This is a genomic window from Rhizobium sp. P43 (assembly GCF_056730705.1).
Window position 1 is genome coordinate 3296502 of sequence record NZ_CM161539.1, and the last position, 54863, is coordinate 3351364.

General features: G+C 62.0%; 55 protein-coding genes, 1 tRNA gene and 3 pseudogenes (2 of these 59 cut by a window edge). 30 read left to right on the top strand and 29 right to left on the bottom strand.

Annotation, left to right across the window (positions count from 1 at the left end):
* The 4 genes and pseudogenes from AC1PUL_RS16485 to AC1PUL_RS16500 form a co-directional block, all read right to left on the bottom strand.
* Window positions 1–138, bottom strand: the 5' portion of a protein-coding gene (locus AC1PUL_RS16485; protein ID WP_006725042.1) for a cold-shock protein. Its footprint begins 72 nt before the window's first position; the window shows 138 of its 210 coding nt (coding positions 1–138); the start codon lies at window positions 136–138; the stop codon falls past the left edge of the window.
* Between the two features lie 245 nt (window positions 139–383).
* Window positions 384–983 (bottom strand): NAD(P)H-dependent oxidoreductase, encoded by a 600-nt coding sequence (locus tag AC1PUL_RS16490; protein WP_480465192.1) that lies wholly within the window; start codon window positions 981–983, stop codon window positions 384–386.
* Entirely contained in the window at window positions 983–2593 is a 1611-nt protein-coding gene (xseA, locus tag AC1PUL_RS16495) for an exodeoxyribonuclease VII large subunit (RefSeq protein WP_480465193.1), read from the bottom strand. The genes AC1PUL_RS16490 and xseA overlap by 1 nt, the downstream gene beginning before the upstream one ends.
* 64 nt (window positions 2594–2657) lie before the next feature.
* A pseudogene (locus AC1PUL_RS16500) lies at window positions 2658–4491 on the bottom strand (hypothetical protein).
* Window positions 4492–4662: 171 nt separating this feature from the next.
* Between AC1PUL_RS16500 and AC1PUL_RS16505 the strand changes: the two are divergent.
* Both AC1PUL_RS16505 and AC1PUL_RS16510 read left to right on the top strand, forming a co-directional pair.
* Window positions 4663–5700, top strand: coding sequence for a glycosyltransferase (locus tag AC1PUL_RS16505; RefSeq protein WP_480465194.1), 1038 nt, complete (start codon window positions 4663–4665; stop codon window positions 5698–5700).
* Window positions 5697–6071 (top strand): GtrA family protein, encoded by a 375-nt coding sequence (locus AC1PUL_RS16510; RefSeq protein WP_298460380.1) that lies wholly within the window; start codon window positions 5697–5699, stop codon window positions 6069–6071. Before AC1PUL_RS16505 ends, AC1PUL_RS16510 begins: the two co-directional genes overlap by 4 nt.
* A gap of 15 nt (window positions 6072–6086) precedes the next feature.
* Here AC1PUL_RS16510 and AC1PUL_RS16515 read toward each other — a convergent pair whose 3' ends face one another.
* A complete protein-coding gene (locus AC1PUL_RS16515) occupies window positions 6087–7073 on the bottom strand; it encodes a Gfo/Idh/MocA family protein (RefSeq protein ID WP_480465195.1) in 987 nt (328 codons plus the stop codon).
* A 269-nt stretch (window positions 7074–7342) separates the two neighbouring features.
* Here AC1PUL_RS16515 and AC1PUL_RS16520 point away from each other — a divergent pair, with 269 nt between their 5' ends.
* Both AC1PUL_RS16520 and AC1PUL_RS16525 read left to right on the top strand, forming a co-directional pair.
* Window positions 7343–8293 carry an aldo/keto reductase gene (locus AC1PUL_RS16520; RefSeq protein WP_480465196.1) on the top strand — a complete coding sequence of 317 codons (951 nt, stop codon included), beginning with the start codon at window positions 7343–7345 and terminating at the stop codon, window positions 8291–8293.
* 2 nt (window positions 8294–8295) lie between these two features.
* Entirely contained in the window at window positions 8296–9291 is a 996-nt protein-coding gene (locus AC1PUL_RS16525) for an aldo/keto reductase (RefSeq protein ID WP_480465197.1), read from the top strand.
* Between the two features lie 7 nt (window positions 9292–9298).
* Here AC1PUL_RS16525 and AC1PUL_RS16530 read toward each other — a convergent pair whose 3' ends face one another.
* Window positions 9299–10159 (bottom strand): DMT family transporter, encoded by an 861-nt coding sequence (locus AC1PUL_RS16530; protein ID WP_480465198.1) that lies wholly within the window; start codon window positions 10157–10159, stop codon window positions 9299–9301.
* Between the two features lie 161 nt (window positions 10160–10320).
* On the opposite strand from AC1PUL_RS16530, the gene AC1PUL_RS16535 reads away from it, so the two are divergent.
* A complete protein-coding gene (locus tag AC1PUL_RS16535; protein WP_480465199.1) occupies window positions 10321–11682 on the top strand; it encodes an aminotransferase-like domain-containing protein in 1362 nt (453 codons plus the stop codon).
* Here the strand turns inward: AC1PUL_RS16535 and AC1PUL_RS16540 are convergent, their stop codons facing one another.
* Window positions 11683–12546 carry a helix-turn-helix domain-containing protein gene (locus AC1PUL_RS16540; protein ID WP_480465200.1) on the bottom strand — a complete coding sequence of 288 codons (864 nt, stop codon included), beginning with the start codon at window positions 12544–12546 and terminating at the stop codon, window positions 11683–11685.
* Between the two features lie 161 nt (window positions 12547–12707).
* On the opposite strand from AC1PUL_RS16540, the gene AC1PUL_RS16545 reads away from it, so the two are divergent.
* From AC1PUL_RS16545 to AC1PUL_RS16555, 3 genes are all read left to right on the top strand, one after another.
* Complete coding sequence (locus AC1PUL_RS16545) at window positions 12708–13622, top strand: DMT family transporter (RefSeq protein WP_480465201.1); 915 nt, start codon at window positions 12708–12710, stop codon at window positions 13620–13622.
* Window positions 13623–13761: 139 nt separating this feature from the next.
* Window positions 13762–14784 (top strand): ribosome small subunit-dependent GTPase A, encoded by a 1023-nt coding sequence (gene rsgA, locus AC1PUL_RS16550; RefSeq protein ID WP_480465202.1) that lies wholly within the window; start codon window positions 13762–13764, stop codon window positions 14782–14784.
* 152 nt (window positions 14785–14936) lie between these two features.
* Complete coding sequence (locus AC1PUL_RS16555; protein WP_166600004.1) at window positions 14937–15083, top strand: hypothetical protein; 147 nt, start codon at window positions 14937–14939, stop codon at window positions 15081–15083.
* 137 nt (window positions 15084–15220) lie between these two features.
* On the opposite strand, the pseudogene pheT reads toward AC1PUL_RS16555, so the two are convergent.
* The 6 genes and pseudogenes from pheT to infC all read right to left on the bottom strand — a co-directional run bounded on the left by pheT (window position 15221) and on the right by infC (window position 20647).
* A pseudogene (gene pheT / locus AC1PUL_RS16560) lies at window positions 15221–17645 on the bottom strand (phenylalanine--tRNA ligase subunit beta).
* Window positions 17642–17932 carry a DUF2442 domain-containing protein gene (locus AC1PUL_RS16565; protein WP_480465203.1) on the bottom strand — a complete coding sequence of 97 codons (291 nt, stop codon included), beginning with the start codon at window positions 17930–17932 and terminating at the stop codon, window positions 17642–17644. The pseudogene pheT and the gene AC1PUL_RS16565 overlap by 4 nt, the downstream one beginning before the upstream one ends.
* An 88-nt stretch (window positions 17933–18020) precedes the next feature.
* Window positions 18021–19106 carry a phenylalanine--tRNA ligase subunit alpha gene (gene pheS / locus AC1PUL_RS16570; protein ID WP_480465204.1) on the bottom strand — a complete coding sequence of 362 codons (1086 nt, stop codon included), beginning with the start codon at window positions 19104–19106 and terminating at the stop codon, window positions 18021–18023.
* Window positions 19107–19231: 125 nt separating this feature from the next.
* Window positions 19232–19636 carry a 50S ribosomal protein L20 gene (gene rplT / locus AC1PUL_RS16575; protein WP_480465205.1) on the bottom strand — a complete coding sequence of 135 codons (405 nt, stop codon included), beginning with the start codon at window positions 19634–19636 and terminating at the stop codon, window positions 19232–19234.
* Between the two features lie 37 nt (window positions 19637–19673).
* Window positions 19674–19877, bottom strand: coding sequence for a 50S ribosomal protein L35 (rpmI, locus tag AC1PUL_RS16580; protein WP_054151415.1), 204 nt, complete (start codon window positions 19875–19877; stop codon window positions 19674–19676).
* A gap of 233 nt (window positions 19878–20110) precedes the next feature.
* Complete coding sequence (infC, locus tag AC1PUL_RS16585; RefSeq protein ID WP_480468609.1) at window positions 20111–20647, bottom strand: translation initiation factor IF-3; 537 nt, start codon at window positions 20645–20647, stop codon at window positions 20111–20113.
* Window positions 20648–20825: 178 nt separating this feature from the next.
* On the opposite strand from infC, the gene AC1PUL_RS16590 reads away from it, so the two are divergent.
* Complete coding sequence (locus AC1PUL_RS16590; RefSeq protein WP_480465206.1) at window positions 20826–21620, top strand: alpha/beta hydrolase; 795 nt, start codon at window positions 20826–20828, stop codon at window positions 21618–21620.
* 174 nt (window positions 21621–21794) lie between these two features.
* Window positions 21795–22412 carry a transglutaminase-like cysteine peptidase gene (locus AC1PUL_RS16595; RefSeq protein WP_480465207.1) on the top strand — a complete coding sequence of 206 codons (618 nt, stop codon included), beginning with the start codon at window positions 21795–21797 and terminating at the stop codon, window positions 22410–22412.
* A gap of 10 nt (window positions 22413–22422) precedes the next feature.
* Here the strand turns inward: AC1PUL_RS16595 and AC1PUL_RS16600 are convergent, their stop codons facing one another.
* Complete coding sequence (locus AC1PUL_RS16600; RefSeq protein ID WP_480465208.1) at window positions 22423–23595, bottom strand: MFS transporter; 1173 nt, start codon at window positions 23593–23595, stop codon at window positions 22423–22425.
* A gap of 141 nt (window positions 23596–23736) precedes the next feature.
* Between AC1PUL_RS16600 and AC1PUL_RS16605 the strand changes: the two genes are divergently transcribed.
* Both AC1PUL_RS16605 and AC1PUL_RS16610 read left to right on the top strand, forming a co-directional pair.
* Window positions 23737–24354 (top strand): RNA polymerase sigma factor, encoded by a 618-nt coding sequence (locus tag AC1PUL_RS16605; protein WP_480465209.1) that lies wholly within the window; start codon window positions 23737–23739, stop codon window positions 24352–24354.
* Between the two features lie 22 nt (window positions 24355–24376).
* The gene (locus AC1PUL_RS16610) at window positions 24377–24775 is read left to right on the top strand and encodes a VOC family protein (protein WP_480465210.1); all 399 of its coding nucleotides are present in this window, start codon (window positions 24377–24379) and stop codon (window positions 24773–24775) included.
* 25 nt (window positions 24776–24800) lie between these two features.
* Here AC1PUL_RS16610 and mbfA read toward each other — a convergent pair whose 3' ends face one another.
* Entirely contained in the window at window positions 24801–25784 is a 984-nt protein-coding gene (gene mbfA, locus AC1PUL_RS16615; RefSeq protein ID WP_480465211.1) for an iron exporter MbfA, read from the bottom strand.
* A gap of 129 nt (window positions 25785–25913) precedes the next feature.
* Between mbfA and AC1PUL_RS16620 the strand changes: the two genes are divergently transcribed.
* Entirely contained in the window at window positions 25914–26384 is a 471-nt protein-coding gene (locus AC1PUL_RS16620; RefSeq protein WP_480465212.1) for a group III truncated hemoglobin, read from the top strand.
* A gap of 156 nt (window positions 26385–26540) precedes the next feature.
* A complete protein-coding gene (locus AC1PUL_RS16625; RefSeq protein WP_480465213.1) occupies window positions 26541–27638 on the top strand; it encodes a TRAP transporter substrate-binding protein in 1098 nt (365 codons plus the stop codon).
* Window positions 27639–27713: 75 nt separating this feature from the next.
* On the opposite strand, the gene AC1PUL_RS16630 is transcribed toward AC1PUL_RS16625, so the two are convergent.
* From AC1PUL_RS16630 to AC1PUL_RS16645, 4 genes are all read right to left on the bottom strand, one after another.
* Complete coding sequence (locus tag AC1PUL_RS16630) at window positions 27714–28742, bottom strand: histone deacetylase family protein (protein WP_480465214.1); 1029 nt, start codon at window positions 28740–28742, stop codon at window positions 27714–27716.
* Window positions 28743–28877: 135 nt separating this feature from the next.
* A complete protein-coding gene (locus AC1PUL_RS16635) occupies window positions 28878–29246 on the bottom strand; it encodes a hypothetical protein (protein WP_480465215.1) in 369 nt (122 codons plus the stop codon).
* A 118-nt stretch (window positions 29247–29364) separates the two neighbouring features.
* On the bottom strand, window positions 29365–29895 hold the full coding sequence (locus AC1PUL_RS16640; RefSeq protein ID WP_480465216.1) for an N-acetyltransferase family protein: 531 nt from the start codon (window positions 29893–29895) through the stop codon (window positions 29365–29367).
* 28 nt (window positions 29896–29923) lie between these two features.
* Window positions 29924–30499: a helix-turn-helix domain-containing protein gene (locus tag AC1PUL_RS16645; protein ID WP_480468610.1), complete on the bottom strand. Its 576-nt coding sequence runs from the start codon at window positions 30497–30499 to the stop codon at window positions 29924–29926.
* 122 nt (window positions 30500–30621) lie between these two features.
* Between AC1PUL_RS16645 and AC1PUL_RS16650 the strand changes: the two genes are divergently transcribed.
* The 3 genes from AC1PUL_RS16650 (at window position 30622) to tdh (ending at window position 33498) form a co-directional block, all read left to right on the top strand.
* Window positions 30622–31185: a helix-turn-helix domain-containing protein gene (locus AC1PUL_RS16650; protein ID WP_480465217.1), complete on the top strand. Its 564-nt coding sequence runs from the start codon at window positions 30622–30624 to the stop codon at window positions 31183–31185.
* An 82-nt stretch (window positions 31186–31267) separates the two neighbouring features.
* Window positions 31268–32470 (top strand): glycine C-acetyltransferase, encoded by a 1203-nt coding sequence (locus AC1PUL_RS16655; RefSeq protein WP_480465218.1) that lies wholly within the window; start codon window positions 31268–31270, stop codon window positions 32468–32470.
* A 2-nt stretch (window positions 32471–32472) separates the two neighbouring features.
* Entirely contained in the window at window positions 32473–33498 is a 1026-nt protein-coding gene (gene tdh / locus AC1PUL_RS16660; RefSeq protein WP_480465219.1) for an L-threonine 3-dehydrogenase, read from the top strand.
* A 33-nt stretch (window positions 33499–33531) separates the two neighbouring features.
* Here the strand turns inward: tdh and AC1PUL_RS16665 are convergent, their stop codons facing one another.
* On the bottom strand, window positions 33532–35178 hold the full coding sequence (locus AC1PUL_RS16665; protein WP_480468611.1) for a methyl-accepting chemotaxis protein: 1647 nt from the start codon (window positions 35176–35178) through the stop codon (window positions 33532–33534).
* Window positions 35179–35508: 330 nt separating this feature from the next.
* Window positions 35509–35910: a ketosteroid isomerase-related protein gene (locus AC1PUL_RS16670; RefSeq protein ID WP_480465220.1), complete on the bottom strand. Its 402-nt coding sequence runs from the start codon at window positions 35908–35910 to the stop codon at window positions 35509–35511.
* Between the two features lie 81 nt (window positions 35911–35991).
* Between AC1PUL_RS16670 and AC1PUL_RS16675 the strand changes: the two genes are divergently transcribed.
* Together AC1PUL_RS16675 and AC1PUL_RS16680 are read left to right on the top strand one after the other, a co-directional pair.
* Window positions 35992–36585 (top strand): GNAT family N-acetyltransferase, encoded by a 594-nt coding sequence (locus tag AC1PUL_RS16675; RefSeq protein ID WP_480465221.1) that lies wholly within the window; start codon window positions 35992–35994, stop codon window positions 36583–36585.
* Entirely contained in the window at window positions 36582–37457 is an 876-nt protein-coding gene (locus tag AC1PUL_RS16680; RefSeq protein WP_480465222.1) for a carbon-nitrogen hydrolase family protein, read from the top strand. The genes AC1PUL_RS16675 and AC1PUL_RS16680 overlap by 4 nt, the downstream gene beginning before the upstream one ends.
* A gap of 5 nt (window positions 37458–37462) precedes the next feature.
* Here AC1PUL_RS16680 and AC1PUL_RS16685 read toward each other — a convergent pair whose 3' ends face one another.
* Both AC1PUL_RS16685 and AC1PUL_RS16690 read right to left on the bottom strand, forming a co-directional pair.
* A complete protein-coding gene (locus AC1PUL_RS16685; RefSeq protein ID WP_480465223.1) occupies window positions 37463–38701 on the bottom strand; it encodes an RNA polymerase sigma factor in 1239 nt (412 codons plus the stop codon).
* Between the two features lie 4 nt (window positions 38702–38705).
* Complete coding sequence (locus AC1PUL_RS16690) at window positions 38706–39077, bottom strand: YciI family protein (protein ID WP_298460459.1); 372 nt, start codon at window positions 39075–39077, stop codon at window positions 38706–38708.
* Between the two features lie 259 nt (window positions 39078–39336).
* Here AC1PUL_RS16690 and lepA point away from each other — a divergent pair, with 259 nt between their 5' ends.
* The 4 genes from lepA to AC1PUL_RS16710 all read left to right on the top strand — a co-directional run bounded on the left by lepA (window position 39337) and on the right by AC1PUL_RS16710 (window position 42208).
* Window positions 39337–41160: a translation elongation factor 4 gene (lepA, locus tag AC1PUL_RS16695; RefSeq protein WP_480465224.1), complete on the top strand. Its 1824-nt coding sequence runs from the start codon at window positions 39337–39339 to the stop codon at window positions 41158–41160.
* A gap of 66 nt (window positions 41161–41226) precedes the next feature.
* Window positions 41227–41457, top strand: coding sequence for a type II toxin-antitoxin system CcdA family antitoxin (locus AC1PUL_RS16700; RefSeq protein ID WP_480465225.1), 231 nt, complete (start codon window positions 41227–41229; stop codon window positions 41455–41457).
* A 2-nt stretch (window positions 41458–41459) separates the two neighbouring features.
* On the top strand, window positions 41460–41759 hold the full coding sequence (locus AC1PUL_RS16705; protein WP_480465226.1) for a CcdB family protein: 300 nt from the start codon (window positions 41460–41462) through the stop codon (window positions 41757–41759).
* 83 nt (window positions 41760–41842) lie between these two features.
* Window positions 41843–42208 carry a YegP family protein gene (locus AC1PUL_RS16710; RefSeq protein ID WP_480465227.1) on the top strand — a complete coding sequence of 122 codons (366 nt, stop codon included), beginning with the start codon at window positions 41843–41845 and terminating at the stop codon, window positions 42206–42208.
* 1540 nt (window positions 42209–43748) lie between these two features.
* On the opposite strand, the gene AC1PUL_RS16715 is transcribed toward AC1PUL_RS16710, so the two are convergent.
* The 3 genes from AC1PUL_RS16715 to AC1PUL_RS16725 all read right to left on the bottom strand — a co-directional run bounded on the left by AC1PUL_RS16715 (window position 43749) and on the right by AC1PUL_RS16725 (window position 47394).
* Window positions 43749–45383 carry a CRTAC1 family protein gene (locus AC1PUL_RS16715; RefSeq protein ID WP_480465228.1) on the bottom strand — a complete coding sequence of 545 codons (1635 nt, stop codon included), beginning with the start codon at window positions 45381–45383 and terminating at the stop codon, window positions 43749–43751.
* Window positions 45380–46693: a vanadium-dependent haloperoxidase gene (locus tag AC1PUL_RS16720; RefSeq protein ID WP_480465229.1), complete on the bottom strand. Its 1314-nt coding sequence runs from the start codon at window positions 46691–46693 to the stop codon at window positions 45380–45382. Before AC1PUL_RS16720 ends, AC1PUL_RS16715 begins: the two co-directional genes overlap by 4 nt.
* 98 nt (window positions 46694–46791) lie before the next feature.
* A complete protein-coding gene (locus tag AC1PUL_RS16725) occupies window positions 46792–47394 on the bottom strand; it encodes a LysE family translocator (protein ID WP_480465230.1) in 603 nt (200 codons plus the stop codon).
* Window positions 47395–47638: 244 nt separating this feature from the next.
* On the opposite strand from AC1PUL_RS16725, the gene AC1PUL_RS16730 reads away from it, so the two are divergent.
* Complete coding sequence (locus AC1PUL_RS16730; protein WP_480465231.1) at window positions 47639–47806, top strand: hypothetical protein; 168 nt, start codon at window positions 47639–47641, stop codon at window positions 47804–47806.
* On the opposite strand, the pseudogene AC1PUL_RS16735 reads toward AC1PUL_RS16730, so the two are convergent.
* Window positions 47729–48205, bottom strand: a pseudogene (locus AC1PUL_RS16735) (type 1 glutamine amidotransferase); the annotation flags it as partial. The gene AC1PUL_RS16730 and the pseudogene AC1PUL_RS16735 sit on opposite strands and share 78 nt — an antisense overlap.
* Before the next feature lie 97 nt (window positions 48206–48302).
* A complete protein-coding gene (locus AC1PUL_RS16740; RefSeq protein WP_480465232.1) occupies window positions 48303–48743 on the bottom strand; it encodes a DoxX family protein in 441 nt (146 codons plus the stop codon).
* Window positions 48744–48855: 112 nt separating this feature from the next.
* Here AC1PUL_RS16740 and AC1PUL_RS16745 point away from each other — a divergent pair, with 112 nt between their 5' ends.
* Window positions 48856–49167, top strand: coding sequence for an Rdx family protein (locus AC1PUL_RS16745; RefSeq protein WP_480465233.1), 312 nt, complete (start codon window positions 48856–48858; stop codon window positions 49165–49167).
* A 45-nt stretch (window positions 49168–49212) separates the two neighbouring features.
* On the opposite strand, the gene AC1PUL_RS16750 is transcribed toward AC1PUL_RS16745, so the two are convergent.
* The gene (locus AC1PUL_RS16750) at window positions 49213–49674 is read right to left on the bottom strand and encodes a BA14K family protein (RefSeq protein ID WP_480465234.1); all 462 of its coding nucleotides are present in this window, start codon (window positions 49672–49674) and stop codon (window positions 49213–49215) included.
* A 238-nt stretch (window positions 49675–49912) separates the two neighbouring features.
* On the opposite strand from AC1PUL_RS16750, the gene AC1PUL_RS16755 reads away from it, so the two are divergent.
* The 5 genes from AC1PUL_RS16755 to AC1PUL_RS16775 form a co-directional block, all read left to right on the top strand.
* Window positions 49913–49999 (top strand) — tRNA-Leu (locus tag AC1PUL_RS16755).
* A 101-nt stretch (window positions 50000–50100) separates the two neighbouring features.
* Complete coding sequence (locus tag AC1PUL_RS16760; protein ID WP_480465235.1) at window positions 50101–51534, top strand: tyrosine-type recombinase/integrase; 1434 nt, start codon at window positions 50101–50103, stop codon at window positions 51532–51534.
* A 514-nt stretch (window positions 51535–52048) separates the two neighbouring features.
* A complete protein-coding gene (locus tag AC1PUL_RS16765; protein WP_480465236.1) occupies window positions 52049–52684 on the top strand; it encodes a BRO-N domain-containing protein in 636 nt (211 codons plus the stop codon).
* 588 nt (window positions 52685–53272) lie between these two features.
* Window positions 53273–53848: a phage antirepressor N-terminal domain-containing protein gene (locus AC1PUL_RS16770; RefSeq protein WP_480465237.1), complete on the top strand. Its 576-nt coding sequence runs from the start codon at window positions 53273–53275 to the stop codon at window positions 53846–53848.
* A gap of 571 nt (window positions 53849–54419) precedes the next feature.
* Window positions 54420–54863: the 5' portion of a hypothetical protein gene (locus tag AC1PUL_RS16775; protein ID WP_480465238.1), read on the top strand. The gene runs 207 nt beyond the window's last position; the window shows 444 of its 651 coding nt (coding positions 1–444); its start codon is at window positions 54420–54422; its stop codon lies beyond the right edge, outside the window.

Below are 54863 nucleotides of genomic sequence, written 5' to 3' on the forward strand. Positions count from 1 at the left end.
CTGGCCTTCAACGATTTCGCGCATGCCCGACCGTTCGACGGCGGAGATGTGCACGAAGGCGTCCGGGCCGCCGTTGTCAGGCTGAATGAAGCCGAAGCCCTTGGTGGAATTGAACCATTTTACTGTGCCAGTGGTCATGTTGAACCCTTTCATAGCGCATAGAGTGCCGCAGCGCGGATGCGCTGTGGAGAGAACGATTTTTGAAAGGAAGGTTCGACAGGGCGCGGGCTGTTCCGCGCGATAACCAAAGCTTAGCAAGCAAACATCGATGACCCCTAGATAGAGGTCTTCCTAATGAAAGTCAACCATCGGTTTTCAATCCGACGGATTCCTCAATCAAAAGTGCAATTTCCGTCGATGCAACCGCAGCGTCGGCGCCTGTATCAGACGGCACTTATCGCCGCCCTGACCCTGGCCAGGAAGCGCTTGCGCTTGTCCTCCGTCGCACGGTCCATGTCGTGCAGCGAAAGCATGCGGAAATCGACGGACTTGGCGCAGAAGGCCGCCACGCCGCGCTTCAGGATGCGCTTGACCGGATTGCCCATGTAGAAATGCACCACCCACCAGGGCGAGCCGGTCGAGGTCACAACCCAGAAGCTGCGGATATGGGTCATCAGCGGCACGATGCGTCCGCCGGCCTTGTCATGTTCGAAGGCCACGCCGGGCACGAAGATGCGATCAATGAAGCCCTTCATGATCGCCGGCAGGTTGAACCACCATTGCGGAAAGACGAGCACGAGGCCATCGGCCGCCTTCAGCCGGGCCACGATGCCCGCGACGTCGTCGGCCGCCCGATAGCCCGGCTCCATGTAGGCGGCGCGCTCGGCGGCGGAAAGCCGGGGATCGAAATCCTCGGCATAGAGGTCGAGCATATCCACCGTATGGCCTTGTCCTTCCAGCGCCTCGACCACTGTTCTCGCAGCGGAAGCGGCAAAACTCTCCGGCAAGGGATGGGCGAGAACGACGAGGAAGTGCTGGGCCATCAGAACAGACTTCCCTGACCGGCCGGCGGTTCGCTCTTGCGCTGGGGCTTGGAGATGCTCGCGGCGCGCGCCGGCTGCGGCATCGATGGTTCCGGCGGCGAGACACCCTCGCCGGCCACAGCAGCCACGCGGCCATCGGCAAATTCGATCGCGATCGCTTGGCCGTGGGCCAGTCCATCGGCGCGCGAAACCGGGCGATCATGCTCGTCGCGGATCACGGCATAACCGCGGGCAAGCACGTTCTTGTAGGACAGAGACTGCAGCACACGGTCCTGCGAAACCAGCGACTGACGGGCGCGGCGGAGGTCGTTGACAACGGCGCTGTCGGCACGGCGACCAAGGCTTTCCAGCCTGTCCTTCGAGCGCTCGGTCATCGCCTTCAGCCGCGCCGGGACTGCCGTCAGCGTCGCATCGAAACGCCCGAGCCGCGCCTTGTTGCGCTCGATCAGCCGCTCGATAACGCGCTCGGCCCGCACCGCATTTTCCGTGAGTTTCTGCTTACGTTCCACCAGCCGGCGCGCCAGCATGTCGGGCGAAAGTTTCGCCGCCGCGCGCTCGAAGCTGCGGCGCTTGTTCATGGTGTTGAGTTCGAGGCTGCGTCCGAGACCCGCAGCTGCCTCGTCGAAGCGACGTCGCGGCAGGGCCAGCAGCTGGTCAAGCGAGGGCAGGGCCCGCACCAGACTGCGCAGGTTCTGGCGACGATTGTCCATCTGGCGGTTCATCGCGCCGGACAGGCGGGCACCAAGGGTTGCCACCTGAGCCTCCAGATCCGCCTTTACGGGCACGGCCATTTCGGCAGCCCCGGTCGGCGTCGGCGCACGCACATCGGCGGCGTAGTCGATCAACGTCCAGTCGGTCTCGTGACCAACGGCCGAGATCAGCGGAATGGTGCTGGCTGCGGCCGCGCGCACCACCGCCTCGTCATTGAAGCTCCAGAGATCCTCGAGGCTACCGCCCCCGCGGGCGACGATCAGCACGTCCGGCCGCGGAATCGCTCCGCCATGCTGCAGCGCGTTGAAGCCCTGAATCGCATTGGCAACCTCGTCGCCGGAGCCTTCACCCTGAACCTTGACGGGCCAGACCAGCACATGCACCGGAAAACGGTCAGAGATGCGGTGCAGGATATCGCGGATGACAGCACCGGTCGGCGAGGTCACAACGCCGATCACCTTGGGCAGGAAGGGCAGGAGCTGCTTGCGGGCGGGGTCGAACAGGCCTTCGGCGGTAAAGCGGCGCTTACGCTCCTCGATCAGCGCCATCAGCGCGCCGGCACCCGCAGGCTCCATCTGCTCGATGACGATCTGGTATTTCGACGAACCGGGGAAGGTCGTGACCTTGCCGGTGGCGATCACCTCCATGCCCTCTTCCGGGCGATATTTCAGCTTGGAAAAGGAGCCCTTCCAGATCACTGCATCGATACGCGCCTTGTCGTCCTTCAGGCTGAAATAGGCATGTCCGGAGGAATGCGGCCCGCGATAGCCGGAAATTTCGCCGCGCACCCGCACGTGATCGAAGGAGGTCTCGATGGTGCGCTTGATCGAGCCCGAGAGTTCCGAAACGGAAAACTCGGTGAGGTTCGTCGGCGAATCGGTGTCGAAGAAATTGCTCATGCCCTTCCCTAGCGGAAAACGGCGGCAAGTTCAGCCCGAGGAGTGGGTCATCAGCCGCTTTCCCTCAGGGCAGTTCGACACGGTAGATCTGCATCCCGGAGGGGCCTTCCACGGGCACGGGCCGGAGATAGGAGGGAATTTCACCCTTCAGCATGCCGGCATAGAGGCCATCGGCCTTGGTCGTGGCAATATTCTTGGTCTGGAACAGCTCGGGGCAGAACACCAGAATGGTCGCGCCCGATCCGCGCAGGAAGGCGGCTGCCTCGTCCGGCTTGGCAAGCCCGACATGCAGTTCCGTCAACATGCCGCCCTCGTTGCGGTGGTAGGGTCCTGCGAGCGCCCGGTGACGGGTGAAACGTAGGATTTCCGGACCGAGATCGGCGGCGGCCACGACGACGCCGTCCGGCAGACGATTCAGGGCGGCGAAGCCGGCGGGTGCATCGCAGGCAGGCCTGCTCTCTGCCTGTCCGCCTGACGTTTCGGAAAGCCCCTTCATTCGGTTCATCACGCCGGCCGTGCCCTCGACGAACAGCACACCGAAGAGGGACCAGGCGCTGGGCACCGACAGAAAGGCCGCGAGTGCAAACAGCAGGCCCGCGCCAAGCTGCGGCGGCTCTTCGCGCGCCTTGAGACGGAGTTCGCCGATCAGCAGTGCCAGCGGCGCAATGGTCAGGAGATTGGCGAAGATTGCGCCGCGCACCTGGATCAGGGCGATCAGGAAGGAGACGGTAATGAGGCCGAGCATGATGGCATGGGCGCGGACACGATCGCCGTTGACGATGCGGAAGATACAGACGCCAATGGCAAAAAAAGCGACCGCATAGAAGCCACCAAAGGCCGCAGGTTCCCTGCCCAGCTGATCGAGGAAGGACTGTGCTTCGATGACGCCGGAAAGCCAGAGCGTGTGCAGCAGCGGATCGAGCTCGATTCAGCGGATTTTGCAGGCATTGCGGAGCAATGATGACTGTACCCAGCGTCACCAGCATGCCGGTGACACCGATTGCGGCGATGCGATGGCGGCGGTCCTGCATGCCCGGCAGCTGCGTGGCGATGAAGAGTGAGGCCGCGCCGATACCGACCACGGCGTAGAAACCGACCGAAAGGCTGTCGCAGGTGACCATCGCATAGTGAACCGGCGGGACCGTCGCGAAGAACATGGCCGACAGGCTGACGACAAGCGTCAGAGAGAAGGCGCGGGCCGCCCTTGCATAGGCCACACCCTCGATGGCCCAGAGAATGCCGACCGTCGCACAGACGGTTGCGACGAGCGGCGTGGTTTCCGCGCCGATCGCAATCGCAAGCGCTGCGGCGAAGCCGGCCAGAGCATGGCTGCCCGTCCCGCGCGCGGGATCGAGCAGACCGGCGGCGATGGTGCCGACCAGCACGAGCTGGACGTTATGGTGATCGATCGACCCGGGCAGAAAGCGATTGCTGGTGATGACGAAGACAGAGGTCAGCAGCAATGCGACATGCAGGGTCACCTCGTCGCCGATGCGGCGGGCGGCGACGGCAATTGCCCCCATCAGAGGCAGAATGAGGAACAAGGGCCAGACGAGCAGCGCCAGCGCCTCGGCCTGCTCCATCGGCACGATCTGCGAGAAAAGCAGGATGAGCGATGCAATCGGCAGGTCGATCAGGCGCGACCAGTGCATCAGCGTGCCGCCGTCCAGACCCAGACGGTACTGCGTCATGTCGAACCAGGACTGGCCGGCAAGGAGATCACGCACCTGAACCAGGCGCATCACGTCGTCATTGTCCGCGCCGACATAATCGGTCATCGCCGGCAGATTGAGCAGCGCAATCACGACCATCGTGGCAAGGCCGTAGACCAGCGTCCAGACGAGGAGCGGGCGCGCGGCAGACGATCGCGATGCGTCCGGCAGGGTGATCTCGGCCATGCTTCGTCAAACCTCCCTATCCGCGAGGATCTCTCCCGTCTGCGGGTGGATCGACGGATCATATTTCAAAGACTGATCTTGCCCGAAACCTAGCCTTAACCTTCTCAAGAAATAGTAAAACGGAAGGCAGCCCGCAGGCTGCGCGAACCCCAGCGCTTAGAGCAGGTTACCATGAGCCGTTCGGCCACCCCCTCCCTCGACATCGCCGTCCTCCTGCCGTGCTACAACGAGGCAGCCACAATCGGCGAGGTCGTCCGCGATTTCCGCGCGGCGCTGCCCGAGGCAAAAATCTATGTCTATGACAACAACTCGACCGACAGCACGGCGCTGAAGGCCATGCTGGCAGGCGCCACCGTCGTGCGCGAACGCCGCCAGGGCAAGGGCCATGTCGTGCGCCGCATGTTCTGCGACATCGATGCCGATATCTACATCATGGCCGACGGCGACGGGACCTATGGTCCCGCAGACGCCGAGGAGCTGATCCGCACGCTGATCACCGAACGCGCCGACATGGTTGTCGGCACGCGCCGCGGGGTCCACGACGATGCCGGTCGCCAGGGCCATGCCTTCGGCAACCGCCTGTTCAACCAGCTTTACCGCGTGCTGTTCGGCAATGATTTCACCGATATCCTCTCCGGCTACCGCGCCTTTTCGCGCCGTTATGTAAAGAGCTTCCCGGCCGTTTCCGCCGGCTTCGAGATCGAGACGGAAATGTCGGTGCATGCGTCACGACTGAAACTGCCGGTCTGCGAAATCGAGCTGGACTACGGCCGCCGTCCGGAAGGTTCGCATTCAAAACTTTCGACCTTCAAGGATGGCTTCAAGATCCTCTGGATGTTCGCCATGCTGATGAAGGAAACGCGTCCCTTCGCCTTTTTCGGACTGATCGCGGCCGGCCTGATGGGCGTCAGCCTCGCTGCGATGGCACCCGTTCTCTACGAATTCTTCACGACCGGCCTCGTCTCGCGCATGCCGACCTGGATTGGCGCAATGGCGCTGATGATGATGTCATTCCTGTCGTTCACAGCCGCGCTCATCCTGGATTCGGTCGCGCGATCTCGGGCAGAGCAGCTGCGTATCCATTACCTGACCCTGCCCGCTCTCAACACCTCGAAGACGGTCGGCGAACCGCTGGCAGAGCGTGAGACTGCGCGCCGCGAACGTTCGCCGAAGACGACGGAAAAGGGCCGGTCGTCCCGCGCGGCATGAAGAAGTTCCTGCGCTTCGTGCTTGTCGGCGGGACCGGCTTCGTCGTCGACGCCGCCGTGCTCTGGCTCTTCCTGAGCTTCACGCCGATCGGGCCGCTTCCCGCCCGCATCGTTGCGATCGCGGTTGCGATGGCCACGACCTGGCTGCTCAACCGGACCTTCACCTTCGGTGCGTCGAAGCGCACGCTGGTGGCCGAGGGCTTCCGTTACGGCTTCATCGGCGTGGTGACGTCGCTGATAAATTACGGGGTCTATGCCCTGCTTCTCATCGGCGCGCCGCTGCTGAGCCCTTACGCCGCGCTGGTCTTTGCTTCCATCGCGGCGATGCTGTTCAGCTTCTTCGGGTACTCCCGCTACGTCTTTCGCCGTTAAAGCGAAAGCCGCCGCTTACACCGTTTCCCAGCCGTCCTTTTCCGCGGCGCGGTAAATCGCGTCGATCAGCTTCTGGTTTGCCTTCGAGCTTTCCAGCGTAACGACCTCACCCGTCGTTCCGGCAACAGCGCGGGCAAAGGCTTCCGCCTCCAGCTTGTATTGGCGGCTGTCGGGGAAGCGGAAGATCTGCGAGACATTATGGCTGCGGTTGGTGAGTTCCACCTCTTCCGCACCCCAGCGGTCGGCGTTGAACGGCGACTTCACCTCGATGAAGCCATCCGTGCCGTGGAAGACCATCAGCTGGCGGTTGGCCATCTGGGTCGCGACGTAGAAATTCAGTTCGAAGTCACCGAAGTCGGCCTTGACGCTTGAATAGATGTCCGTGCCGAATTCCGGATCACGCTCGATGGTCGATTGCACCCGGACCGGTTCCTTGCCCGTGACGAAGCGGGTGGTCATCGTCGGATAGACGCCGATATCCGGCAGCGCGCCGCCGCCGAGTTCGGGAATGTTGCGCATGTTGCCGGGGTCGCGGTTGAAATAGGTGAAGGAGCCCTGGACCATCTTCAGGGTGCCGATGGCGCCCTGGCTCAGAAGTTCACGGACCTTCAGCCAGACGGGGGCGTAAGTCACCATATAGGCTTCCGAAATCACGACCTTGTTGCGCTCGCGCGCCGCGATGATCGCGTCGATCTCGGCTGCCTTCAGCGCGATCGGCTTTTCGCAGAGCACGTGCTTGCCGGCATCCGCCGCCTTGATCGCCCATTCGACATGCTGGCTCGTCGGCAGCGGGATGTAGACGGAATCGATGACGTCGGAGGCGAGCATTTCCTCGTAGGAGCCGAAGGCATGCGGCACCGAGAAACGGTCGGCCATCTCGCGGGCGCGCGCCAGATCGCGGCTGGCAATTGCCGTCACCACGGCGTTTTCGGCATCCTGGATCGCCGGCACCACAAGTTCGCGACCGATCTTGGCCGTCGACAGAATTCCAAAACGCAACATCTTTATCCTCCCTGAAAAATGACCGGCGGACATTAGGCGAAGCACCGGCAGGGCGCAACGCCGTTCAGGCAACCGGCGATGGCACGATCGCCTTCACCGAGAAAGCCGCGTCGGTACTGGAAAGCCTCAACGGATGATCCATATCGAGAGCGGCGCAGAGACTTCACCAAATGCGCTTCAGACCCGATCAACGCTTTTCAATGGTGCCCGTGCGGGACGCTTGCTAGCGTCGCGCAACATCGGCGCTTCCATTCTCTCCGAGGCTTTCCATGCAGAAACGTGCTCTCGGCCGCACCGGCCTTTCAATCGCTCCCGTCGTGCTCGGCGGCAATGTCTTCGGCTGGACGGCCGACGAGAAGACGTCTTTCGACATTCTCGACCGCTTCTTCGAAGCAGGCCTCAACACGATCGACACGGCCGACATGTATTCGCTCTGGGCAGACGGCAATGTCGGCGGAGAGAGCGAGACCATCATCGGCAACTGGCTCAAGCGGGGTGGCGTCAGACGTGAAGATGCCGTCATCGTCACGAAGGTCGGCGCCGATCTCGGCGGCAAGAAGCGAGGTCTCAGCGCCCGTCGTATTGCAGAGGCCGTTGAAGATTCGCTGCGCCGGCTGCAGACCGACTATATCGACCTCTATCTCGCCCATTGGCCGGATGCCGAAACGGACGACGAGGAGAGCCTTGCCGCCTTTGCCAGACTCAAGGATGCCGGCAAGGTGCGGGCGATCGGCTGTTCGAACCTCGATGCCGAACAGCTGCAAGCGACCTTCGATGCGGCAGCCAAGGTCGGCGTCGGGCGCTACGATGTCATCCAGCCGGAATACAATCTCTACACCCGATCGAAATTCGAGGGGGATCTCGCAGAGCTTTGCCAGCGCGAAGAGATCGGCGTGATCACCTACTACGCGCTCGCCTCCGGTTTCCTCACCGGCAAATATCGCAGCGCGGCCGATACCGAAGGCAAGGCGCGCGGCGAGGACATGGAGCCCTATCTCAATACGCGCGGCTTCCGTATACTCGGCGCACTCGACCAGGTGGCCGCCGAAACCGGCACCAGCCCGGCGACCGTCGCGATTGCGTGGGTCGCGGCGCAGCCCGGGGTGACCGCCCCGATCGCGTCGGCCACCAGTCTGCGCCAGCTGGACAGCCTGATCGCCGCCGGCAAGCTGGAGCTTACGAAAGCCCAAATGGACCAACTCAACCAAGCCGGAGCATGATCATGAAGACCCGCAAACTCGGCACCCTCACCACATCGGCCATTGGCCTCGGTTGCATGGGCATGAGCCATGCCTATGGCACCAATATCGACGAAGCGACGGCGCAGAAGCTGTTCGACCATGCGGTCGAACGTGGCGTGACCTTCTTCGATACGGCGGAGGTCTATGGTCCCTTTACCAACGAGATCCTTGTCGGCAAGGGCCTGAAGCAGCATCGCGACAAGGTGGTGATCGCTACCAAATTCGGCTTCACCGTGGGCGACGAGGCGAAGGCCGCGCGACCCTCGGGCCTCGACAGCCGGCCCGAACATCTGCGCGCCGTCGCCGAGGCCTCCCTAAAACGGCTGGGCGTCGAGGTCATCGACCTGCTCTACCAACACCGCGTCGACCCTGATGTTGCGATCGAGGAGACCGTCGGCGCGATGGCCGAGCTCGTGAAAGAGGGCAAGGTCAAGGCGCTGGGCCTCTCGGAGGCAAGTGCCGCCACGCTGCGCCGGGCCCATGCCGTGCATCCGATCTCCGCCATCCAGAGCGAATATTCCCTCTGGACCCGCGATCCCGAAACCAATGGCGTGCTCGAGACCTGCCGTGAGCTCGGCATCGGCTTCGTGCCCTTCTCGCCGCTTGGTCGCGGCATGCTGACCGGAGCCCTCAAGGACCTCTCCAAGCTCGGCAAGGACGATTTCCGCCGGGGCCTGCCGCGCTTCGATCAGGAGAATTTCGACGCCAATCTGGCGCTGGTCACGGCGCTTCAAGAGATGGCTACCCAAAAGGGCGTTACCCCCGGTCAGCTTGCGCTCGCCTGGGTCCTCGCCCAGGGCGATTTCATCGTGCCGATCCCCGGTACAACGAAGATCGCCAATCTCGATAGCAATATCGATGCTGTAGGGATCGCGCTTTCATCGGAGGATCTCGCCGCGTTGTCCTCGGTCGTCTCGCCCGACAAGGTGGCCGGCGCCCGCTATGGCGAGGCGATGGCCAAGATGTCAGGACGCTAAGACACCCTCACGCAAAGCGCCGGCTGCCCGCCACGCAGAGCACCACGAGCAGGGCTGTCGCCAGCATGGGAAAGCTCACCTTCTCATGCAGCAGCCCTGCCGCCAGAACGAAGCCGAGAAAGGGCTGCAGCAGCTGTAGCTGACCGACCGAGGCAATGCCGCCCAGCGCCAGGCCACGATACCAGAAGATGAAGCCGATCATCATGCTGAACAGCGAGACGTAAGCGAGGGCCAACCAGCCGGATGTCGAAACGGCGCCAAGATCCTCCGGCAAGGTCCAAAGCGCGAGCGGCAGCATCACCGGCAGCGAGAGAACCAGCGCCCAGCTGATCACCTGCCAGCCGCCCAGCCGCCGCGACAGGCACGCGCCTTCGGCATACCCCAGGCCACAGGCGAGGACGGCGGCGATCATCAGCACCGCACCTTGCACCGCCATGTCCGCCGTCGTCGACAGCGCAAAGCCCGCAACGAGTGCCGCCCCTGTTACGGAAAACATCCAGAACACGGCAGATGGGCGCTCGCCGGCGCGCAACACGCCGAACAGCGCCGTGCAGAGCGGCAGCAGACCAATAAACACGATCGACTGCGCCGAGGTGATGCTCTGCAGCGCCAGCGCCGTTAGCAGGGGAAAGCCGACAACGACGCCGAGGGCCACGACGGCGAGCGGCAAGAGATCGCTGCGCAAAGGGCGCTTTTCCCTGAGCGCGACAAGAAGCACAGCGCCCAGCCCCGCCGCGATCACGGCCCGCGCCGAGGTCAAAAAGAGCGGGGCAAAATCGGCCAATCCGACCCGCGTTGCCGGCAGCGAGCCACTGAAGATCAGCACGCCGATGAAACCGCTGGCCCAGGCTTTCCAAGAAATCGCCATTCTCGTCTCCATTTGTCTGTCCGCCCTTGTCGCGCGGAGGGGCTGGCGCATCCAGAGACGGAGCGATACAATCTTGCCAAACCGTACTGCTAACAAAGGCCATACAGATGAACGAGCGCGTTCAACCACCGGAACTGCCGACCTCAAGGACGGCGCAAGTCATGGCCGATATTCGCGGGCGCATCGGCGCGGGCCAGCTCGTGCCCAATGACCGGCTGCCCTCGATCCGTCGGCTGGCTGCGGAGCTTTCGGTGTCGCCCTCCACCGTCGTCGAAGCCTATGACCGGCTGTCTGCCGAAGGGCTGATCCGCCCGCGCCCCGGTTCGGGCTTCTTCGTCACGGAGGCCGGTCGTACGCCGGCACCCCTCGTCCGGCTGGAGCCACCCCGGGCGCCGGAAGTCGATCCCTTCTGGGTGGCACGCCAGGCGCTCGACGCCGATCCCGGCACATCGAAGCCCGGCTGTGGCTGGCTGCCGCCGGACTGGATGCCGACGGCCCTCCTGCATGCCGGCATGCGCAATGTACTGCGCCAGGCGACCAGCCTCACCACCGATTACGGTCCCTCGCGCGGCAGCGCTGGCCTCCGGCGTTTCGTCGAAACGCGGCTGCGTCAGCAGTCGATCACGCTGTCCGAGGATCAGGTCCTGCTTGCGGGTTCTGCCACCCAGGCGCTCGATCTCGTCTGCCGACTGCTGCTCCGTCCCGGCGACCGCGTCATCGTCGATGATCCCTGCTACTTCAATTTCCAGACGCTGCTGCGGGCCCATCAGGCGGTCGCAATCCCCGTGCCCTATACGGAAAACGGCCCCGACATTGCTGCCTTCGAAGCCGCCGTGACACGCGAGGCGCCACGCCTCTATCTCACCAATTCCGGCCTGCACAATCCGACCGGCGCGACGCTCTCGCCGCAGATCGCCTTCCAACTGCTCGGCATCATCGCGCGTGCGGATATGCTGGTCGTGGAGGACGACATATTCGCGGACTTCGAGCCGGAGCCGGCAATCACGCTCGCCACGCTCGACGGGCTTTCCCGGGTCATCCGCATCGGCAGTTTTTCCAAGACCATTTCCGCCTCGCTGCGCACCGGCTTCATCGCGGCCGATCCCGAGCGCATCCGTCTCTTGACCGACCTGCAGGTTGCGATCCAGTTCGGCGGACCGAGCCAGGTCGCGACCGAGGCGATCCACGGCGTGCTCGCAAGCGGCGGCTATCGCAAACATCTCGATCAGCTGCATCGCCGCCTCGACACCGAGCGGCGCGCGACGGCAACCCGTCTCGGCGACCTCGGCATCGCGCCGGTTCTCATGCCCCGTGGCGGCCCCTATCTCTGGTGTCGGATGCCCGATGGCGTGAGTTCCACCGCACTCGCCCAGGGCGCCTTGCCCCAGGGCGTGGTGCTGGCGCCCGGCAATGTCTTCAGCCCCTCGCTCTCGGCAGACAGCTTCATGCGCTTCAACGTCGCGCATATGGGCAATGCACGCCCGTTTCGGGTACTGGAACGGACGCTGAAGGCCATGGGATAATCAGCCGCTGACAGCCCGGCGATAGGCCGACGGCGTCGTGCCGGTCACCGCCTTGAACATCCGCGTCAGATGGCTCTGGCTGCTGAAACCGCAAGCCATGGCGATCTGGGCAATCGGGTCAGTGCCGTCAAGCATGCGCCGGGCGCGCTCGATGCGGCGGTTGAGAATGAAGTCATGCGGGGAGACGCCGCAGCTTTGCCGAAACATCCGCTGCAGATGGAATTCGCTCAAGTCAGCCAGCTTCGCCAGATCCTTGAGCGAGATCGTCTGGTCGAGGTTCGCCTCGATATGCTCGACGAGGCGCCGCCGCAGGACGGGCGCCAGACCGCCGCGCAGCACCGGACGCCGCTCGCCGCCGTAACGCGGGTCGGCAAAAAGCTGTTCGACCGCCGACACGATCGCCTGTTCGGCGAGCAGCCGGTTGTCGCTTTGCGTGGCAGTGGCCAGATGCGCCAGCGCCTCTGCCAATCGTGGCGCCTCGTCGAAAGTCGCTTCGGGCAGAAGCATCAGCCGCGCGTCCCGATCGAAGGCCTCGGCAAAGAGGCGGCGCAGCTCGTCGTCGGCGACATAGAGATGCACGAATTCGAAGTTGTCGGTGATCTCCCATTCCGACGAGGCCCCCTGCGGCATGATGCAGAGCGCGCCCGGCCAGCCGGCGATGCTGCCGGCATCGATCCGCCGCGTGCCGTCGCCGCCGCGCAGGTAACAGCTGAAGGTATGTCCGTCGGTCCGCTCGTAGCGCATGCGGTCATGGCTGTTGCGCCAGATCGCACTGGCCCGCCCCTCGCCAAGGTCGAGGGTTTCCCCACGCTCGGCACGGGACGAGGCGGACAGGGAGCCGAAAACGGTGGCGGTGTGCAGCATGGGTGGCCTTCAAGAGATCGCCTCGCATACTAGCGCGCTTCCCGCGCTGCGCCATCACCAATCGGACAAGCGTGGTCGCCTTGGCCAAGAACACCGCAAGATCGTGCAAGAACATGGGTCATCTCAGGCGTTACCTGCCTTTCGAAAGCGAGGCATATCCCATGACCAATCTCCTTCTCTTCTCCTCGACCGTGCTGATCTGGGGCACGACCTGGATTGCGATCGCGCTGCAGATCGGGCCGGTGCCCGTGCTGGTCTCGGTCTTCTATCGCTTCGCCCTTGCCGCCCTCGTGCTGGTCGGCGTGCTGGCGCTCACAGGTCGCCTGAAAGTGCCGACGCTGAAGCAGCAACCTTTCATCCTCGTCCAGGCGCTGTCGCTCTTCTGCTGCAACTTCCTCTGCTTCTATCACGCGGCAAGCTATGTCCCCTCGGGCCTGATCTCCGTCGTCTTCTCGCTCGCCACGGTCTACAACGCCGTCAATGCCCGGCTCTTCTTCGGTGATGTGATCAAGCCACGCACGCTGGTCGCAGCCGGTCTCGGCGCCACCGGGCTTGCGCTGCTTTTCGGCCCTGAGATCTTCATCGCCGTCAATCCGGACAGCTGGAAAGGCATCGGGCTTTCGGCGCTCGGCACGCTGTTCTTTTCCTTCGGCAACATGGCATCCCGCCGCAACAGCGCGGAAGGCATTGCGCCCGTCACCGCCAATGCCTGGGGCATGAGCTACGGCTCGATCGCGCTTCTTGCCCTGATCGGCATCACCGGCACGCCGATCGTGCTGCCGCCAAACCAGACCTATCTCGCCGCCCTCGTCTATCTCTCGGTCATCGGCTCGGTCGTTGGCTTCACCACCTATCTGATGCTGGTCTCGCGCATCGGCTCGCAGAAGGCCGCCTATGCCACGGTGCTCTTCCCGGTCGTCGCGCTGACGCTGTCGAGCCTCTACGAGGGCTATCACTTCACGCCGCTCGCGATGGTGGGTCTTGCACTGACGCTCGCCGGCAATGCGGTCATGTTTGCGCGGCTGCCGCGCCGCCAGCCCCTACCCGCTGTCGAGCCGGCGGATCTCAAGGCCTGATCGCATTCCGGCAACTGCGACGGACGGCGCGGTCGATTTCGCGCGTCAGCGAAGCGTTTCTGCGCTATGAGAAGCACGAGTATCCGATCGCAACGCTGAAAGTGCCCATGGCTTTACGTCTCACCCCGGTGATCCGCCCTTGACCGGCCTCAACGATACCGCCGCCCTTGCCCGGCTCGGCTTCAGCGCTTTCTTCGCCGAGCAGGTGACGGCCGAGGAGGCCGAGCTCCTGGTACGCCGCATCTCCTCGGTGCATCGCGACCGTTTGGAGGCGATCGATGCGACGGGCCCCGCGGAGATCGAGCTTCCGCCCAACAGCAACACGGCGGATTTTGCCGTGGGCGACTGGGTTCTCGCCGCACCCTATACCGGTCTGCTCGTGCGTCGCCTGGATCGACAGACCGTCCTGCAGCGTCGCACGGAAGGCGCCTTCGGTCAGCAGCTTGCCGCCGCCAATATCGACACGCTGTTCATCGTCACCTCCTGCAATGCGGATTTCAACGCCGCCCGGCTGGAACGCTATCTGGTCATGGCAAACGAGGCGGGTACGCGGCCTGTCATCGTGCTGACCAAGGCCGATACGGTCGACAATGCCTCCGTCTACGCAGATGAGGCACAAGGCCTACAGCGCGATCTTCCCGTCGTCATCGTCAACGCCCGCTCGCCGGAAGCTGTCGATCCCCTGATGCCCTGGTGCGGCCCCGGCCAGACCGTCGCGCTGGTCGGCTCGTCTGGTGTGGGTAAATCGACGCTGGTGAATACGCTCGCCGGTCACGGCACTGAAACGGCTCAGAAGACCGGCGCGATCCGCGAACATGATGCCAAGGGTCGACACACGACGACAGCGCGCTCCCTGCATTCCATGGCGAGTGGCGGCTGGGTGATCGATACGCCCGGCATACGCACGCTCTATGTCAGCGACATCACTGACGGTATCGACACGCTGTTTGCCGAAATCACCGAGCTTGTGCCGCATTGCAAGTTTCGCGATTGCAGCCATTCGCACGAAAAGGGTTGCGCCGTGCAAGCGGCAATCAAGGACGGCACGCTCGAGCCTGCCCGTCTTGAGCGGTGGCGGCAATTGCAGGCGGAAAACCGCGACCGCACGCCCGTTTATTCCGGGCCGAAGGGCAACAAGACGCTGCGCAAGAAGAAGTATTGAGCTTTCGGTCTCTTATCCCCACATAAGGGATATCAGCGACGCCCTTCGCACGCGTCGCATCCGCTCGCCACATGCGAGCTTTTCTTCCCCGTTTACCGCGACATTCCAGGCTCCGGCATCCTGCCGGGGCATTTCCAGAATTGGAGACCAGCATGGCAGACGACAATACCAAGGGCTATGAGCCCATTCCCTTTGCCAAGAAGCACCGCATCTCGGTCGAAGACGCCAAGGCGATCCTTGCCAAGCACGGCGACGACCGCAAGTCGGCCGACAAGGAAGGCCGTCGCGTCAGCCTCTGAGGCACGATGACGAGGCCTGACCTTCCCGACGGTCCATGACCATCGGGTACACATCAACAAGCCCTTTCCCTGACATGCAGGGAAAGGGCTTTTTCTTTGTCTCATCGCAAGCGGACCAGGTCCGCTCGCCAGTAAGGTCAGGCGCGCAGCGTTCCGCCCGTGGACTTTTCAACATTGCCGACGATCTTCTTCGTCAGCGCATCGAAATCCTCGTCGGTCAGGGTCTTGTCGGTCGGCTGGATCAGGACCTCGATCGCCACCGACTTCTTGCCCTCGCCGACGGATGCGCCTTCGAAGATATCGAAGACATTGACGCCCGAGATCAGCTTGCGGTCGGCGCTTGTCGCCGCCTTGATGATCGCATCGGCTTCAACCGCCTTTTCGACGACGAAGGCGAAGTCGCGCTTTACCATCTGGAAGGCCGAGAGCTCGAGCGCCGGCTTGGTGCGGGTCGCCTTCTTCTTCGGCTCCGGCAGAGCATCGACATAGATTTCGAAGCCGCACAGCGTGCCGGACACGTCGAGCGCTTCCAGCGTCTTCGGGTGGAATTCACCGAAGGTGCCGAGGATGACCTTAGGGCCGGCCTTGATCGTGCCGGACCGGCCTGGGTGATACCATTCAGGGCCACCCTGCTCGATCTGGACATTGCTCATCGGAATGCCGCAGGCTTCGAGCACGGCGAGCGCATCAGCCTTGGCGTCGAAAACATCGACCGGCTTGCCGCCGCCCTTGGCCCCATTCGACCACATGCGGCCAGCACCGGCAATCGAGGCCGTGCCACGGCGCACGCCACCGGCAACACGGCGCTGGGTCTCGGGCATGTCGCCTTCATAGGTGCCGGAGACTTCGAAGATCGCCAAATCGCCAAAGCCACGGTCGGCATTGCGCTGGGCCGCTGTCAGCAGGCCCGGCAGAAGCGAGGGCCGCATGTCCGACATGTCAGCTGCAATCGGATTGACCAGCTTCAGCTTCTCGCTGCCACCGCCGAAGAGCTTGGCATGCTCAGCCGAGATGAAGGACCAGGTGACGGCTTCCAGCATGCCGCGCGAGGCAAGCGCCCGGCGGGCCGAGCGCGTGCGGATCTGCAGCGTGGTCAGGATCTTGCCATTGACCGAACCGGTCGGCGGCAGCGGCTCAGGCTTGATCTTGTCGACGCCTTGCATGCGCATGACCTCTTCGACGAGATCGGCCTTGCCGTCGACATCAGGACGCCAGGAGGGGACGGAGACCTTGGCTGAGGTCTCGTCGCCCGACAGGATCTCGAAGCCGAGGGCGGTCAGGATCTGGCGCGATTCCTCGTTGGAAACGGTCAGACCCGTCAGGCGCTTGACTTCCGAATAGGGGAAATCGACCACCTTTTTCTGATGACCCTTATAGCCCTCGACCTTGGCTACTGCTGCCGTGCCACCACACATCTCGAGTACCAGCTCGGTCGTGCGCTCCAGTCCCGGGATCATGTATTCCGGGTCGACGCCACGCTCGAAGCGATAGCGTGCATCGGTGATGATGCCATGGGCGCGGCCGGTCTTGGCGATGTTGATCGGGTCCCAGAGCGCGGATTCGATCAGGACATTCACGGTGTTCTCGTCGCAGCCCGAATGCTCGCCGCCCATGATGCCGCCGATGGATTCCGGGCCATTGTCGTCAGCGATGACGACATTGTTCGGGTTCAGTTTATAGGTGCGCGTATCGAGCGCGAGGATCTCTTCGCCCTCCTTCGCCCGACGGACGACCAGCGTCCCCTTGACCTTATCGGCGTCGAAGACATGCATCGGACGGCCCTGGTCGAAGGTCATGTAGTTGGTGACGTCGACCAGCGCCGAGATCGGACGCAGGCCGATCGACAGCAGACGCTGCTGCATCCACTTCGGGCTCGGACCGTTCTTCACACCGCGCACAAGGCGATAGGCAAAGCCCGGGCAGAGATGCTCTTCGAGCTCGAGCTTCACCTGATGCGGAGTCTCGCCTTCGACCTTGAAGGCGGGCGCCTTCGGGGTCTTGAGCGTGCCAAGACCGGAAGCGGCCAGATCCCGCGCGATGCCGAAGACGCTCGTGCAGTCCGGACGGTTCGGCGTCAGGTTGATCTCGATGACCGGATCGTCGAGGCCGGCGTAAGATGCAAACGAGGCGCCAACAGGCGCATCCTCGGGCAGGTCGATGATGCCGTTGTGATCTTCGGAAATGTTCGAGCTCCTTTTCGGAGCACATCATGCCATGGCTTTCGACACCGCGGATCTTGCCGACCGCCAGCGTCACATCGATGCCGGGAACATAGGTGCCCGGACGCGCAAGTGCGCCGACCATGCCGGCGCGGGCATTCGGCGCGCCGCAGACGATCTGGACCGGCTTGCCGTCGCCGGCATCGACGGTGAGGACCTTCAGGCGATCGGCCTCCGGATGCTTCTCGGCCGTGAGGATCTTGGCGATGACGAAGGGCTTGTAAGCTGCCTTGTCGTCGACGTCCTCGACCTCAAGGCCGATGGCGGTCAGCCGCTCGCAGATTTGCTCGAGCGAAGCGTCGGTTTCCAGGTGATCCTTCAGCCAGGAGAGTGTGAATTTCATTGTCTCGTTCCCATCCGCATCTTGCCCGAAGCGTCCAGCGGTCGCGCGCCTGACGCTTGTCTTCCGAGGAGCATGCTGACCACCGTCACATCGAGATCGATGTCGGGCCAGTGAATGCTCGACGGCATGAATTCCACATTGTTCCGCTCCACCGGCAGCGCCTCCTGCAGGGGCGGGTACCACCAGACCGGGACACTGACGATACGACCGTCCGTCAGTTCCACATGCAGCAGATCGTCATCGCAAAGCAGATCGACCGGGCGCATGTTGTCGAGATGTTCAATCACGTCGCATTTGCCTTCATTCACCCGGACCGGCGGCCCTGCCGCCCGTCCGTCAAACCGCCCCGGGGCTGCCGGGGCGGTCACTTGCCGATCAGCTGCTCAAACCACCAAACAGGGTCGGCACGTCGAGCGGGCGGAAGCCGTAGTGGCTCATCCAGCGGACATCTGCGTTAAAGAAGTCGCGGAGATCAGGCATGCCGTATTTCAACATGGCGATGCGGTCGAGGCCCATGCCCCAGGCGAAGCCCTGGTACTCGTCCGGATCGAGACCACCGGCGCGCAGCACATTCGGGTGAACCATGCCGCAGCCGAGGATTTCCATCCAGTCCTTGCCCTCGCCGAACTTGACGATCGGGCCCGAGGAACGATCACACTGGATATCGACCTCGAAGCTCGGCTCGGTAAACGGGAAGAAGGACGGGCGGAAGCGCATGGTGACGCTGTCGACCTCGAAGAAGGCCTTGCAGAATTCTTCCAGGATCCAGCGCATGTGGCCGACATTCGCCGTCTTGTCGATGACGAGGCCCTCGACCTGATGGAACATCGGCGAATGGGTGGCGTCGCTGTCCTGACGATAGGTCTTGCCCGGGATGACGATGCGGATCGGCGGCTTCTGGGCCTCCATGGTGCGCACCTGAACAGGAGACGTATGGGTGCGCAGCACCTTGCGCTCACCATTCTCATCCGGCTGGAGGAAGAAGGTGTCGTGCATCTCGCGGGCCGGATGTCCCTCGGGGAAGTTCAGAGCCGTGAAGTTATAATAGTCGGTCTCGATGTCAGGACCTTCGGCGATCGAGAAGCCCATGTCGGCGAAGATCGCGGTGATCTCGTCGACGATCTGGCTGATCGGATGGATACGGCCGCGTTCGGCCGGCGAGGAGCGCACGGGGAGCGACACATCCAGCGTCTCGGCCTTCAGCCGCGCATTGATCGCCGCGTCCTTCAGCGCCGTCTTGCGGGTTCCGATTTCCTCGGTGATCTCGTTTTTCAGCGCATTGATCGCGGCACCGCGAGTCTGGCGCTCTTCCGGCGTCATCGTGCCGAGCGTCTTCAGGAGCTCCGAGATGGACCCCTTCTTGCCGAGGGCCGCCACGCGCACAGCCTCGATCGCCTGCTCGTCGCCTGCGGCGGCGATATCAGCGAGAAGCTGCGTCTTCAAACTGTCGAGATCGGACATATTTCCGTTTCCTGCCCTTTTGTCGCGCTGTGATACCGTCACAGCCTAACGGTCAAAGAAAAACCCGCGCCAGCCCTACCAGCGCGGGTTTCCCAATACTTGAATTTCAGTCGGGAAGCGCTGGCTTACTTAACCACGCTTTCAAACTCATTGGTGGTGCCTGCGTCCTTGAGGTAGGCAAGAGCCTTCTTCGAAGCCTCTACGAGCTTCGCGAAAGCAGCCGGCTCATGGATGGCGAGGTCGGAGAGGACCTTACGGTCGACTTCGATGCCAGCCTTGTTCAGGCCGTCGATGAAGCGGCCGTAGCTCAGGCCGAATTCGCGGACAGCAGCGTTGATACGCTGGATCCACAGAGCGCGGAAGTTGCGCTTGTTGTTCTTGCGGTCGCGGTAAGCAAACTGCTTGGAACGATCAACGGCAGCCTTTGCTGCGCGGATCGTGTTCTTGCGGCGGCCGTAGAAGCCCTTGGCCTGCTTGAATACCTTGTTGTGCTTGGCGCGGGAAGTTACGCCACGTTTTACGCGTGCCATGTCATGATCTCCTTAATTGTCCAACAGCGATCGGGTCTCAGAGACCGTTCGGCAGGTAGTTCTTGATGACCTTCTTGCCATCCGGTTCAGCCAGAACCATCGTGCCGCGGGCATCGCGAATGAACTTGTTGGAACGCTTGATCATGCCGTGGCGCTTGCCAGCAGCAGCGGCGAGAACCTTGCCGGTCGCCGTGATCTTGAACCGCTTTTTGGCGGCAGACTTCGTCTTCATCTTGGGCATTTTGCTACTCCATTGTTCTTGTATCGAAACAGGCAGACGAATGCCCGTTTTCAAGCATAAAGAACGGCCACGGCATGCCCTGCCGGACCGTTCGGACGCGCGCTTATAACCGCAGACCTAAAAAAGCGCAACGGGTGGCGGCGGGATTCTTCGCCGCCAGCGATCCGGCTTGGTCAAACCATGAAAAAAGCCGCCCTTGCGGCGGCTTCATTCGGTCGGTCATGCCGCAAGGCTCACTTCGGAGCGAGCACCATCATCATCTGGCGTCCCTCGAGCTTCGGCTCGGCTTCGACCTTGGCAATGCCGACAGTGTCTTCCTTGACCTGAAGCAGGAGCTTCATGCCGAGTTCCTGGTGGGCCATTTCGCGGCCACGGAACTTCAAGGTCACTTTGACCTTGTCGCCCTCTTCGAAGAAGCGGTTCATCGCCTTCATCTTCACCTCATAGTCATGGGTGTCGATGTTCGGGCGCATCTTGATTTCCTTGACCTCGACGATCTTCTGCTTCTTGCGCGCTTCGGCCGCCTTCTTCTGGTTGGCGTATTTCAGCTTGCCGAGATCGAGGATCTTGCAGACCGGAGGCTCGGCATTCGGCGAAATCTCGACCAGATCTAGCCCAGCTTCTTCTGCCATACGAAGCGCCTGATCCGTCGGCACGATGCCGAGGTTCTGACCCTCTTCGTTGATCAGCTGTACTTTAGGAATGCGGATTTCACGGTTGGAGCGCGGCCCATCCTTCACGGGGGCATCGGTCTTGAACGGTCTGCGAATGGTCGTATTCTCCTCAAATCATTTCGGGATGTCGCAGCGTAAACCCGCGCGCATCCGCGTGAAAGGGCTATGTGATATCTGCGACGGCAGTGTCAATAGCATGCTTGCGAAAGAAAATCACCTGTTGTCGCTCACTTCCCGGATGTGTTTTACAGCCATTCGACAAAAGGAGCACGCGATGACCGAAACAGCCAACATTCTCACACAGACGACACTCACCGTCGGCTCCGGTGAAGCAGCGCGCGACATCGCCGTCATCACCCGCCTCGGCACGACCCCGGAACGGCCGGCCCTCGTCTGGCTCGGCGGCTACAGGTCCGACATGGCGGGCACCAAGGCCATCGAAATGGATGCGCTTGCGGCAGAGCAGGGGCTGAGCGCGATCCGTTTCGATTATTCCGGCCATGGCGTTTCCGGCGGAGACTTCAGGAAGGGCACCATCTCGCGCTGGACCGAAGAGGCCCTGGCTGTCATCACATCCTCCGGCGTCAGGAAAGTCGTCTTGATCGGCTCCTCGATGGGCGGCTGGATTGCGCTCAGGGTGATCCAGGAGGCAAGACGCCTGGAGCTCCCGTTCACGGTGGAAGGCCTCGTGCTGATTGCGCCCGCACCCGATTTCACCTCCGAACTGATCGAACCCTGCCTGACCGACGCCGAGCGGCAGTCTCTTGCCGAGCGCGGCTATTTCGAAGAACCGTCCGAATACAGTCCGGAGCCCAACATCTTCACCCGCGATCTCATGGAAGACGGCAATCAGAACCGGGTGCTGACTGGTCTCATCGAGACGGGCTGCCCCGTGCATATCCTGCAGGGCATGAAGGACCCGGATGTGCCATATCAGCACGCGCTGAAACTCATGGAATTCCTGCCGCTGGATGATGTTGTGCTGACGCTGATTCGTGACGGCGATCATCGGTTGTCCCGTCCCGAGGACATCGCAAAGATGAAAAATGCCATTCTCTCAATGATCTGAGTATTTCGGTCTTTTCATATCTCATGATTTCTTGGGAACCGTTTCTCCATTCGGTTGTTCGGACTGTCGCATTTTAACCATACCGGATGAATTGCGCGGCTGGTTCCCTCTCGCGCCGTTGACTCGCGTCCTCCTGCAATCTTAACGTTTTGTTAAGGATACAGGGGACGTTTCATGACGAACGGCTTGCGCGCGATTAAGGCGCTGATGATTGCAGCGGCGGTGCTTGCACCTGCCCATGCGGGTTTCTCGGCGCCCCAGGCCATGCGATCGATGGTCACCGGCGGGGTGACGTCGCAGCCGATCGGCCACTATGAATTCTGCAAGGTGCAGCCCGACGAGTGCAGCCTTCGAGCCCGCCCCTCGACGCCGCCCAAGGTCACCGATCATGGCTGGAGCGTCATTCGTGACATCAATGCCAGCGTCAACCACGCCATCGTGCCGATGACGGATGCCGAGATCTATGGCCGCGAGGAAGTCTGGGTCTATCCGGTCGATCTCGGTGATTGCGAAGACTTCGTGCTCCTGAAGCGCAAGAAGCTGATGCAGGCAGGTTTTGCCGCAGCGGATCTGCTGATCACCGTCGTGCGCAAGCCGGATGGCGAGGGGCATGCGGTGCTGACGGTGCGCACCCAGTCGGGCGACTTCGTGCTCGACAACCTCAACGACGAGGTGAAGCTCTGGACGGAAACGCGCTACGCTTTCCTGAAGCGTCAGTCGTCCACAGACAGCGGCCGTTGGGTGACCATCGAGAACGGCACATCCGACGTCCTGGTCGGCGCGCTCCAGTAATCCCACCGCCCTATCGGCGGATCAGCGCCAGCGTGGCGACAACTGCGAGCCCGGATGCCACGAGCAGAGCGCCGAGCCCTGCCGAAGGTCCGAATGTTTCGCTCAGCCAGATCACCGATACCGGTGCGATCGCGGAGGCAATGATCCGCGCTGAGGCAAGCGTTCCCATGGTCCGGCCATAACCAGCAGAGCCAAAATAGTGCAGCGGGAGAACGCCGCGCACGATGGAGGTCAATCCCTGCCCTGCCCCGTAAAAGACCGCGAAGGCGATGGCAAATCCTGCAATCGGCCTGAGCAGGGCACCAGAGAGCAGTAAGAGGCCGCAGGTCATGGCCAAGGCGGCAATAATTGCGGTGAGCGGCGGGGAAAACAGGTTGCGCCTGACATATTCGATCAGGCGTGCCGCCACCTGGCTTGGCCCGATCAGGCTGCCGGCGAGCGTTGCCATCGCCGTGGCATAACCGAGATCCTGCATCAGGACGAGCAGGGTCGCTCCAACAGCCGAAATGACAAAGCCTCCAGCCGAGAAGGCGGTCGCCATCAGAAACATCCGGCGTTTGCGCTCACCGTCGAGAGGTGTTTCTATGGCGGCATCAAGCGAGCGAGATGCCGGTTCCGGCTCGCTGACCCGCGCGCGCGGGAGGGCCAGGTGTATCGGCAGCGCAATCAGCAGGTTCATGGCCGCAAGCACCAGATAGATGTCGCGCCAGGTCATCCAGGTCAGCAGCCATTGCAACAGCGGCCAGAAGATCGTCGAGGCAAAGCCGGCGATCAGCGTCACCAGCGTGATATGGGCCCGCGCCTCACGGCCATGCGCCTGGGCAAGTGCGGCAAAGCCCGCATCATATTGAACCGCGAGCGCGATGAACTCGGCAAGAAGCGTGATGACGGCAAACTGCCAGGCATTCTGCATCACGGCAAAGAGCGACAGCATCAGCGCTGCGGCAATCGAGCCGAGGCACAGGATCAGCCGCGCGCCGTATCGATCGACAAATCGTCCGAGCACCGGCGCCGCCACGGCGCCCGCCAGCAGGCCGAAGGAGAAGACCCCGAAGACAAAGCTCTGCCCCCAGCCGAATTCGCGGGCGATCTCGGGGGCCAGAACAGAGAAGGAGTAATAGAGCGTCCCGTAACCGATGGTCATGGTGACGCCCAGACCGATGGTCGCGGGAGAGGCTTTCATGGATGCGCCATAACGACGGATGATTGCAGGTATGTGACTGTCATCTTGGCGCAATCGACCAAAATCGCCAATCTGAAAACAGCGCGCTTGTCGCCGTCACCGCTGTCTGCCACCTTCCGGCAGGATGGGGGCGGGGGACAGGTGCAGAGCAGACAGTTCAAACAGCTTCTCAACGAAGCGAGACGCCATACCCGACGCGCGGAAGAGGCAGAGGATCTCCTGCAGGATGCCTTCGTCGCGGCGCTCGCCGCAGGACGAGCCGATCTTTCGCAACCCGAAAACATGCGCTGGATGCGGGGCGTATTGCGCCATCGGAGCACCTTCATCGCCCGTTCGACCGTGCGTCGACGACAGCGCGAGAGCGTCTTTCTCTCCCAGCAGCCGACGGCGAGCGAGCCTGTGGCGCCAAACGATTTCGCCCGCCAGGTGGAACTGCTGCCGCCTGCGCTGCGCACAACGTTTCTGCTGGCCGTCGACGGCCAGACCCATGGTGAGATCCGGCATCTCCTGTCGGTGAGCGAGGTGGCCCTGCGGCAGCGGATCTGCGAGATCCGCAAGCGCCTGCGGGCCGCCGAACTGTCCGGTGCGGCACCCGAACGCCTCTCGCTGCAGCTATCCTTCGGCGCGATCCGGCGATCGCTGCGTCCGCTGGTCTTGCGCCTCGGCGCACGGCTCGCGACCCACGACCCGGACGGTCACCTCATTTGTTTCGGCCACGACCTCACGAAATTGCGGTTGGCGGCAACAACAAGGCGTTAGCGTTCCAACACGGGAGTTCTCCATGCTGAAAACCAAGAAGCTCAACAATATCTGCTATTTTGTCATCGATATCGAACGGACCGCCCGCTTCTACGGCGAGACCCTTGGCCTGCCGCTGCAGCGGATGGAAAACGAACCGGGAGAGCCGGACTGGCTGATCGCCTCGACGGCGAACGGGATCGATTTCCTGTTCTTCCAGGTCGAGTCGAAGCCGGGCAACTCGCCGATCGTCGTCTTCGACCTCGAAGATGGAGGCATCGACGACATGGTCGAAGGTCTTGCCGAACAGGGCGTCACGATCGTGACACCCGTCAGCCATTCGCCTGGCGGCTGGTCGGCAGAATTTGCCGACCCCGACGGGCATACTCTGTCGATGTATCAGACGGCGGACATGCCAAGGCAGCTGAAAGCCATGACCTGAGGCCGACCGCCCGCCAGGGGCCTCTTTACCCCTGCCCGATCAGCACCCCGGCGGCGAGCACCAGCGAGCCGCCGAGCACCACCTGCATGGCGGCGCGCCAGAAGGGCGTCTCCATGTAGCGGTTCTGGATGAAGGCAATCGCCCAGAGCTCGAAGAAGACGATGACGATGGCGGTGATCGTCGCGGTCCAGAAATGCGGAATGAGATAGGGAAGCGCATGGCCCAGGCCGCCGACCGTGGTCATGATGCCGGAGGCAAGGCCACGCTTCAGCGGCGAACCGCGGCCAGAAAGCTTGCCGTCGTCATGGGCGGCCTCGGTGAAGCCCATCGAGATACCGGCACCGACCGAGGCCGACAGACCGATCAGGAAGGTCGACCAGGTATCGCCGGTCGCGAAGGCAGCCGCAAAGATCGGGGCGAGCGTCGAGACCGAGCCGTCCATCAGGCCGGCCAGGCCCGGCTGCACATAGGTCAGCACGAACTGCCGCTTCTTTGTCTCGTCTTCCGCTGTCACCGCATCTTCGGGGAGGTGCTTTTCGCCAAGCATGGTGGCGATTTGCTCATGCCCCTGTTCGGCCATGGCGAGATCGCCGAGAAGCTTGCGGGTCGCCGCATCCGAGGTCCGCTGCGCCGCCTCGTGATAGAAGCGGTAGGCGCCTTCCTCCATGCGCATCGCCTCGTCGCGGATCTGGTCGAGCGTCAGGTTCTTCCTCAGCCAGTCCGGCTTGCGCTCGTAGAAGCCACGCACATGTTCGCGCCGGACCAGCGGGATGCGCTCACCGAAGCGCTCGCGATGCCGCTCGATCAGCAGGTTGCGATGGGTATGCTCGACCTCGGCCATATCCTCGAAAACCTTGGCCGACTGGGGAAAGTCCGCACGCAGCTGATCGGCATAGGCGAGATAGATGCGGGCGTCGTCCTCTTCGGAAGAGATGGCGAGCCCCAGGATCTCCTGTTCCGAGAGACTGTCGAAGGGGCGCTTGCCGCCGTTGCGCATGAGGCTGAACATGACTGACATCACCTAGATTAGAATTATTCTAAACTTAGCGCCGATTGCGATCGGGATCAAGATGCGGCATGAACCATTTGCATGGCAGGGTGCATCAGCATTGCGACAGCCAGGAAGCGAGACGACATAATGACCAGCGAGCTATCGGGCCGTGCGGCCCACCGCGCCGAGATCATCGCCCGGGCGCAGACCGAAATGGCGGGCATGGGCGTCGATGCCGCCTTCATCGACCGGCTCGTCGACACATTCTATGGCAATATCCGCGAGCATGCGGAGCTTGGTCCTGTTTTCGAGGGTCGCCTTGCCGGTCGGTGGCCGGAACATATGGTCAAGATGAAGGCCTTCTGGAGCTCCGTCGCCTTCAAAACCGGCGCCTATGGCGGCAAACCGGTCATGGCGCATCAAGGCGTCGATGGCATGGCGGAAGGCCTCTTCTTGCAATGGCTACAGCTCTTCTCCGACACGCTGGTGGAGATTGGCGCCTCGGAGGCGGCGCATGGCTGGTTCATGGCGAGTGCCGAACGGATCGCCAAAAGCCTTGTGCTCTCTCTCTTCTACAATCCGGCGCTCGACGACCCGAAGATGCGCAGCTCCTCCTGACGGTTTCTTGCGCGGAACCATCCGCTCTTGAAACAAAACGCAAATTTGGTCGGGTCATCCGACAACTTCCTGAGCTTTTGCCCTTGCCCTGCCTGACTTGTCCGACTAGACCGGCGCCGGGAGCTGGAGGACTGCGTTAATCAGAGGCTAGAGATCATGAACCGCCGTCAATTCTTCAAGCAGGCCAGCGTCGCCGGCATCGGTGCCGCAACACTCGCCGCCCCCGCCATCGCCCAGGAGAACCCGAAGATCACCTGGCGCCTCGCCTCGTCCTTCCCGAAGAGCCTGGACATCATCTATGGGGCCGCGACCGACATTGCCGAGAGCGTGACGAAGGCGACCGGCGGGCAGTTCGAAATCCAGGTCTTCGCTGCCGGCGAAATCCTGCCGCCGCTGGAAGTTGCCGATGGCGTTGCAGACAACACCGTCGAGATGGCCCATACCTGCTGCTACTATTATATCGGCAAGGATCCGGCTTTCGCGCTTGGAACGGCCATTCCCTTCGGCCTCAATGCCCGCATGACCAATGCCTGGTTCACCGCCGGCGGCGGCAATGAACTGCTCAACGAGTTTCTCGCCCCCTACAAGCTCTACGCCCTTCCGGCCGGCAATACCGGCGCCCAGATGGGCGGCTGGTATCGCAAGGAGATCAAGACGATCGACGACCTCAAGGGGTTGAAGATGCGGATTGCCGGTCTTGCCGGGGAAATCATGACCAAGGTTGGCGTCACGCCGCAGCAAATCGCCGGTTCGGACGTCTACCCGGCGCTCGAAAAGGGCGCCATCGACGCCACCGAATTCGTCGGCCCCTATGACGATCTGCAGCTAGGCTTCTACAAGGTCGCGCCCTATTACTACTATCCGGCCTGGTGGGAGGGCGGCCCGACCGTGCATGCCTTCTTCAACCTCGAAAAGTTCAACGCGCTGCCGGAAAGCTACAAGCGCATCCTGACGGATGCCTGCGCTGCGGCGAACGCCCGCATGCTGGCCCGCTACGACGCTTCGAACGCCCAGGCTCTGCGCGAACTCGTTGCCGGCGGTGCGCAGCTGCGCGCCTTTTCCTCGGATATTCTCGACACCTGCCACAAGGCAGCGAAAGAGACCTATGCGGATCTCTCGGCGAAGAACGAGTGGTTCAAGAAGCTCTATGACAGCCAGCGGGCCTTCAAGCAGGACGCCTATCTCTGGGCGCAGATCGCCGAGTACAGCTTCGATACCTACCAGATGATCCAGCAGCGCCAGGGCACGCTCTGAGCCTAAGCCTTCATCCGAAATGACAAGAGGCCCGGACATGCCGGGCCTCTTCGTGTCCTGACCTGTGGAGCCGACTCAGCCCTCCAGCCCCTTCAAGACATTGGCGACATTCAGCCCGATTTCGGGCACGCCGTAGCCGCCTTCCATCAGCGTCAGCACCGGCACGCCGCTGGCTGCGATCATCTCGCCCATGCGGATATAGTCCGGGCTCTTCAGCTTGAAGAAGCTGATCGGGTCCTTCTCGAAGGTATCGACGCCGAGCGAGACGACGATGGCTTCGGCACCATAGGCCTTGATCTTCTTCAGACTGTCTTCCAGCGCCGCCGACCAGATCTCGAAGGGCGTGCCCGAGGGCATCGGATAATTGGCGTTCAGGCCCTCGCCGTCGCCCTCGCCCGTCTCGTCGGCATAGCCGAGGAAGAAGGGGAAGGCGTCTTCCGGCTCGCCATGCAGGGAGGCGAAGAAGATGTCGCCGCGACGATAGGTGATGTCCTGGGTGCCGTTGCCATGGTGGAAGTCGACATCGAGGATCGCGACCTTCTTCGCGCCATGGTCGATGAGCCGCTGGGCGGCGACGGCGGCGTTGTTGATGAAGCAGTAGCCGCCGAAGAGATCGATGCCGGCATGGTGGCCGGGCGGGCGGCAGAGCGAAAAGGCGAAGCGGTTGCCCTCGTTCAGCCAGTCCGCACCCGAGAGGGCGACATCCATCGAGGCGATCGCCGCCTCATAGGTGCCCTTGGAAATCGAGGTCTCTGCTGAATTTGTGTAGTAGCCGACGGCGCCATCGATATTCTTCGGCACGCGCCCAGTCTGGCTGCGGCGGCAGGGGAAAGAGGTGGCGATCGCCTCACCCTCGAAGCCATGCGCCTGCCAGCGATCCCAGCAGGTGCGCAGGAATTCGAGATAGCCCGCATCATGCACCTTGAGCGCCGTTTCAAGCCCGTGTTCTGCCGGCGCACGCACATCGGTGAAGCCGGCCTCCCTGACGCCCGCCAGCACCCATTCGGCGCGGAAAGGCCCCTCGAAGGGCTTCACCAGAAGCCCGCCATGAAGCTCGGTCTTGGCATCCCGGAGCTTGTGCTTTTCGGAATAGAATACGCGCATTGCCTCGTTTTCCCTCTGGTTCTTTTGCAGGGAAAACTAGCCTTGCAACAGGCGGCGCCACAAGTGCAAAGGGGCGATTTCCTGATCATTCGACCAGAAAACCGCCCCTGCCCCTCGGCCCCCGCCGATCCGATATTACTCGGTCAGATTGATCTGCTCGGTCTCGCCACCGGTGCAGGTATAGCAGCAGTTTTCGCAATTCTGAGCATTGTCAGGGCCAACACCCCAGTAGCTCTGCTTATCGCCTGAAATCCAGGCGCCATAGCAGATCGTCTCGCCTTCCTCGCAGGACAGCGGGATCTGCTTGGTCTCGCCATCATCGAGATAGAAGACTTCATTGTTGCCCGGCCAGACATGGTCGCGGTCCTGGCTATAAAGCTCGACTTCCACCGCATTCGGATGGTCGTTGCGCATCACGAAGGTTACATCGGCCGCCACGGCAGGCGCCGCGATTGCCATCGCCAGACCCACGGCCATCCATTTCAAGGTTGCTTTCACAGCCATCACGTTTCATCCCCCAGGTTTCGAAACGCTCGGACGATAAGCAGATGGATCGCTCGCTGGAAAGGGAGCGGATCGGACGTTTTTTGGGCTGAATATCAGCAGCTTGCGCGCGATGCGTTCAGGCCACAGTTTTCCAAAAGATGACGGTGTCGCAATACCGCCCGTCGGGGAAAAGCGCATAGTTCGGGATGATGCCGGAGCGCTGCCATCCGAGCTTTTCGTAAAGGCCTTCCGCCAGCTCGCCAGCGGCGGTATCGAGCACAAGCAGCCAGCGTCCGGCTTTCGCCGCGCCGCTTTCGGCGGCGGCCATCAGGGTCTTTGAGAGGCCAAGCCCGCGTGCGTCACGATGCACCAGCAGCTTCATGAGATCGCCGCGATGCGGCTGATTGGGCTTGGAGGCAAAGCCGACCTGGACGCTGCCGACGAGGCGGTCACCAAGAAAGGCGCCGTAGAGTAGCACTTCGCCCCGCCCGACGGCGTCCGCCACACCCCGCCAGAAGGCCTCGCCATTGACAGGTGTAAAAGGCGACATGAAGCCGAGCGAAGCCCCGCCCTCGACGCAATCGGATAAAGTCTCGCAGAGGTCCGACAAAGCAGCGAGCGCGTCTGCCTTTGAAAGCTCACGGATTTCGGTCTTGTTATCGGACATGTCTCTGTTCCTGTAGACGGGGGAAAAATCAGGGGCCGAGGGAAATCACCACGGCATAGCGGGCGGGACGGTCGGTCGGGTTCCTGTAGCCGTGTACGTCGCCGACATTCATGAACAGGCAATCGCCGGTTTCGAGCCGGTGTACCGCCTCGCCGACCATCAGTTCGATTGCGCCTTCGAAGACCCAGACATGCTGAGTCTGGCTGCGGCCCGTGGGGCGGCCGGGAAAGCGCACTTCGGCCCCGGCCGGAAATTCGACCTCGACGATATCGGTGCCGCTGCCCGTCCCCTGAGGCGAGACGGCGCGGCGCAGATAACCGCTTTCCGGATCGCGCCAAACCGCCTGATCGGCGCGTCGTGCCAGTGGCGACGGCTCGGCTTGATTGCCTGCAAAGAAGACCGAGAGCGACACGCCGAGCGCCGAGCAGAGCCGCGCCAGAAGAGCCGCCGTGGGGCTTGCCTCCCTGCGCTCGATCCGTGAAATCATCGCCCGGCTGACGCCTGAGAGCTCCGCCAACTGGTCCAGCGTCAGACCGCGCTCAAGGCGCAGGCGCTTCAGACGTTCGGCGACGTGTTTCTCGAAGTGATCGGTTGATTCCATTATCTGAGAATTTCATGCGCCGATATTGGAGTCAAGCGCTATACACTTGCCTCTTCCGCATTCCCGCAGGCTCGGCTTAAAAGGAAGCGTCGGCCTTCGCCGTTCAAACCGCAGGACATGACCCCATGCAGCACACTCCCGAGATCGGCCCGGCCATCAAGCGCGAGCGCAAGGCGCGCAAGCTGACCCTCGAACAGCTCGGCACGCTGTCGGGTGTTTCCAAGTCGATGCTGAGCCAGATCGAGCGCGGCGAGGCCAACCCGACCTTCGCGGTGCTGTGGAGCCTCACCCAGGCAATGGAAATCGAGCTCTCGGATCTCATCGGCAACGGCACGTCGGTTGCCGGACGCGAGGAGATCGAGGTGACCTCGGTCATGCACACACCCGTCATCCGCAGCGCCGACGGCTCCTGCCGGCTGAAGATCCTGAGCTCGCCACGCCTTGCCGGCCAGACGGAATGGTATGAGCTCGAAATGGATCCGGGCGGCGCGCTTGTGAGCCAGCCGCATGCGATCGGCGCTTTCGAGCATTTCACCGCCTTTACCGACGGTTTCGAGATTTCCTGCGGCGGCAGCACGACAGTGATCCGATCAGGCGAAACCGCCCGCTACCGCGCCGATGTTCCACATGCGATCCGCAATGCCGGAACCGATATCGGCAAGGGCCTGCTGGTCGTGCTACACAGATAGGCGAAAAGGCAATTCCAAAATATCGATTGCCGCAGGGCAAGATTCCGATATGCTGGAATTATTCAGCATTGAGGGATTTCCCATGCAGACCGGCTTTCTCGACCACATCACCGAAACTCTTAAGGGCATCGAAGCCGACGGGCTTCTGAAACGCGAACGCGAAATCGTCAGCCCGCAATCGGGCCGCATCCAGGTTCGCGATGCCAGGGGCACACGCGAGATGATCAATCTCTGCGCCAACAATTATCTCGGTCTCGCCAACCATCCCGAGATTGAACAGGCCGCGAAGGCCGCGATCGACAGCCACGGCTTCGGCATGGCCTCGGTGCGCTTCATCTGCGGCGCGCAGGACATCCATCGCCAGCTCGAGCAGGCGATCGCCCGCTATCTCGACAAGGACGACGCAATTCTGTTTGCCGCCTGCTTCGATGCCAATGGCGGGATCTTCGAGACGCTGCTCGGCCCGGAAGATGCGATCATTTCCGACAGCCTGAACCACGCCTCGATCATCGACGGCGTGCGCCTCTCCAAGGCAAAGCGCTACCGCTATGCCAATTCGGACATGGATGCGCTGGAAGACGAGCTGAAGAAGGCGATTGCCGAGGGCACACGCTTCCGGCTGATCGTCACCGACGGCGTCTTCTCGATGGACGGCTATGTCGCGAAGCTTCCGGAGATCTGCGCGCTCGCCGAAAAATACGGCGCCATGGTGATGATCGACGAATGCCATGCCACCGGCCATCTGGGCGCGAAGGGCAAGGGCACGCCGACACTGACCGGTGTCGGCACCCGCGTCGACATCATCACCGGCACCTTCGGCAAGACGCTGGGCGGCGCCATGGGCGGCTTCATCGCGGGGCCGAAGGCGGCGATCGATCTCTTACGCCAGCGTGCGCGGCCCTATCTCTTTTCCAACAGCCTCGCGCCGGCCGTTGCCGCCGGTTCGCTGAAGGCAATCGAGATCGCCGAAAGCGCCGACGACCTGCGCGCCCGGCTCACAGGCCACACCAAACGCTTCCGTCAGGGCCTGACCGAGGCCGGCTTCGAGCTGCTTCCCGGCGAAACGCCGATCATCCCGGTCATGACCCATGACGCGGTGCTGGCGCAAAAGCTTGCTGCCGAGCTCGATGCCCGAGGCGTCTATGTCGCCGGCTTCTTCTTCCCCGTCGTGCCCAAGGGCCAGGCCCGCATCCGCACACAGATGTCGGCAGCGCTCAGCGAGACCGATATCGACACCGCCATCGCCGCATTCATCGATGCCGGCAAGACCATCGGGATGATCTGATCATGAAGGCGCTTTCCAAGCAGAAACCCGAAACCGGCATCTGGATGATCGACGCTCCGGTCCCGGAGATCGGGCCCGACGACGTGCTGGTGAAGATCAACAAAACCGGCATCTGCGGCACCGACGTCCACATCTACAAATGGGACGAGTGGGCGCAGAAGACGATCCCCGTGCCGATGATCACCGGTCATGAATATGCCGGCGAGATTGTCGCCGTCGGCGCCAATGTCCGCAATCTCAGCGTCGGCCAGCGCGTCTCCGGCGAGGGCCATCTCGTCGGCATGAATAGCCGCGCTTCGCGGGCGGGCAAATATCATCTCGATCCCGAGACGAAGGGCATCGGCGTCAACGTGCAGGGCACGTTTGCCGAATTTGCCAAGATCCCCGCCTTCAACATCATCCCGCTGCCGGACACGATCGACGACGAGATCGGCGCGATCCTCGATCCGCTGGGCAATGCGGTGCATACGGCGCTCGCCTTCGATCTTGTCGGCGAAGACGTGATCATCACCGGCGCCGGCCCGATCGGCATCATGGGGGCGGCGATTGCCCGCCATGTCGGCGCGCGTCATGTGGTCATCACCGACGTCAATCCGGAGCGGCTGGCGCTGGCGGCTGAAGTGGCCGACGTGCATCCGGTCAACGTGGCGCAGGAAGACCTGCGCGACGTGATGGCGAAGCTGAAGATGAAGGAAGGCTTTGACGTGGGCCTCGAGATGAGCGGCTCGCCGGCAGCGCTTGACCAGATGATCGACCATCTCGTCATGGGCGGGCGCATCGCGCTTCTCGGCGTGCCGGCCCGACCCTTCCATTTCGACCTCTCCAAGGTCGTCTTCCGCATGGTGACGCTGAAGGGCATCTATGGCCGCGAAATGTTCGACACCTGGCACAAGATGCTCGCCATGCTCGAAAGCGGGCTCGACATCCGCAAGGTCATCACCCACCGGATGAAGGTGGATGACTATGCTGAAGCTTTCGAGCTCGCTAGCGCCGGCAAGGCGAGCAAGATCGTGCTCGACTGGACCTGATACCGGCGCAGATCCGCGAGACTGGCAGCGGCATCAGGCCGCTGCTCGCTGACGGAGCGCAGGGGATGCTACGGCAGCCGCGCCGATCTTGAAGCGGGATATCAACCGGAACAGTTCGTCGGCCTCGTTGGCCAGCCTCTGGGCCGTTCCGCTCATTTCCTCGACCATGGCCGTGTTCTTCTGGGTGCCCTGATCCATGGCGTTGACAGCCGTATTGATCTCCTTGAGGCCCCCTGCCTGCTCGCGGGAAGCCTCGACGATCGCCGTGACATTGCTGTTCACCTGAATGACCTGATCGACAATCGTCTCCAGCGCCTTGCCGGTTTCGCCGACCAGCGCCACGCCGTTTTGAACATGGCCGTTCGAGGCTCGAATCAATTCCTTGATCTCCTTGGCCGCGGTGGCGGATCGCTGCGCCAGTTCGCGAACTTCCTGCGCGACAACAGCGAAACCCTTACCCGCCTCGCCCGCACGCGCAGCCTCAACGCCGGCGTTGAGTGCAAGAAGGTTGGTCTGGAAGGCGATCTCATCGATAACGCCAATGATGTTGCCGATCTCGGATGCCGAGGCCTCTATCTTGCCCATGGCATCGACGGCACTGGTGACAACCTCGCCGGAGCGCTCGGCATTTTCCTTGGTCTGGCGCACGAGCTGCCCAGCTTGCTGAGCCTTGGCGCTCGACTCGTCTACCGTTGTGGTAATCTGTTCGAGCGCGCTGGCCGTCTCCTCGATTGACGCCGCCTGCTGTTCCGTGCGCGTTGAAAGATCCTGCGAGGCGCAATTGATTTCCTTCGCAGCGGCGGAGATGGCGTTGGCATTCTGGAATACGGACTGCATGGCCGCCTCCAGCTTTGTAACCGCCTCGTTGAAATCAAGCCTCAGGCTTTCCAACGCGGGCAGGAACGGTTCGGTCAGCCGGCTCGACAAGTCTCCCTCCGCCAGCCCCAAAAGCGATTGTCCCAGCATCTGCACATTCGCCACCCTTTGGGTGATGTCGGTCGCAAACTTCACAACCTTCATCACCCGTCCATTGGCATCGAAAATCGGGTTGTAGGACGCCTGGATATGAATGCGTTTCCCGCCTTTGGCGATGCGCTCATATTCGGCGGTATAGAACTCGCCACGCGCCAGGCGTTGCCAGAACTGACGATAGTCATCGCTGCGCGCATAAATCGGATCGCAGAACATCTGATGGTGTTTGCCCTGGATCTCGGAAAGAGAATAGCCGACCGCACCACAGAAATTCTCGTTGGCGGTCAGGATTATGCCCTCGGGGGTGAACTCGATCATCGCCTGCGCGCGCGAAATGGCCGCGAGCTGTCCAGCATCATCCGCGCTCTTGGTCTTCGCCGCCGTGATATCGGAGGCGAATTTCACCACCTTGTAGGTCTTGCCATTCTTCTTCACCGGATTGTACGAGGCTTCGATCCAGAATTCGCGACCCGTCTTGGTGAAGCGACGATACTGTCGCCGGTCAAAATTGCCGGCTGCCAGGTTGGCCCAGAAATCTCTGTATTCCTGCGAGGCAGCCTCAGTCGGATCCACAAAGATCCGATGGTGCTGCCCGACAATTTCCTCCAGCCGATAGCCGACCGCCTTGCAGAAGTTCTCGTTCGCCCAGAGTATGGTGCCGTCGGGCTTGAATTCGATGATCGCCTGAGATTGGCTCATCGCGTCCATGATTGCGCTGGCATCATTACCCCAGCTTGAATATCTGCGTTCCACTGCAAGGCTCCCCAGAAAATTGCACTCTGCGAGATCTCTCCCGACAAAGGTCCGGGACGCAGGCGGGCGTCCCCTAAACGTCCGCCATAGTCAAATCTCGCATGCCAAATCTGGGGTCGGTTCGTTTAAACTCTGTAAACGCTAAGGCCATTCCTGGGGGGATGTTGAAAGAAAATGCAACTCGCGCCGCATTTACATTTTCTGATTGTAGATATTGACAAAACGCAATTCACAAACTGATCGCGGATCCCCACCCAGCGAACGGCCAGCATTCCGCCGAACCGATCAGCCACCGACCTGGGCGATCCAGTCCGGCAGGCTGTAATAGTTGGAAATGCGGGCGACCTTGCCGTCGCGGATCTCGAAGAAAGCGCCGGCAGGCAGGCGGTAGGTCTGGCCATTGGCTTCCGGCAGACCCTCGTCGGTCGCGAGATAGGTGCCGTTGACGATGAATTCGGCCGCACCCCGGGTGCCGTCCTCGTTGACCATGATCACCATGTCGGTGAGCTCTTCCTTGTAGCAGCGGTTCATGTGGTCCATGAATTTCGCGAAGGCTTCCTTCCCCGTCTGGCGGGCACCCTGGTTGATGTCATGCGCCACATCATCGGTCAGGAGCGAGAGGAAACGGTTCATGTCGCCGGCGTTGAAGGCGTCGTAGTAGGCACGGATGGTGGCTGCGGCGGTCATCGATCACTCCTCGTCGTGGAATTGCTTTCTCGGCTCGTGGGAGATGGGTATAAACACTCCGCAACGGACTGAAAACACTCTATGGCGCTCACCATCCAATCCTTTTCCGGCAGCGACGCCACACCCTTCTTCGGCGACCTGGCGCGGCTCAGAACCACCGTCTTCCGGGCCTTTCCCTATCTCTACGAGGGAAATCCTGTGTACGAGCAGACCTATCTTTCGACCTATGCGAAATCCGAAGGCTCCGTCTTCGTCATCGCTCGCGATGATGACCAGGTGGTCGGGGTTGCCACAGGAACGCCGATGGCAGGCGAGACCGAGGAGGTCAAGCGCCCTTTCCTTGCGACCGGGCTCGATCCCGAACAGTTCTTCTATTTCGGCGAAAGCGTGCTTCTGCCGCAGTATCGCGGTCAGGGCATCGGCGTGAAATTCTTCGAGGGTCGAGAGGCGCAGGCGAAGACACTTGGCCTGCGCTACGCCACCTTCTGCGCCGTCGAGCGCCCCGCCGACCATCCGCGCCGGCCTGCCGATTACGTGCCGCTCGATGCCTTCTGGGCCAAGCGTGGCTACACGCACCACCCCGCGCTTCGCACGACGTTTACCTGGCGCGACCTCGACACATCAGTCGAGAGCCCGAAGCCGCTTTCCTTCTGGATCCGGGATCTCACAGCATGACAGCCCTGACGCTCGCCGCCTGCCAGTACAAGATCGATCTCATCGAGACCTGGGAAGAGTACGTCCTCCATTTGACGGGTCTGGTGCACCAGGCCGTCGAGCGCGGCGCCAAACTCGTGCTTCTGCCGGAATATGCCGGCCTGGTGCTCGCCGGCCAGCTCGATGCCGACACCCGCTCAGACCTGCATGGCTCGATCGCCGGCATCCAGCCACTCATCCCGGCCTGGGTCGAGCTCTGCGAGGAACTTGCCCGCACCCATTCGATCGTCTTCCAGCCGGGCTCAGCCCCGGTGCTCGATCCCGACGGCCAATACCGGAACCGCGCCTTCCTTTTCGGCCCGGATGGCCTGATCGGTCATCAGGACAAGATCATCATGACCCGTTTCGAGCGCGAGCAATGGGGCATCGCCGCCGGACGCGACGGGCTGACAGCCTTCGACACGCCGCTCGGCAAGCTAGGCATCCTCATCTGCTACGACAACGAATTCCCGATGCTGGCTCACACCCTCGCCGAACAGTGTGTCGACCTGATCCTCGCCCCCTCCTGCACGGACACACTCGCCGGCGCCTATCGGGTGCGCATCGGCGCCCAGGCCCGGGCGCTCGAAAACCAGATCGCCGTCCTCTCGTCACCCACTGCCGGCACCGCCCCGTGGTCTCCCGCGCTCGACGAAAACCGCGGCCGCGCCGCCCTTTACGTGCCCTCTGATTACGGCATGCCACCATCGGGCATCTATGCCGAAAGCGAGAGCGACGAGGTCGAAGAGAGCCACTGGCTGATCACTGAGATCGATCTCGATACCGTCCGACGCCTGCGCACGGAAGGTCAGGTCGCCACCCGCCGCGACTGGCCGGAACAGTTCGGGGTGTGAGCCGCTCAGGACACGACCAAGGCGTCCCGCCGCCGCACGAGAAATCGCCGCTCCGCCTCGCCCGGCGACAGCGCGAGGGCGCGATCATAGGCAGCGATTGCCTCGGTTACACGCCCGATCCGACCCAAGAGATCCGCCCGTGCGGCATGAAAGGGCAGGAAATCGGACAAAGTTTCGGCATCCAGCCCATCGAGTTCCGCCAGTGCCTCCTCCGCACCCCGCACCTCGGCCAGTGCCACCGCCCGGTTGATGCGGATGATCGGGTCGTCGCGCAGTTCGACCAATATGTCATAGGCGGCCAGCACGGCCTTCCAGGGCGGCGGATCGCCAAGCGTTTTTCGGCCGCACCAGAGCGCGTGGATCATCATCTGCAGAATGCGCGGGCCCGGACCCGACATGGCAAGCGCCCGCCCGCAATGGCGCCTTGCATCCTCGATCAGCGGCTTCGACCAGAGCGTCGGGTCCTGCTCGGCAAGCGGCACCATCACGCCGTCTGCGTCCATCCTTGCCGGCCGACGCGCCTCGGCAAAGCGGATCGTGGCCGCGAGCGCCAACACCTCCGCTTCCTGTGGCAACATCTCTGTCAGGAGTGCCGTCACCTCCAGCATCTCGCGGGCAAAACCCGCATGCCGGCCAGAGCCCGCCGCATCCTCATGTGCCTTGGCATAGGCGACCTCCAGCGTCGAAAGCACGGCTGCGAGGCGTTCGGCCCAATGCTCCGGTCCCGGCACCTCGAAACTGACACCGGCCTCGGCGATCTTGCGCTTGGCGCGCACCAGCCGCTGGGCGAGCGTCGTCTCAGACACCAGAAAGGCGCGCGCGATCTCGTCCGTCGACAGACCGCAGACCAGTTTCAGCGTCAGCGCCGCACGGCTGTCGGGCGCGACGGCCGGATGGCAGCAGACGAAGATCAGCCTCAGCCGCTCGTCGGGAATGACCGCATCGTCGCTTGCCAGCCGGTCCTCGGCGGTCGGTTCCGGTTCGGGTTCATCGGGACGGTTCTCGGCCCGCACACGCCTTCGCCTCAGGATATCGAGGGCCGCGCGTTCGGCCACCCGGTAGAGCCAGGCTACCGGATCGCGCGGCAGGTCCTGCCCCTCGTCACCCCAGGCCTTCACCGCCTTGAGGCAGCTCTCGGCGAAGGCCTCTTCCGCAAGATCGAGGTCGCGGTAGCGGGCGGCGAGTGCGGCACGAATGCGCCCGCCCGCCGCCCGGAAGGTCTCGTCGAGAACCCCCGCCCGCATCACCTCAACGCTTTTCCGAAAGGCCCGGCGGCATCGGCAACAGGGGTCGGACCTCGATGGCGCCATCCTTGCCGAGCGGCACCTTTCTGGCGATCGCAATCGCCGCATCGAGGTCCTCGGCTTCCACGAGGTAGAAGCCGCCCAGCTGTTCGCGCGTCTCGGCGAAGGGACCATCATGGATGGTCTGCTTGCCGCCCGTGGTGCGCACGGTGGTTGCAGCCTCCGTGCCCTTCAGCCCGGCACCTGCGCGCATTTTCTCGCCCAGCTCATGGCTGAAAGCGAAATGGCGCGGCCCGAGATCGGCCATGATCGGCCCGGTCTTGTCGGGACCGCCGAAGATTTCCTCGTTTTCATAGATCAGCAGCAGGTATTGCATGGTCGTTGCCCCTCCTTCGGGCCCTTGCGGTATCGTCTGTCGATCCCGTCGATGAAGAGACGCGGCTCCGACATCGGATTCGACAACGGCCAGACTTTTTTCTCACGCCCCGCCCACTATCGGCGACGGGCCTGCCGCTGACAACGGTCCGTATCAGGCGACAGACGGCCTGCCTGCGACGTCAAAACCACCGTGATCGCCCGGAAAACCCGATCTTTCCGCTTTGCGATACAAGGGGTCGCTGCTATATGCGCGAGCCATGAGCACATCGTCCCGCACTCCCCTCGACCATATCCGCAACTTCTCCATCGTCGCCCATATCGACCATGGCAAATCGACGCTGGCCGACCGTCTGATCCAGACGACCGGCGGCCTTGCCGATCGCGAGATGTCGGAACAGGTTCTCGACAACATGGAGATCGAGAAGGAACGCGGCATCACCATCAAGGCCCAGACGGTGCGCCTGCACTACAAGGCCAATAATGGCGAGACCTATGTGCTGAACCTGATCGACACGCCCGGCCATGTCGACTTCGCCTATGAAGTGTCGCGCTCTCTCTCGGCCTGCGAAGGCTCGTTGCTCGTCGTCGACGCCTCCCAGGGCGTCGAAGCCCAGACGCTGGCCAATGTCTATCAGGCGATCGACAACAATCACGAGCTGGTCACCGTGCTCAACAAGGTGGACCTGCCCGCCGCAGAACCCGAGCGCATCAAGGAGCAGATCGAGGAAGTCATCGGCATCGATGCCTCGGAAGCCGTGCTGATCTCGGCGAAAACCGGTCTCGGAATCCCCGACGTGCTGGAAGCCATCGTGCACAAGCTGCCGGCGCCGAAGAGCGAAGGCGGCGAGAAGGCCCCGCTCAAGGCCCTGCTCGTCGACAGCTGGTATGATACCTATCTCGGCGTCATGGTTCTCGTGCGCATTATCGATGGCGTGCTGACCAAGGGCCAGACGATCCGCATGATGGGCACGGGTGCCCGCTATTCCGTCGAACGCGTCGGCGTGCTGACCCCAAAGATGGTCAATGTCGACAGCCTCGGGCCGGGCGAAATCGGCTTCATCACCGCTTCGATCAAGGAAGTGGCCGATACCCGCGTCGGCGACACGATCACCGACGACCGCCGCCCGACGGAAAAGGCCCTGCCGGGCTTCAAGCCGGCCCAGCCGGTGGTCTTCTGCGGTCTCTTCCCCGTCGACGCAGCTGATTTCGAAGACCTGCGCGCCGCCATGGGCAAGCTGCGCCTCAACGACGCCTCCTTCTCGTTCGAAATGGAAAGCTCGGCGGCACTCGGCTTCGGCTTCCGCTGCGGCTTCCTCGGCCTGCTGCATCTCGAAATCATCCAGGAGCGCCTGGAGCGCGAGTTCAATCTCGACCTCGTCGCGACTGCCCCTTCCGTCGTCTACCAGATGGTGATGACCGACGGCACGGAAAAGGAGCTGCACAACCCGGCAGACATGCCCGATGTCGTGAAGATCGAGGAAATCCGCGAGCCGTGGATCAAGGCGACGATCATGACGCCGGACGACTATCTCGGCGGCATCCTGAAGCTCTGCCAGGACCGTCGCGGCATCCAGACCGAACTCACCTATGTCGGCAACCGCGCGATGATCACCTATGAGCTGCCGCTCAACGAAGTGGTCTTCGACTTCTACGACCGCCTGAAATCGATCTCCAAGGGTTACGCCTCCTTCGACTACAACATCATGGATTATCGCGATGGCGACCTGGTGAAGATGTCGATCCTGGTCAATGGCGATCCCGTCGATGCGCTCTCCATGCTCGTCCACCGTTCGGCAGCCGACCGCCGCGGCCGCGGCATGTGCGAGAAGCTGAAAGAGCTCATCCCGCCGCACATGTTCCAGATCCCGATCCAGGCCGCGATCGGCGGCAAGGTGATCGCCCGCGAAACCGTCCGCGCGCTGCGCAAGGACGTCACCGCCAAGTGCTACGGCGGCGACGCCACCCGCAAGCGCAAGCTGCTCGACAAGCAGAAGGAAGGCAAGAAGCGCATGCGCCAGTTCGGCAAGGTCGAGATCCCGCAGGAAGCGTTTATCGCCGCGCTGAAGATGAACGACGAGTGAGGCGGGCCAAGGCCCTCCCCACGCAGACGATTTCACGCTATGATGGCGCATCTTAGGAGCGCCGCCATGTCGATTGAAGCCCGCAAAGCCCACGACCTGAGTGTCAGCGAAACGCTTGCCGCCGAGGCGGAGGCGCTGGGGCTCGACATCACGGGCGCAGCCGAAAAAGGCATCGCGCTTGCCATCAAGGCCGAGAAGGAGCGACGCTGGAAGATCGAGAATGCCGAGGCGATCAAGGCGGATAATGACTATGTTGCCAAACATGGTCTGCCGCTCGCCAAATACCGGCTGTTTTGACCATGGCGCGATTTCGGGTCCATCGCCTGAAATCGGACGACCAGTTGGTCCTGGACCTGCAATCCGACTTTCTCCATGATCTGCCCACGCGGATTGTCGCGCCCTTGCAGCCTGTCGAAACCGTCTCCTGGGTCATCTCGCGGCTCACCCCGCGTTTCGAGGTCAGCGGGAAGACATATGTCATGGCGACCCACAGAATGGCCGCTTTGGCGCTGTCCGAGATAGGCCCCTCGATCGCAGACCTTTCCGCCCGCGCCGACGAGATCACCGCCGCGACCGATTTCCTCTTTCAGAGCTTCTGAGCCCCTGCTTGCCCGCCTGTGCCCGTCGCGCTAGCATTCGCATGCCATCATAAGCCAATAAACCAGAGACAAGGGAGACGGGCATGCACAAGTTCAAGATCATCAAGACCGAGAAGGGCGAGTTCCGGGCCCAGTTCGTCTACAATTCCGAGGTCATGGTCTGGTCGGAGAACTATGCCTCGAAGGCGAGCGCCAAGAACTGCATCGAGTCCCTGAAAAAGAACGCCCCCGGCGCCCCGGTCATCGATCTCACCAAGCAGGAAACCGGCAGTGGCTACCGCTTCGAGATCGACGAGGCCAAGAACGGCGAAACCTTCGTCCGCTTCCGCGCCGCCAATGGCGAAATCATGGTGCGCTCGGAGACCTACAAGTCGAAATCCAGCGCCAAGAACTGCATCGAGTCCATCCAGAAACGCGCCGCCGAAGCTGCGGTGGAAGAGGCGGAGTGAACGCACGGTCCTGCCTGGGGCTGAGGAGCCGGCGGCGACCTCCCTCCCCCCTTGCGGGGGAGGACGGAAAATCGAAGGCTTAGGCGAGCGCAAGCCGCCTAAACTTCAGATTTTCCCGGAGAGGGGCGCAGTTCCGTTGGCACTCACCTCACCGAGCCCCCCTCTTGCGATTTCAGATGTTTAGGCGGCTTGCGCTCGCCTAATTCATCGAAATCGCTATCTCCCCCGCAAGGGGGGAGATAGGCGTCGCGCACGACGCCATTGCCCCTCATCCCAATCACGTCAGCCCCTCATCCGCCTGCCGGCACCTTCTCCCCGCATGCGGGGAGAAGGCCAGGATGGCCACCGCTTGCGCCTCCCTCTCCCCGCCTGCGGGGAGAGGGTAGGGTGAGGGGCAAAGCCACGAACTCGGCCTTTTCCGAAAAAAGGGGGACGACTTTCAAAAATCCCCCAACAAAATCAACAAAACAAAGTTTTTTCATCCCCGCCCATTTCCACCCCTTTACCCTAATCCCCGTCCCGCCCTCGGATACACCTGACGATGCGATGTCAGGCGAGGCGGGGCCGGCGCCGGGGTGGCGTGCTGTCGCAGGCACAAATCCCCGGCCCGCTGCAACGGTCTCCCTCCGGACGAAGGGCTTGACGAGGGTGATGGGGTCGGATGCCCCAAAGCCTGGATACCCTGATCGGAAGGACGTGCCTCAGAGGCACACAGACAAGGCGCCCGCGCTGTCGCGAACATCCAGACAGCGGGGCGGAGAAAACGGCGGGGATGATGGACGGTCGCAAATGGCCAGACGATCATCCCCCGGGCGAGGGTCCCGGTCGGAATGGTGCACCATCCGGCGGGAACCTCCCGGGCCACCGGCCAGGCTGAAGCGTCATCTCATGATGATGCCGCAGCCGGACCCGCGCCCGGTCATTCCTCGGTCCTCGGGTCAAGCCCGAGGATGACGAGGACCGTCGCCGCCTTGCCAGAGAGATGCATGCAGCGGGAAAAAACGCCGAACGGGGCGCCGGAAGGAGCCACATAAACTACTTAGACAGGTTGCTTCTGGCGCCTCGTCCGAGACAAGTTTCAAGCCACCCGGAGGGAGCAATCCCGACCGGCGGCGAAGCTTGGGGTTTTTGACATCGACATATCCCCCTCACCCTGAGGTGCCCGACATCGTCGGGCCTCGAGGGGCGAGGCCACGCCACCACCCCTCATGCTGAGGTGGGAGCGACGCGACCCTCGAAGCACGAGGCCACAGGTGGATCAAAGCAAAAGGATGCTTCGAGGCCCGCGCTTCACGCGGGCACCTCAGCATGAGGGCGCCAAGATGCAAGCGCGGAGCCCACCTCTCCCCTTGTGGGAGAGGTTACAAAATCGAGGGCTTAGCCCGAACAGGGCTAAACCTCAGATTTTGTTGGTGAGGGGATCAGTGCTGCGGGCACGACGAACAGACCCCCTCTCTTGCGATTTCAGATGTTTAGGCGGCTTGCGCTCGCCTAATTCATCGAAATCGCTTTCTCCCCCACCGAGGGGGAGATGTTGCCCTCACAGCCCCTCGCCCGGTTTCCACAACCTCGGCGCTGCGCCACGCTGAACCACGTAAAACCCGTCGGTCGACACCTTCTGCCACTCACCCGTCTCGCCGTCCGGCCACAACACGCGGAGCTCGGTCTCCGCCTGATCGCCCAGACCGAAATGCCACCAGCCGGTCTTGCCGCTGACATGGCCGCCGCCGATGGTCACTTCGCGGCGCTGGACATAATCGCCGGTCTTTACCTCGATCCAGGCGCCCACGGCGTCCCGGTTCGGACCGTCCTGGCGCAATGCGAGCTGCAGGAAGCGGCCGGGCATTTCCGTCGTGTTGCGCCAGATCTCGACGGGCGAGCCCTGGTTGACGACGAGGAGATCGATGCGGCCATCGAGATTGAAATCGGAAAGCGCGCCGCCGCGGCCGGTGGCCATGGAGGCGACGCCGGCCTTGTTGCCCATCTCGATGAACTTGCCGTCCTCGCCCTGGACCAGAAGGTTGTTGGGATCCTGCGCGGCAAAGTCCGGCATCTTGGCGACATTGCCCTTGGCGATGAAGAGATCGGTGCGGCCGTCATTGTTGACGTCCTCGAATTCCGTATGCCAGGCCGTCGAGGGCCGGATTTCGCCGCCGATATAGGGCCGGTGGGCGGTCGCGCCCTTGGCGAAGGCGACGTCGGCATAAGAGGGCTTGGGCTTCCCGTCTGCGGGGATCTCGGCCAGCTTCTGCAGCTTGTTGTCGGCCATGCTGGTGAGGAAGTATTCGGGATAGCCGTCGAAATCGAGGTCGTGGGATGCAATGCCCATGCCCCAGATCCGGAGGTAACGCCAGCCTTCTGCCTGGGTGTAGAGCTCCGGCGTGCCGCCCGCCGGCAGCTTCCACATCTGCTCCTGGCCACCCTTGTAATATTCGCGGTCGTTGGAGACGCGCAAAGACGGGGTGCCTGACCGGTTCCAGTCGGTGAACAGGATCGACAGCGGACAATAGGAGGGATTGAGCGGGGCAGGAGGCGCGAAGCGACGTTCCGCGGCCGAGACCGGGCGATGCAGCCAGTTGTCGGTGCAGGAGCCCCAGGGTTCGAGATCCTCGAAACGGTCGATGTAATTGCCGACCGCCAGCGTCGGCCAGGCATTGCCCTTTTCCCAGGTGGCGGAAAAGGCCGTCGACCAGGCGTCGCCACCGTCAAAGCCCCAGGCCTCGTTGGCGCGCTCGAAGCGGCATTCGCCCAAGCCCCGCATCAGGACATTCTCGCCGGAACGCAGGAGCACGACATCCTGGTTACCGTCACCATCGACATCGAGCGGATAAGCGCCGGTCACCTTGTCGAGTTCGAGGCCCGAGGCCTGTTCCTCGAACTTCAGCGCGCCGCCGGCCTCGCTGCGATTGAGGTAGAACTTCGCCTTGTCCTCGCCGCCTGCCAGCACCAGATCGGCAAAGCCATCGGCATTGCAGTCGAAGCTGCCGGCACCGCCGCCGACCATATATTCCCAATCGCCGCGATAGGTGCTGGCGATGCCGCTGGTTGAGGTTTCATCGGCAAAGCGGGGAACGAGCGGGCCACCATTGGCCAGTGCCGTGCCAGCCTGCAAGGCAAGAGCCAGTGTCGCCAGTGTGGCAAGGCGCGCAGCGCCAGACGTGATCGACCCGGTCATCCGCGCGTCCTCAGGGCAACCGCCTTTTCGCCGATGCAACGGCCCTGCTCCAGGCCGCGATCGATGGCCGCGCGGAAATGGATGCCGCCATAGAGGCGTGACATGCCGGCCTCGTTGGCCGCATCCCAGAAGCTGTTGAAGCTGCGATTGGGCAGTTTGTCCTTCTCATGGGTGTTGTCGGTGAAAGCGAAGTTCTCGCCGAAGAAGGCAGTCAGAACGGTCGCCGCCGCACCCGACTGGGTGGAATGGCCGGAGGGATATTCCGGGAAAGGCGGCGTGATCAGGATCGGCTCCCATTTGGGGTCGATCACCCGCTTGATATAGGTGACCGGGCGCAGAAGGTCGTATTCGAATTTCGAATGCCAGCAGCCGATAAAGGCATCGGCGAGCGAAATGCCGAGGCGCGCGAGCAGGTCGGCATGCTCGGCGGCACCGGCCTTCTGTTCATCGAGAACCTTTAGCGCAATCACGATCCAGTGGCCGGGCGGGGTCGGCGAGAGCATCGGGTCATCCGACCAGAAGCGAGCGATGGCGCGCTGCTCATCGGTCACCCTGTTCACGGCCTCGTAAACCTCCATCGCCTCCTTGTAGAAGTCCGACCCCTTCTCCTCGCTATAGGCGGGCGGCGCCGGCAAGGGGCAGGCATTGCCGATTGCCATGGCGAAGGGACGGTTCTCACCCCACTTCGGAAGAAGGGGCATCTGTTGCTGGTTGATCAGGCTCGTCGGCACCCAGCTGTCCTTGCGGCTTCCCAGAGCAAACTCGAGCGGAAAGCCCATGTTCTCGACCTTGGCGCCGCCATCCTGCAGTGACCAGGCGAGAATATGCGCGGAAATGCTCTCGCCATAGGCATGGCTGCGGGCGACGAGATCTGGTGCTAGACCGGCCGAGACTTCGGCGGAGAGCTTTTCGGTCATGCGCTTCAGCGCGCGCTGTCCGGTCGGACCGGTGTTGCCGAAGAACTCGCGGGCAGCGGATGACAGTGCGGCCTGCATGACAACGGCCTCGTCATAGGCCACGCCGCCGTCGCGCTGCGGCACCGGTGTGAGATCGTTGAGCTGGCCGGCCAGCGAGGTCATGCTGCGGTCGCCGGAGGCCAGCGCCTCATAAGCCGTGACGCCGAGATAGGCGAAGGCGCGACTAGCAACCGGCGGCGAATAGGTCGGCGTGTGGCGAACGAGTTCGAGGATCAGGCGATACCAGTCGCGCATGACCTTGTCGGCCCCAACCGGGCTTGCCTGGGCCGGCAGGGTGGCCAGCGCCATGATGATGAAGCAGAGCGCCATCAGGCGCTTTCCCAGAGCCTTCATGTCCCCCTCCCACAGGTTTCCGAAGTCAACTCAATCGATTGAATGCCGATTAAGCACGGGGGCGGGTGGCCCGCAAGAGGGTGGTCAATCGCGATCGATCAAATCAAGCCTATGGCGCGGCCAGCGAGGCTCAAGGCGAAGACGACGAGAAAGCTTGCGGCGATCCGGCCAAAGAGCAGCGGGTTCGTCCGGGCGAGGCGGCCCAGAATTGCGGCGCCGAAACTCAACCAGCAGGTGGCGACGCAGACCACCAGCATCGCGAATGCGGCAAGATAGGGGAGCGGTGCAGCCATTGCTTCAACGGTGCCTGTCCCGGCGTTCGGAACAAGGACCAGACCGACAATCAGGCCCTTGGGGTTGAGCAGCGTGGTGCCGTAGACCGCAGCCGCCGTGACCGCGCCGGGTTGGCTGGCGAAGGGCGGGCGAATCCAGAGACGGGCGGCGAGGATCAAGACCCAGAGCGTCGAGACGAGCTTGATGATGAGGGCGACGACCGGCTGATCCGCGAGCAGCGGTGCAGCCAGGAAGACGAGGGGGAGGATTGCGGTCAGATAGCCGCCGAGCTCGGCGCCGATCAGGGGCAGCGAGGCCTTCACGCCACGCGCTGCTCCCGAAACGGCCAGAAGCGTGTTGGTCGGTCCTGGTGTGAGGAGGAGCAGGAGAACGGCAAGGGTAAAGGCGGACAAGGACAAACGGGTCACTCCGAAATCGACAGGTCGGAGATAACAGGTTGCCCATGGCCGCCAATTGATGTCGGTCAAACCCGACGGTGAAAGCGAGGTGAGCCCCGCTGCAGCGGTGACTGGTCAAGCCGGTCGGATCTGACGGACCCAGGCGCGCGCGATGGCAAGGCCCGCTGTATCGGAAAGCGCGCCATCGGTCGGCTCGAGCTTCCGGATGGCGTAAGAGCCAGCCCGGCTCCTTGCGCTCGATGACATCAGGGAAATGCGCCATCCAGTTGCGTACGACCTCGCGATTGGCCTCGAAATGGAACTGGAAGCCATAGGCCGCACGACCCATGCGGAAGGCCTGGTGGCGGGCGGCCGCGTTTTCGGCAAGGTGGGCCGCCCCTTCCGGCAGGGTGAAGGTATCGTCGTGCCACTGGAAGGATAGGAAGCGGTCGGGCATGGCCGCAAGCACCGGATCGATGCCGCCGGCGTCGGTGCGACCGATGCTGCGCCAGCCGAATTCCGGGGCGGCACCGATCAGGTTTTCGCCGCCATAGGCACGAGCCAGGATCTGGCTGCCGAGGCAGATGCCGAGCACCGCCTTGCCGCTGTCGCCGAAGCGGCGCATCAGGCTGGCAAGCTCCGGCAGATAGGGATGCTTTTCGTCGTCGCGGGCGTTCTGCTCGCCGCCGAAGACGACCAGCGCATCATGTGCCTCAAAATCGGGCAAGGCTTCGCCGGCATAGGCGCTGAAGGTGACGGTCTTCGCACCGGCCTCGGCAAGGGCAATGCCGACCTGGCCGGTTTCGGTGACTTTGGTATTTTCGACTATGGCGACGCGCATGGGGGAATCGGATCTCTGGGGCGGATGGCCAGAGAAAGCATGGGTGCGCGCGGGCTGCAAGACGGGAGGGCGCCGCGAGGGGCGCCCTCCTGCGACCTCAGAAGGTCTTCTTCAAGCGTGCGTCGACGGAATGGGCGTTTCCGCCGCGGAAGACGAAGAACAGGGTGATCGCCGTCCAGAGCAGGGATTTCTCCGCGCCGGAAAAACCCTGACCGAGCTGAATCCAGTGGAAGTAGACGGTAACGAGCAGCACGAAGCTTGCGGCGACAGCAGCCGGACGCGTGAAGAGACCGATGGCGAGAAGAATGCCACCGAAGAATTCGGTAGCGGCCAGCAGTGGCGACCAGAAAACGCCCGGATAGAAGCCAAGGCTTTCGACCATGCCGGCAGCGCCGAAAGGATCGACAATCTTGCTGGCGCCATGAATGGTGAAGAAGAGACCGGCGACAACGCGCAGCAGGGTCTCGACCAGATCATGGCAGGAGCGATAGACAGGGGCGAAGGCGGGAATGAAAAGTCGGTTCGGGTCGTTGGACATGAAGAACTCCTTGGTGACGCTGATTTTTGCCTCTTGGCGCAAGGATGCCGACGTGGCAATTGTCGGAGCCATAAAAGTTGAGTTATCGAGTTAACTTATTCGTGAAACGAGGATGAAGAGAGTGAGCAAGCCCCGAATCTCGATCACCTACTGCACGCAGTGCAACTGGCTCCTGCGCTCCGGCTGGATGGCCCAGGAATTGCTGCATACCTTTGCCGACGACCTCGGCGAGGTGGCGCTCATTCCCGGCACTGGCGGGATCTTCGAGATCCGTCTGAACGACGACCTGATCTGGGAGCGCAAGCGCGACGGCGGGTTTCCGGGGCCGAAGGAACTCAAGCAGAAGGTTCGCGATGCGATCGACCCGGAGCGCGACCTCGGCCATGTCGATCGGGTGAGCCCCAATGAGGGGCTCGACAGCTGACGTCGTTAAAGGGCGGCCGAGGGGCCGCCTTTGCAGATTGCATGATCAATAGAAGGGCGATCGGCAGACCTTGTAGTAGCCGCTCGACGAGAGGAACTGGTTGGTGCGGGGATTGTAGGACCGGTAGCGATCCAGGCACCAGTCGACATGCCGCTCCCAGGACCGGCGTGGCGGGCGATAGCCGGGCTCGACATAAACCGGCGGACGGGGACGGTAGCCAGGCTCCACATAGATGGGCGGGCGCGGACGCGGGCGATAGACCGGTGGCTCGTCATAGACAGAGGGCGGATAGTATTCCGGCGGCAGCGGGCGCGGCCTGTGGCGTGGCGGCGGACGATCCCAGGTCTCGTAGCAACCGGAAAAATCGCAGACGAGATCGACCTGTTTGGCGTCACCGCGCTCATCAAGACGCTGTTGCGACGGCTTTGGCATGGCAGCCTCGGCCGGTGGCGCCAAGAGCTGGGCGCTTGCCAATGCCACGGCCAGATAAGCAGATTTGATCATCATCTCGTCATCCTGTTTCGGTCCCGGCTAGCAGAGCGATTTGCTTCGCCGACGGTCAACTAGAGTGGATCGATCACGGCTTTTTCACGACATCGTCATCGATGGACGGGGCCTTGCTTTGGCGGCGCCAGCCCTTTCAACGGTCGCGCCCCTGCTTTTGCGGCGCTTTCGTGAGGCCGACACGAAAACTTCAAAAAGCTGGTTGACAGGCCGGGGTAGTCGCTTTACACGGCTCCTCGTCGCCCAGATGGCGGAATTGGTAGACGCGCCAGCTTCAGGTGCTGGTACTCGAAAGGGTGTGGAGGTTCGAGTCCTCTTCTGGGCACCATTCCATTTTAGGTTTCACCTTAGAAACCAATCTATTCAATGTCTTGACGGTAAGCCGGGGTACACTTTGAGGTACACCCGGGGGTCATTTTGAGGCTGACATTGAACCTTCCCTACGTCCAAAAACACAAGAGCGGTTTCCGATATCGCCGCAAGTACCCCGAGGACATCTCAGCGATACTCGGGAAGAAGCAGCACTTGGCCCCGCTGGGAAAAACTGAGGCTCAAGCGGCGGAAAACTGGAAACGCGTCAACGCTGCTTACGAGAAGGCCGTGAAGGCAGTCCGGGACCGCCACCGGGAGAAGTCCCCCTTCGAGACCTATACCGAGAGCGTGAGCCTTATCCGTCAACTCGGATTTGAGCCTAGCAGCCCCTATGATCGTGCAACCTTCCCAGATGATGCAGACGGGGAGGATGCGGCTAGGGAGCAAGCAGCAGCAGAAATCATTGAACGATACCCGCTGGACGCCTCAGGGCATCCCGTGGGGATGTCGGCAGCTCATGAATTGCTAGTGAGGTCTCTCCTTAACGGCGCTCCTCCCCGTCCGTCACCGCGATTGAGTGATATCGTTTCACTCTACAAGGCAGAGAAGTGTGCTGGGGAGGACAAGCGGGAAAAGAAATATGCGCAGCGGGTTGACCGGGTCGCTGAACTGTTCATGAGGGTTATCGGCGCTGATGCCGAATTGCTGTCGATCAACCGCGAGGACGCTCGTCGGTTCCGCGATGCCCTTGTAGAGACCGGGATTAAGCCTGAGTCGGTTCGGCGGGGCATCAACATAATCAGGGCCGTAGTCAACCACGCAATCCACGAGAACGGCCTAGCGAACAGCTACAGTAACCCATTCAACAAGCTACCGATTGCCAACCTAGACGCCGAAACTGACGTAGAGAAGCGCGATCCGCTGCCGACTGACGTACTACAAGCAGTGCGCAGCAGGGTAATGTCCAGAGGCAAGACCGAGCTACAGCTTATCTGGCGGCTGCTTGAGGGTACGGGATGTCGATTGGCTGAGATTACTGGACTTCGTGTGTCTGATGTCGAGGTGTCCACTGCCACTCCTTACATTACCGTTGAATGGCATGAAGATCGGCGGGTAAAGACCAAGGCATCCAGAAGGGACGTGCCACTCTTGGGGGACACCTTGGAAGCCGCCAAAGAAGCCCTGGGGCTCGCCAAGGGACGCGGCATGCTCTTCGACGCTTACGGCAATGAAAACGGCCCTGACAACGCCTCAGCGGCCCTTATGAAGCACGTTAGAGCGGTCACCAAGAACCCACTCCATGTAGTGCATTCACTCCGCCACAACATGTCTGACTGGCTGAGGGCAGGTGGGGCACAAGAGCGAGAGGTGAACTTGACGCTTGGCCACTCGCTCTCGGGTACCGGCTCTCGGAACTACGGGAGCAAGCCAGAACGTCTGAGAGCAACAACCGAGGCGATGAAGAAGGCGCACGAGGTGAAGAACCGGCAAGCGGGTCCTATCCCGCAGGAGACCCCAGCGGAACCCATGCGCCCTCAGGTAACCGAGTGAAATAATCAGGTCGCATTCTGTGAATAACCGGCATAAGTGCGCCTTTCACTTGCGCACCAACCGTCAAAGACCGATACTTTCAGAAGATGTGAAACGACTCGACTCGGCTTGGACGCCATTTCTCGGGAGGTTGTCCAGCTTCGGCGGATGATCCGACGAAGGGTCGGTAAGACCATCTTACTTTCTTCTTCGGAAGGAGGTAGGCAATGCGAGTAGCTTGCCCAATCCAACTGCCAGTATCAGTGATACAATACTGGCGGTTCCGACTGGGGCAATGGGAGCTTGTACGCCCTCACTGCCGACGATGGCCGCGTTGCACCGCGGACCCTCGCCAAACCAGTCTTCCCCTGTAAGTGCGACAGGCTCCATTTCGGTGGGGCCTGTTTCGTTTCTCCCTTCCGGAAGATGCTGTTAGGTTATCGAAGGGATTCCCTGTTGACAAGGCAATTAGGGAATCGGTTCCGAAACTGACCGAATCAAAATGCGCGTTTCCCGAGTCAGTACAAAGACTTGATTGCCCTCAATTTTCTCGAGCCATCGGCAGCACCTAGACAAATCAATCTCCGCTAGAGAGATAAACCTGTGGAGAATCGGCCTTATCACGAAGGTTTTCCACAAGCTCAAGGATCACCGCGTTCGCGTGGTGGACATCGACGGGGACCCATGGTTCGTCGCGGCGGATGTGTGCCGTGCCTTGGACCTGAGAGGATACCCTTCGCAGCACACGGCGAAGCTCTCGGAGGACAACAAGAAGGTTTTGTCTCATGCTACTAACACGAGACTGCCCATATTCAACAAGAAGCAATACACCGCCACGGTAATCACAGAGTCCGGCCTCTATGATCTGGTGTTCCTATCCCGAAAGCCGGACGCTGAGGAGTTCAAAACGTGGGTAACCCGCGACGTGCTCCCGGCGATCCGCAAGGATGGTATGTACGTCAAGGGTGAGGAGAAGATCGACCTCACAGACGACGACGCGCTGGATCGGATGACCGAGTTGGTCCTTGAGGGCCTCCCTGAGAAAATCTCAGGTAGTCGAGGAGCGTCTACCCCGGACAGATTGGGGAGATCGAGCACCCTCCACACCTGTACCCGCGATTGCCCAGCCACAGCCCAGATAGCCCCTCAGACTCCCTCAGGGACTCGCTGAGAGCCATCCTTCGATTTTTGGTGTAACGATGCCGAAAAACAACTTAAGCGCGTCAGCGAGCCTCTGAGACCCCTTAGCGTAAACATCCGTTCCCATCTGGTCCGCCTGCCGTTCCCGCTCCACCGGCTCCCGTGACAGGCCGCACAATTACCCGCCCATATAGCACGACGAAGCGCCCTTCCGGGATCACCGGCCATGCCGCAGCGGGAACCCGCATAAATCGCCTCGACGGCAACAGAGAGAATGCAGGTTTCAAAGCGGGGAGTAGGTCACCGGCAGCGGCCCCGGCTGACATCCCGGCGACCGCCCTCCGGTATCGTAGGGATTACCCCTGCATACAGCACTACGAAGAATTTTCCGGCTCTACGAGCGGTCATCGCGACGATTTCTCGTGACATCTCTGCCGTGAAAATCGACCGTCGCAGCATCGAAAATCCGCCTCTGTAAGCAACCACTGTAATGCTTTGAATTTAAAGCATAAAGTGAATTTCCCCTTCATATTGTACATAAGACGATTTTTCTCAGCCCGAAAAGCGGAACGCGCCGGGGCGAGAAGTGAAGAGCAACCCAAGCAAGAAAGAGACCATCATGCGTGTAAAGGTATCAAGCATGTTCGCCAGCATCACCGTCTTCGGAAAGAGCGTCCTCGTCAGAGAATTCAAGGGCCGGACCTATGTCGCGGCAAAGCAACTTGTCGAAGCGCTCAGCCTCTCATGGCCGACTCAAGCGGCGACAATGCGGCGTCGATTTGAGCGAGTTCGCTGCCTTCATTTCAAAGACGCGAATGGCAAGCGGAAATGGATGTTGGCGATCCCAGCTTATGACGTCAACAGATGGGCTTCCGCCGTGACGAACACCCCCAATTCCGACAGCGATCTGCTGTTGACGGCCTTCCTAGATATGCTGGAAGACGAAGTGTTCGAAGAAGCCGCTGAAATGATCCTCAATGTAAGAAAAGCCAAGCTTGGCGAACAGTACGCGAACCTGCCCCTGACCTCTGCTGAGTTAAAGCTGATCTACACAGACAGCAGACGCTACGGGATGCCGCTGGACAGCCTCATCGTGTTCTTGAGCTACGGGTTTGTTGCTAACGCTGTGAAGCGAGAACTGGACCGAAAGTTGCGCGAGCAGCATCTCGGAGAAATTGCATCGCTTGTGGCTTGAGGCGGCTCAGCAGAAAGACAGAGGGGGCGGTTGTCGCCCCTTCTCTGCTGGCGAAAACCTAGACAACCAGAAGGACGCCTGGAACAAAATGCAATCATAAGTATTGACAAGACAGCCTAGAGTGTAGTACGCTATCTTTCCCTTAGGGTATATCCTAGGATACTCCTCTAGGTTACTAGGATAGTTATCAGTAGGAGCAGTACCCTAGGGTATACCTCAGGGTATCCCATGGCTCCACTCTGGATGTCCTTCCGAGAACTCCCCCTCCCTTGTCTCCACCCTGACCTATACCGTCGAGTCCCATAGCGACTCGCTGAGAGCCTTCCGGCTTCTTCCGCTATGTCGACACCTCCGGGACCCCTGAACACTCTCCACGGGCTCCTGTGAGTCAAGGAGAGGCATCGCAGCGCCCTACTCCACCCGCAACCCAGCCACGACGATCACCACAGCCCCGCCAAGACCTCCCGACGACACCCCAAGGTGACCGGCGGAGGTCTCAGCGTGTCCGATCGATCCTCAGCGGCCCAGCCACACCGCGCCCCTCCCCGAACTGGAAAAGGCAACCAGCAGCATGACCAGCACCACCGCAGCTATCGCGCCAACCATCCGCCCCGGAATGGGCATGCAGTACACCTCCGAAATCTTCGACAGGAAGACAGGGGAGATGGTTTCCATCGACCAGGGCCACTGGATCACCATGGATGAACTCAGCAAAGCCTTTGGGATCGGGAGAAGACAACTCGCTACTGTCCTACACCAGATGGGCTTTCTCCAGATCGAAGGTACCGGCAGAAATGCCCGTAACCGCATCCAAGATTGGGTGATCGCCAAAGGGTACGGCAAGCGCAACAAGCGCAAGTCTGACGGGATGCCCTTCGATGTTGTCTCAGCCGAAGGTGTCCGCTGGATTGCGGAGCGCTGGGAAGCGGCAAAGAAGGCGGTGGAGGAGAAGATCTCAGGCCCCGCCAAGGTAGCCCGAGAAGCCTTGCAGGAGTTCAAGAAGCGCCGCAGCGGC

Coding starts and splice junctions, on each gene's coding strand:
- AC1PUL_RS16700 (WP_480465225.1), top strand. CDS start 41,227: ATGTCGATTGAAGCCCGCAAAGCCCACGACCTGAGTGTCAGCGAAACG.
- lepA (WP_480465224.1), top strand. CDS start 39,337: ATGAGCACATCGTCCCGCACTCCCCTCGACCATATCCGCAACTTCTCC.
- AC1PUL_RS16515 (WP_480465195.1), bottom strand. CDS start 7,073: ATGTTGCGTTTTGGAATTCTGTCGACGGCCAAGATCGGTCGCGAACTT.
- AC1PUL_RS16595 (WP_480465207.1), top strand. CDS start 21,795: ATGACGAACGGCTTGCGCGCGATTAAGGCGCTGATGATTGCAGCGGCG.
- AC1PUL_RS16510 (WP_298460380.1), top strand. CDS start 5,697: ATGAAGAAGTTCCTGCGCTTCGTGCTTGTCGGCGGGACCGGCTTCGTC.
- AC1PUL_RS16745 (WP_480465233.1), top strand. CDS start 48,856: ATGAAGAGAGTGAGCAAGCCCCGAATCTCGATCACCTACTGCACGCAG.
- AC1PUL_RS16640 (WP_480465216.1), bottom strand. CDS start 29,895: ATGTCCGATAACAAGACCGAAATCCGTGAGCTTTCAAAGGCAGACGCG.
- AC1PUL_RS16710 (WP_480465227.1), top strand. CDS start 41,843: ATGCACAAGTTCAAGATCATCAAGACCGAGAAGGGCGAGTTCCGGGCC.
- AC1PUL_RS16690 (WP_298460459.1), bottom strand. CDS start 39,077: ATGCAATACCTGCTGCTGATCTATGAAAACGAGGAAATCTTCGGCGGT.
- AC1PUL_RS16750 (WP_480465234.1), bottom strand. CDS start 49,674: ATGATGATCAAATCTGCTTATCTGGCCGTGGCATTGGCAAGCGCCCAG.
- AC1PUL_RS16650 (WP_480465217.1), top strand. CDS start 30,622: ATGCAGCACACTCCCGAGATCGGCCCGGCCATCAAGCGCGAGCGCAAG.
- AC1PUL_RS16600 (WP_480465208.1), bottom strand. CDS start 23,595: ATGAAAGCCTCTCCCGCGACCATCGGTCTGGGCGTCACCATGACCATC.
- AC1PUL_RS16655 (WP_480465218.1), top strand. CDS start 31,268: ATGCAGACCGGCTTTCTCGACCACATCACCGAAACTCTTAAGGGCATC.
- rplT (WP_480465205.1), bottom strand. CDS start 19,636: ATGGCACGCGTAAAACGTGGCGTAACTTCCCGCGCCAAGCACAACAAG.
- AC1PUL_RS16630 (WP_480465214.1), bottom strand. CDS start 28,742: ATGCGCGTATTCTATTCCGAAAAGCACAAGCTCCGGGATGCCAAGACC.
- AC1PUL_RS16530 (WP_480465198.1), bottom strand. CDS start 10,159: ATGGCGATTTCTTGGAAAGCCTGGGCCAGCGGTTTCATCGGCGTGCTG.
- AC1PUL_RS16620 (WP_480465212.1), top strand. CDS start 25,914: ATGACCAGCGAGCTATCGGGCCGTGCGGCCCACCGCGCCGAGATCATC.
- AC1PUL_RS16540 (WP_480465200.1), bottom strand. CDS start 12,546: ATGCTGCACACCGCCACCGTTTTCGGCTCCCTGTCCGCCTCGTCCCGT.
- AC1PUL_RS16665 (WP_480468611.1), bottom strand. CDS start 35,178: ATGGACGCGATGAGCCAATCTCAGGCGATCATCGAATTCAAGCCCGAC.
- AC1PUL_RS16720 (WP_480465229.1), bottom strand. CDS start 46,693: ATGAAGGCTCTGGGAAAGCGCCTGATGGCGCTCTGCTTCATCATCATG.
- AC1PUL_RS16625 (WP_480465213.1), top strand. CDS start 26,541: ATGAACCGCCGTCAATTCTTCAAGCAGGCCAGCGTCGCCGGCATCGGT.
- AC1PUL_RS16505 (WP_480465194.1), top strand. CDS start 4,663: ATGAGCCGTTCGGCCACCCCCTCCCTCGACATCGCCGTCCTCCTGCCG.
- AC1PUL_RS16675 (WP_480465221.1), top strand. CDS start 35,992: ATGGCGCTCACCATCCAATCCTTTTCCGGCAGCGACGCCACACCCTTC.
- AC1PUL_RS16535 (WP_480465199.1), top strand. CDS start 10,321: ATGGCCGATATTCGCGGGCGCATCGGCGCGGGCCAGCTCGTGCCCAAT.
- AC1PUL_RS16685 (WP_480465223.1), bottom strand. CDS start 38,701: ATGCGGGCGGGGGTTCTCGACGAGACCTTCCGGGCGGCGGGCGGGCGC.
- AC1PUL_RS16490 (WP_480465192.1), bottom strand. CDS start 983: ATGGCCCAGCACTTCCTCGTCGTTCTCGCCCATCCCTTGCCGGAGAGT.
- AC1PUL_RS16635 (WP_480465215.1), bottom strand. CDS start 29,246: ATGGCTGTGAAAGCAACCTTGAAATGGATGGCCGTGGGTCTGGCGATG.
- mbfA (WP_480465211.1), bottom strand. CDS start 25,784: ATGTTCAGCCTCATGCGCAACGGCGGCAAGCGCCCCTTCGACAGTCTC.
- AC1PUL_RS16740 (WP_480465232.1), bottom strand. CDS start 48,743: ATGTCCAACGACCCGAACCGACTTTTCATTCCCGCCTTCGCCCCTGTC.
- AC1PUL_RS16670 (WP_480465220.1), bottom strand. CDS start 35,910: ATGACCGCCGCAGCCACCATCCGTGCCTACTACGACGCCTTCAACGCC.
- AC1PUL_RS16730 (WP_480465231.1), top strand. CDS start 47,639: ATGCGCCATCCAGTTGCGTACGACCTCGCGATTGGCCTCGAAATGGAA.
- AC1PUL_RS16715 (WP_480465228.1), bottom strand. CDS start 45,383: ATGACCGGGTCGATCACGTCTGGCGCTGCGCGCCTTGCCACACTGGCG.
- AC1PUL_RS16770 (WP_480465237.1), top strand. CDS start 53,273: ATGCGTGTAAAGGTATCAAGCATGTTCGCCAGCATCACCGTCTTCGGA.
- AC1PUL_RS16680 (WP_480465222.1), top strand. CDS start 36,582: ATGACAGCCCTGACGCTCGCCGCCTGCCAGTACAAGATCGATCTCATC.
- rpmI (WP_054151415.1), bottom strand. CDS start 19,877: ATGCCCAAGATGAAGACGAAGTCTGCCGCCAAAAAGCGGTTCAAGATC.
- AC1PUL_RS16705 (WP_480465226.1), top strand. CDS start 41,460: ATGGCGCGATTTCGGGTCCATCGCCTGAAATCGGACGACCAGTTGGTC.
- AC1PUL_RS16590 (WP_480465206.1), top strand. CDS start 20,826: ATGACCGAAACAGCCAACATTCTCACACAGACGACACTCACCGTCGGC.
- tdh (WP_480465219.1), top strand. CDS start 32,473: ATGAAGGCGCTTTCCAAGCAGAAACCCGAAACCGGCATCTGGATGATC.
- AC1PUL_RS16520 (WP_480465196.1), top strand. CDS start 7,343: ATGCAGAAACGTGCTCTCGGCCGCACCGGCCTTTCAATCGCTCCCGTC.
- AC1PUL_RS16610 (WP_480465210.1), top strand. CDS start 24,377: ATGCTGAAAACCAAGAAGCTCAACAATATCTGCTATTTTGTCATCGAT.
- xseA (WP_480465193.1), bottom strand. CDS start 2,593: ATGAGCAATTTCTTCGACACCGATTCGCCGACGAACCTCACCGAGTTT.
- AC1PUL_RS16555 (WP_166600004.1), top strand. CDS start 14,937: ATGGCAGACGACAATACCAAGGGCTATGAGCCCATTCCCTTTGCCAAG.
- AC1PUL_RS16545 (WP_480465201.1), top strand. CDS start 12,708: ATGACCAATCTCCTTCTCTTCTCCTCGACCGTGCTGATCTGGGGCACG.
- pheS (WP_480465204.1), bottom strand. CDS start 19,106: ATGTCCGATCTCGACAGTTTGAAGACGCAGCTTCTCGCTGATATCGCC.
- AC1PUL_RS16525 (WP_480465197.1), top strand. CDS start 8,296: ATGAAGACCCGCAAACTCGGCACCCTCACCACATCGGCCATTGGCCTC.